The sequence below is a fragment of the Marinobacter sp. genome, assembly GCF_033722195.1.
Lineage (GTDB): Bacteria > Pseudomonadota > Gammaproteobacteria > Pseudomonadales > Oleiphilaceae > Marinobacter.
In genome coordinates this window covers 1-51,150 of record NZ_JAWVZL010000017.1, presented here as the reverse complement: position 1 = coordinate 51,150, position 51,150 = coordinate 1, and the positions used below count along the sequence as shown (strand labels likewise).

Below are 51,150 nucleotides of genomic sequence, written 5' to 3'. Positions count from 1 at the left end.
GTCAATGTCGTAGGAAGCGCCAAAACGGGCATAGCCGTAAATGCTGGCACTGTAGCCGGCAGGATCGCCGGGGCTCTTGGGGAACAGCTCGACGGCGCCGGCCTGGCTGGCCAGGGTCAGAGCCAGTGCGGAAGTGGTTGCTCGAATGGCGAGTGTCAGCGTCTTGCTTTTCATCTTTTATTGTCTCCAGAAGCATTATTGTTGTTGATAGCCAATCGCATCCTCACGAATACGTATTGTTGGATCTATTTCAACGTAGTGACAAACCTGTGACAGAGCAAATGGAACTGAATAAAATTTAGACCATCGTCTAATCAGATCGCCTCCAACAGGCGATTGCAGGGACAAAAATGCCCGCCCGTAGGCGATCCGAGTACCGCCTCCAGCAGTAAATCTGGCCATGACCGAGACCATTCCCTTGCTTGATGACACAACCTTTGCCTTTCTCGATCTGGAGACCACCGGGGGCAGCGCCGGCTCCGACCGGATCACCGAAATCGGTATCCGGTTCTGGCGTGCCGGCCAGGTCATCGGGGACTGGCAGACCCTGGTCAATCCCCAGACCCGGATCTCATCCTTCATCGAGCGCCTCACGGGTATCAGCAACGCCATGGTGGCGGAGGCGCCCACCTTCGAGCAGGTGGCCGACGAGCTGCGGGCACAGCTGCAGGACACGGTCTTTGTGGCCCATAACGCCCGCTTCGACTACGGCTTCGTCAAATCCGAGTTCCGGCGTCTGGGGCAGGCCTTCTCCGCGCCCGTACTCTGCACGGTGAAGCTCTCCCGGCTGCTCTATCCGGAATATCGGCGCCACAACATGGATGCCATCATTGCCCGCCATGGTCTGGCAGAGGTCCAGCGCCACCGGGCCATGGGGGATGTGGCGGCCATGTTCGAGTTCTTTACCCACGCCCTGCAGGACAAGGGCCGGGTCAGGTTCAGCACCGCCCTGGCGGGCCTGCTCAAGCGCCCCAGCGTGCCTTCCCACCTGGCGGCGGATGTGCTCGACGAATTACCGCGCGGCCCGGGCGTCTACCGCTTCTACGGCGAGAACGACGTGCTACTGTACGTGGGCAAGAGCACCAACATTGCCCAGCGGGTGGCCTCGCATTTTTCCGGGGATCACAACACCAGCCGCGGTGTGCGCATCTCCGAGAGCCTGCGGCGGGTGGAATGGACCGAGACCGCCGGCGAACTGGGGGCGCTGCTGCTGGAGCTGAAGCAGATCAAGCGCCTGAGCCCGCTGTTCAATCGGCGCTCAAGGGCCGCCAAGACCCTGGTAAGCATCGAGCTGGTGCCTAACGAGGAGGGTTATCTGCAGGCCCGCCTGGCCTGGGAGATCGAGCCCCATCGCCTGGGGGACTACTACGGTCTGTTCCGCAGCAAGAAAGACGCCGAGCGGGCCCTCAGCGGCATTGCCCAGAAGAACGACCTCTGCAATCAGCTTCTGGGGCTGGAGCCGGCTCGCCAGGGCCCCTGCTTCCAGCGGGCGCTGGGACGCTGCAGGGGCGCATGCGAGGGGGGCGAGGATGTCGTGCGCTATAACCTGCGGGCGCAGATCGCCTTTCATGGTCTGCGGCTGAAAACCTGGCCCTGGGACGGCCCGGTCGGAGTGGTGGAACAGGACCCGCGCAGTGGACGCCGGGAGATCCTGGTGATCTACAACTGGATGCACGTGGCCACCGTCAACGATGAGACCGAACTGGATAACCTGGCCCTGGCCAATACCCGGGTCACCTTCGACCTGGACTCCTACAAGCTGGTGGCCAAGGCCCTGCTGGGTCTGGATGGCGGCCGGCACCGTCTCATCCGGCTGCCGGCATTGGCCCAGCCGGAGGTGCTGATGCCATGAGCCCGCCGGGCCGGCCCCCGGTGCGCAGCTGCGTCCGTACATCCCGCATACCCATTCCCGTCCTGGCCGGCTAGACTGTAGGTAACGTTATTTATTCTTAACGCCGGCAGGCGTTACCGGTAACCCGCAAGCTTCAGAGAGGAAGGAATGAACAGACAGCCCGTCGAGCGCGCCCTTTTTGACGACGTCATGGTCCCCAACTACGCCCCCGGTGCGGTGATTCCCGTGCGTGGTGAGGGCTCCCGGGTATGGGACCAGCAGGGCCGTGAATTCGTGGATCTGGCGGGCGGTATTGCGGTCACCTCCCTGGGCCATGCTCACCCTGGTCTGGTCAGCGCCCTGACCGAACAGGCCGGCAAGCTCTGGCATCTGTCCAACGTGCTCACCAACGAGCCGGCGCTGAGGCTGGCCCGGACCCTGTGCGAGCTGACCTTCGCCGAGCGCGTATTCTTCGCCAACTCCGGAGCCGAGGCCAACGAGGCCGCCTTCAAGCTTGCCCGCCGATATGCCTGGGAGCACTACGGGCCGGAGAAGAACGAGATCATTGCATTCCGCAACAGCTTTCATGGCCGCACCCTCTTCACGGTCAGCGTCGGCGGCCAGCCCAAGTACCTCGAGGGTTTTGAGCCGGCTCCGGGCGGCATCCATCACGCCGACTTCAACGACCTGGCGTCAGTGGAGGCCCTGGTCTCCGACAAGACCTGTGCCATCGTGGTGGAGCCGATCCAGGGTGAGGGCGGCATCATGCCCGGTGACCCCGAGTTCCTCAAAGGCCTGCGAGCCCTCTGCAGCAAGCACAACGCCCTGCTGGTGTTCGATGAGGTCCAGAGCGGCGTTGGCCGTACCGGGCATCTGTACGCCTACCAGATGTACGGCGTGACGCCGGACGTGCTGTCCACCGCCAAGTCCCTGGGTGGCGGCTTCCCGGTGGGCGCCATGCTGACCACCGCCAAGATCGCTGCCAGCCTGGGTGTGGGCACTCACGGCAGCACCTACGGCGGCAACCCGCTGGCCTGCGCCGTGGCCCAGAAGGTGATCGACACCGTCAGCCAGCCGGACATTCTCAAGGGCGTCAAGGCCCGCGCCGAGCGCCTGAGGGAAGGCATGATGGCCATCGGCAAGCGCTACGGTGTGTTCAGTGAGGTGCGTGGCCACGGCCTGCTGCTGGGTTGCGTGCTGACCGAAGCCTGGGCCGGCCGGGCCAAGGACTTCCTGGCGGCTGGCATCGATGAGGGTGTGATGGTGCTGGTGGCCGGCGCCAACGTGGTGCGCCTGGCGCCGTCGCTGATCATTCCCGAGCACGACATCGACGAGGCCCTGCTGCGGTTCGAGCGCGCCGTCGCCAAGGTCTGCAGCTAGGACCCGCAGCAAAGACAAGACGCCTGACCTTCACCACCGGACGGCCTGCCACGATGGGCCGTCCGGGCCATTACCGCAAGGAGCAGACTGCATGTGGGTGGTACGACCCGCCAGACCGGATGACCTTGCCGAGATCCAGAGCCTGGCCGCCAGCCAGGCCGCCCGGGTCTCGACCCTGCCGCAGGCGGAGGACAAACTTGCCGACAAGCTCGACCAGTCCCTGCGCTCGTTTCAGGGCGCCGCCGGAACGCATGGTGAGGAACGCTTCCTGTTCGTGCTGGAGGACCTGGCCAGTGGCCGCATCCGTGGTACCGCCGGCATCGACGCCCGCGCCGGCTGTGGCCAGCCTTTCTACAACTACCGCCAGGATGCCCTGATTCACGCCTCCCATGAGCTGGGGGTGTCCAGCCGGGTGGACGTGCTCTACCCCTCCCACGCGCTCACCGACAACAGCCTGCTGTGCTCGTTCACCATCGACCGGGAGCTGCGGGAAACCGAGGCTTTCGACCTGCTGTCGCGCTCCCGGCTGCTGTTCATCGCCCAGCACCGGGAGCGCTTTGCCGACCGCCTCGTGGTGGAGATTCAGGGGGTGCAGGACGACCAGGGCCAGGTGCCTTTCTGGGACAGCCTGGGACGGCATTTCTTCAACATGGATTTTGCCACCGCCGACCAGCACTCCAGTGAACTCAGCAAGACCTTCATCGCCGAGTTGATGCCGCCCAATCCCATTTACGTGACCCTGCTTACCGACGCCGCCCAGGCCGCCATCCGCCAGCCCCACGCGCTGGCCCACAAGACCGTGGCGCTGCTGGAGCGGGAGGGTTTCCAGAGTGGCAACTACATCGATATCTTCGACGGTGGCCCGGTCCTGCAGGCCCGCACCGACAGCCTCAAGACGGTGGTCACCAGCCAGCGTCTGGAAGCGGTACCGGGGGAGGTCGGGGACGCTCCCCGGTATCTGGTGGCCACCGGCACCGGGGACGCTTTTCGGGCCGTGCTGTCGCCACTGGCGGAGCACCTGGACGGCACCGCCGTGATGCCGGCCGATGTGGAGAAGCTACCGGGCTGGCAAGCCGGACAACCGATTCTGGTGGCACCGCTATGAGGGTGATGCAGACCGGCCAATTCATCAAGCGGCTGCCGGCCCCGCCGACGGCTGCAGGAGGAGCGCACGCATGCTGGTGATCCGACCGCTGCATGAGGAGGATCTGGGCGACCTGTACGCCATGGCCGAGAGTGCCGGCAAGGGCCTGACCTCGCTGCCGGCCAATCACGACCTGCTCAGCCGCAAGATCCAGCGCGCCCGGGACACCTTCAGCCAGCGCAGCGCCCCGGAGGCGGGGCTCTACCTGTTCGCGCTGGAAGATACCGCCCGGGCCCGCTGTGTCGGTATCAGCGGCATCGAGGCCCGGGTTGGGCGGGAGGAGGTGTTCTGGAACTATCGCCTGAGCACTACGGTGAACGCCTCCCGGGAACTGGGTGTGTATGTCAGGACCCCGACACTGCACCTCACCAACGACATGACCGACACTACCGAGATCTGTTCACTGCTGCTCTCGGACACCCATCGGAAAGGCGGCAACGGCCTGTTGCTGTCCCGCTGCCGGTTCATGTTCCTGGACGATTTCCGACGGCATTTCTCCGACAAGATCTTTGCCGAGATGCGCGGGGTGTCCGACGCCGACGGGGTCAGCCCGCTCTGGGAAGCCCTGGGCAAGCGCTTCTTCGACATGGAGTTCAGCAAGGCCGACTACCTCTCCGGGGTGGGCAACAAGTCCTTCATTGCCGAGCTGATGCCGAAGTTTCCCATCTATCTGCCGCTGCTGCCGGAGAGCGCCCGCGCCGTGGTGGGCCGGGTTCACGCCAATACCGAGCCGGCGCTACGCATGCTGCAGGCCGAGGGTTTCAACTTCAACGGCCTGGTGGACATTTTTGATGGCGGTCCCCTGGTGGAGGCCTTCATCCACAACATACGGACGGTGCGGGAGAGCCTGAACCGCCATGTCCTGATCAGCCGGAAGCCGATGGATCTGGACGTGCCGGCGGAGCAGCGGGTTATGGTCTCCAATCGTTCGTTCCGGGATTTCAGGGTGACCACCCTGCCGATCCAGTGCGTGAACGTGGACACCGTCAGTCTGCCGCCGGAGGTGGCGGAGGTGCTGAAGGTGGAGTCCGGCGATCTGGTTCGCCTGGCGCCCTTGAAAGACGGTGGTCATTCCCCGATACATTCGGTATATCAACGGTCTACAGCGGCTCGCCAGCCATAGCGGCGGGCCCGGGAGGAGAGGGTATGGAACTGACATTGAGCGGCGATCTCTGGATTGACGGACTCTGGCTGGAGGGCCAGGGACCGCTGATCGAGTCCGACCAGCCGGTCAGCGGCGACATCATCTGGCAGGGCGAGGCCGCCGGCATCGACGACGTGGATGCCGCCGTCAGGGCCGCCCGCAAGGCGTTTCCGGCCTGGCGCCGGCGATCCCTGGCGGAGCGCCGGGAGATCATCGAGGCCTTTGGCCGCCAGCTGGAGGAGCACAAGGAAGCCCTGGCCAGGCAGATCGGCCTGGAGACCGGCAAGCCGCTGTGGGAATCCCGCACTGAGGTGGCCGCCATGACTGGCAAGATCGGTATTTCCGTGCAGGCCTACGAGGATCGTACCGGCTCTTCTGAAACCGACAATGCAGCCGGGCGCGCCGTGCTCAGGCACCGGCCCCATGGCGTGGTAGCGGTGTTCGGCCCCTACAATTTCCCTGGCCACCTGCCCAACGGACACATCGTGCCGGCGCTGCTGGCGGGCAACACCGTGGTGTTCAAACCCAGTGAGCTGACCCCCGGCGTGGCCGAGCTGACGGTCAGGCTGTGGGAGCGCGCCGGCCTGCCCGGTGGCGTCATCAACCTGATCCAGGGTGCCCGGGATACCGGTGTGGCCCTTTCGGAACATCCGATGATCGACGGTCTGTTCTTCACCGGCAGCCCCACCGTGGGCCATCACCTGCACAAGCAGTTCGCTGGCCAGCCGGAAAAGATCCTGGCCCTGGAGATGGGCGGCAACAACCCCTTGATCGTGCAGGACGTGTCAGACCTGGACGGCGCGGTTCACCACACCATCCAGTCGGCGTTCATGTCCGCCGGTCAGCGCTGCACCTGTGCCCGCAGGCTTCTGGTTCCCCGCGGCAAGGTGGGGGACAAGTTCCTGGCGCGCCTGGTGGAAGTGGCCGGCAACATCAGGGTAGGGCGTTTCGACGCCGAGCCCCAGCCGTTCATGGGGTCGGTGATTTCGGTAGCCGCTGCCGACCGCCTACTGGAGGTGCAGGAAGAACTGGTCCGTGCCGGCGCCAATCAACTGCTGGAGATGACCCGGCTGGAAGCGGACACACCCCTGCTCAGCCCCGGTATTCTGGATGTCACCGACATCGAGACCCGGGACGAGGAATATTTCGGGCCGCTGCTGAAGGTTTACCGCTACGATGACTTCGACCAGGCCCTGGAGCTGGCCAACGACACCCGCTACGGTCTTTCCGCCGGCATCCTCAGCCGTGACCGCAAGCTTTACGAGCGGCTGGTGGAAGAGGTCCGGGCCGGCATCGTCAACTGGAACCGGCCGCTGACCGGCGCCAGCAGCGCCGCGCCCTTTGGCGGGGTCGGTGCCAGTGGCAATCACCGGCCCAGCGCCTACTACGCCGCCGACTATTGCGCCTGGCCCATGGCTTCCCTGGAGGCGGACCGCAGTGAACTGCCGGATACGCTGGCACCGGGGCTGTCTTTCGATTGACCGCGGCTGCCATCGGACCCCCGGGGCCGATGGCAGACCCTCTTGCGCTAATCAGGATGCATCATGGCAAGCAAGGCAATAGAAGCGAATTTCGACGGTCTGGTGGGGCCCACCCACAATTACGCCGGCCTGTCCTGGGGCAACGTGGCGTCGAAATCCAACGTTCACGCGGTGTCCAATCCCCGTGAAGCGGCGCTGCAGGGGCTGCAGAAAATGAAGCGGCTGGCGGACCGGGGCTATGTCCAGGGCATACTGCCACCCCAGGAGCGGCCTCACATTCCCACCCTGCGACGCCTGGGTTTCAGCGGCAGCGACGCCGATGTGCTGCGGGCCGCGGCCAGGGCCAACCCGGTGATCCTGGCGGCGGCAGCCTCGGCGTCCTGCATGTGGACCGCCAACGCCGCCACCGTGTCCCCCAGCGCCGACACCGCCGACCATCGGGTCCACTTCACCCCGGCCAACCTCAGCGCCAAGTTCCACCGCTCCATCGAGCATGTGGAGACCGGCCGGGCACTGCGGTCCATCTTCGCGGACGAGGCCTTCTTTGCCCATCATCCGGCGCTGCCGTCAGTGAGCCAGTTTGGCGATGAGGGCGCCGCCAACCATACCCGGCTGTGTGCCGGTTACGGCGACCCGGGTGTGGAACTGTTTGTCTACGGCCAGGCGGCCTTTGATGAAACCGCGCCGGCGCCGGTGCGGTATCCGGCCAGGCAGACCCTTGAGGCGTCCCAGGCCATCGCCAGACTGCATGGTCTCAGTGACCGCCACGCGGTGTTTGCCCAGCAGAATCCCAATGCCATCGATGCCGGCGTCTTCCACAACGACGTCATCGCGGTGGGGAACGGCAACGTGCTGTTTTATCACCAGCTGGCGTTCCTGGACGAGGACCGGGTGCTGGCAGAGATCCGGGCCCGGCTCGAGGGCACCGAGCTGGTACCCATCCGGGTGGCTGAGGCGGACGTGCCGCTGGAGGATGCGGTGGCCTCCTACCTGTTCAACAGCCAGCTGCTGAACCTGCCGGACGGCGGCATGATGCTGGCGGTGCCGGGGGAGTGCCGGGAAATCCGCTCGGTGAGCGCCTACCTCGATGCCCTGGTGGCCTCCGGTGGCCCGATCCGGGCGGTGGAGGTGTTCGACGTCAAGCAGTCCATGCGCAATGGCGGCGGCCCGGCCTGCCTGCGCCTGCGGGTGGCATTGACCCACCAGGAACTGGCCGCCATGCACGCGGGCGTTCTGCTGACGGACCAGCTCTATGAGCGCCTGACCATCTGGGTGGAAGGGCATTACCGCCATGAGCTCAGTCAGGACGACCTGGCCGACCCCATGTTGCTGGACGAGAGCCGCCACGCCCTGGACGAGCTCAGCGGTATTCTGGGCCTGGGTTCGATCTACGACTTCCAGCGCTAGCGCATTACACCCCGCCCGACGGGGCAGGGTCCGGTATCAGGCGGTGATGGAACTCATCAGCATCACCATGGTGTGTTCGATGAGGTCATCCCTGGGGTAATTGGCCAGAGGGCCGGCGTCATTCATCTCCTGCTGGCACAGCATGATCACGCCGTGCAGGGAGCCCCTCAGGTAAAGGGCGGTATTGAGGGGGGACCGGATGCGCTCGCGGTTCAGCGAGCCGTCGGCAAGCCCGGTCTCGATGGCGGCCACCATCAGCTCCATGGTGGCGGACTCGCAGCTGGACATCTGTTCGGCCTGGTTCTGGTCGGCCTCCTGCATGGCGGTGGTGGCCTGGGTCAGGGCATGGAAGTAGTCGGGCTGTTCCAGGTAGAAGCGGTAGTAGGCATGGCCGATGGCGCTGATCCTGGCCAGGCCGGTGTCTGCCGAATCACAGGCGGCCTGGAAACGCTGCCGCAGGCTTTCCCCCGCCCGCAACATGATGCCGCGCTGGATGGCGGCCTTGTCCTTGAAGTAGACATAGAGCAGGGCCCGGCTCAGGCTGGCGGCCCGCGCGATGTCGTCCATCGAGGTGCGCTCGTAGCCCTTGTCCGCAAACACGGTTTCCGCCGCGTCCAGGATGCTGTCGTAGCGGGCCTGCTTTTCCTGCTCCCGCCTTGATTTCAGTTGATTTGCCATTCGTGGGCCGGAACTCCTGCCGATCGGTCGTGCGCTGGTGGATGTCATTCTGGCGTAGCTTTTTTGCACCCTGTTAGGAAACCACAAAACGGATCCGTTGACAAATTGTCAAAGAATGACATCATGTCTGGAACGCCGAATCGATCACGCCAGGCAGGGTCGCCATTGCGATCCGTCTGGCCCAGGAGTTCCGTCATGAAACCTGCTCTCCGCCTCGCCAGACTGTGGCACCTTGCCCTGCTCGTGCCTGCCCTGCTCATGATTGTCACTGGGTGCCGCGGTCATGACCCCGCCCGGACTGCCGAAGCGGAGCCGGTGACGGTGCGGGTTGCAACCGTCGCCAACAGCGAGGGGGCGGCGCCTACCCTTCGATTCGCGGGCATCGTCCAGGCCAGCCAGCGCGCCACCCTGACTTTCCAGGTCAGCGGCAACCTGAAGGAGCGCCGGGTTGAGCTGGGGCAGCGGGTGGAGGCCGGCGATGTACTGGCCCGGCTCTACAATCCGGGCCTGGAGCCGGCGCGGGCCTCAGCGGGGGCCCGGCTCCAGGAGCTGGGTACCCAACTGGAGCAGGCCGAGCGGGAGTGGCAGCGCTCCAGTCAGTTGCGGGAGCGGGGCGTGGTCTCAGAACAGGCCCTGGAGCAGATTACTGCCCGCAGGGATGGTCTCAAGGCCAGCGTGGCCACGGCCCGCGCGGCCCTGGCGGAGGCTGAGCAGATGCTGGCGGAAAGCGTGCTGACGGCGCCTTTCGATGGCCGGGTGGTGGCGTTGATGGTGGAGCAGGAGGAATTCGTGGCTCCCGGCCAGCCGGTGGTGAAGCTGGCGGAGCCGGATACCCGGGAAGTGGAGATCCGGATGCCGGCCTACCTGCTCGACCAGTTGCAGGTAGACCAGCAGGTACCGGTGTGGCCGGTGCAGGATCGCCAGTTGGCGCCAGTGTCCGGCAGGGTCATCGAAGTGGCCCAGGCCGGCGCCGAGCGCGGCCAACTGCAGCCGGTGCTGGTAGCGCTGCCGGCGGATGCGCCCGGCTTGGGAGTGGGAGAGCCGGTGGAAGTGGGTGTGACCCCCAGCATCAACGGCCAGCTTACGGTACCGGTGCTGGCGGTGATGCGCGCCAGCGATGGCAACAGTGTGTTCCGGGTACGTGATGACGCCGCCCGGCGGGTGCCGGTGACGGTGCAGCGTATCATCGGCGAGCAGGTGGTGGTGGCGTCCGATCAGCTCAGCGCCGGTGACCAGGTGGTCTACGCCGGGTTGACCCGGCTGGCGGACGGTGACCGGGTGGAGATCCTGCCATGATCGGCTACCTGCTGGGTTGTCGCCGGCTGCTGGGCATGGTGGTGGTGATGCTCTGCCTGCTGGGCCTGGCCGCCTACAACACCATGCCCCGACAGGAAGACCCCTCCTTCCCCCATCGCGCCGGCCTGCTGACGGTGCAGTATCCCGGCGCCAGCGCCGATGCGGTGGAACGCCTGGTGCTGCGCCCCCTGGCGGATGAACTCCTGCAGGTGGAGGAAGTGGACGTGGCTGCCGGCACCGCCCGTACCGGCGTGGCCCTGGTGCGGGTGCGGCTGTATGACACTATCTACGACACCGACGCCGCCTGGGACCGGGTGCGCCAGGCCATGGAGCGGGCGCGCCGGGAGTTCCCAGGGGACGTGGGCCAGATGGCCCTGGACGACCGCATCATCGACATCCCCGCCATTGTGCTGGCGGTCGGGGGCTCCAGTTCCACCGTGGTGCTGACAGACGTGGCGGAGAAGGTCAAGGAGGCGCTCTCGGACCTGCCCGGCATGTCCCGGGTCGAGCTGGAAGGTGACGTCACCGAGCAGATCACCCTGGCCCTGGACGATGCCGCGCTTTATCGCCTGGGGGTCTCGCCGGCAGCGGTGCTGGACACCCTGGCCAGCCGCAACCAGACCAGTGCCGGCGGTTTCGTGGTGACCGAGGGCCGCCGCCTGTCGATCCTGCCCAACAGCGAATTCACCAGCCTGGACGCCATCCGGGCCACTCCCATCGACCTGCCGGACGGCAGCCAGGTGCCGTTGGCCTCCGCCGCCGAGGTCTGGCGCGGGCCGGCCGAGCCGCGGCAGCCGGAAACCTGGTTCGATGGTGAGCGGGTGGTGCTGGTGTCGCTGGTGATGTCCGAGGACAGCACCGACGCCATCCGGTTCGGCGAGCGGGTGCGGGAGCGCCTGGCCAGCCTGCGGGCGGAGGTGGCGCCCTTCACCGTCAAGGAAATGTTCTTCCAGCCGGACCAGGTCTCCGACCGTCTCGACAACCTGGCCTGGAGCCTGCTGGCCAGCGTCGCCATCATCATCGCGGTGGTGTTCCTGGGCATGGGCCTGCGGATGGGCATACTGGTGGCGTCCATCCTGCCCATGGTGACCATGATCAGTATCGGGCTCTACGATCTGGGCGGCGGCGTGCTGCATCAGATTGCCGTCATCGGCATGGTGATTTCACTGGGCATCCTGATCGACAACGCCATCGTGGTGGTGGAGAACATCCAGACCCAGCTCGATCGGGGCGCGGCCCGGCTGGCGGCCCTGGCGTCCGCCATCCGCGAACTGGCGGGACCGCTGGGCGCCTCCACCGGCACCACGCTGGCGGCCTTCGCGCCGCTGCTGCTGTCCAAGGGTGGCACTGCGGATTTTACCCGGGGTATCCCGGTCATGATCATGCTGACCCTGTCGGTCAGTTACCTGCTGGCCATTTCCGTGGTGCCCCTGCTGGCGGCCCGCTTTCTCAGACCCCGAACCAGCCCGGGCCGGGACCGCATCGCCGGTCTGGCGGGTGTGCTCGGAGGCCTGGTGGCGCGGGCGCCCAGGACCCTGGTGATCGTCAGCCTGGTGATGGTGGCGGGCAGCCTGGCGCTGACGCCATGGATGAAACTGCAGTTCTTTCCCGATGCCGACCGGCCCCAGGTCATTGTCGAGATGTACATGCCCGAGGGCACCGACCAGGCTCGCACCGCGGAGGTGGCGGAAAGCCTCGAGCGGGCCCTCCGCAGCAGGCCTGAGACCCTGCTGGTGCACCGCTTTGTCGGATTTACCGGGCCCAGTTTCTACTACAACCTGCTGCGCTATCCCCAGGCCCCCAATCGGGCCCGCCTGGTGGTGGGGACTCCGACCCTGGCGGACACCGGGCCATTGATCCGCTGGGTGCGGGACTATGCCGCCCGGGATCTGCCGGAACTGGACCTGACGGTGTCGGTGCTGGGCCAGGGTCCGCCCCGGTCGGCGCCGGTGGAAGTGCGGCTGTACCACCCCAACGACCACATCCGTGCCCAGATCACCGAACGGGTGTTCAGCGAGCTGCGCCGCACCCCCGGTGCCGTGGATGTGCGGCATGACATCGACCTGGGGGTGCCCAGCATCGACGTCAACGTGGACGATGCCGTCGCCGCCCGCTATGGCGTCAATCGGGCCGATGTGGCCCGCAGCCTCTATGGCCAGAGTTTCGGCGTGGTGGCGGAGCAGTATCGCCAGGAAGACGACCCCATCCCGATGGTACTCAGGTCCCGTGAGGGCACCGCCCTGTCGCTGTCACGGCTGATGTCCATCAACATTTACAACGCCCGGGGCGACGCCGTTCCCCTGTCGGCGCTGGCCACCACCGAGACCAGCTGGCAGCCGGCGGCGCGCTATCTGCGCAACGGCACGCGGGTCAACACCGTCAGTGCCAACCTGGCGGCGGGTTTCAGTTTCAGCGACGTGCTGGGTGGTCTGGAGAGCACCCTGGCGGACCAGCCGCTGCCCGAGGGCAGCCGCATGGAATACGGCGGTGACGCCGAGGGCTCAAGCGACGCCAACAGCGCCATTCTCACCACCGCACCCATCGGCATCCTGCTGTTGCTGTTCTTCCTGCTGGTGCAGTTCAACTCCTTCCGGCGGGTGGGCATCGTACTGCTGACGGTGCCGCTGGCCACCGTGGGCATCATTCCCGGCCTGGTGCTGTCGGGCTCGCCTTTCGGTTTCCAGTCCCTGCTGGGGGTGATTGCCCTGGTGGGAATCGTGGTGAACAACGCCATCGTGCTGCTGGATGTGATGGACCGCCAGCTGGCCCGGGGCGAGGCGGTGGTGGACGCGGTGCGTAAAGCGGTGGAGCAGCGTACCCGGCCCATCCTGCTGACCACTGCCACCACCGTGGCGGGGCTGCTGCCATTGGCTTTCTCCAGCTCCACCCTGTGGCCGCCCATGGCCTGGGCCATCATCTCGGGGCTGCTGGCCTCCACGGTGCTGACGCTGCTGGTGGTGCCGGCCATCTGCCGGCTGGTGATTCGCCCACCGCAAGCCCAACCACTGCCGGAGGCGGCGGCAACCGGTAATCCCTGACCGGGCTCAGTGGAGGGGAGGGCGTTGCCGGACCAGGAGTCCGACCCGGTGGCCCACCGGCACGTCCCGGTTGGGGAACACGATGGCCTCGGGCTGGTCGCCCACCCGGTATTGCTGCTGCCGGTCTTCCCAGATCAGCTCGCCGGGGCCGTACTCGGTGAAGTTCGCCACATCGTCCGGTATGTGAAAGCGGAAGTGTTCCCCGGTATTGAGGATCTCCTCCACCACCTCGAACACCACCACCGCATCGGCGCGGGCGTCCTGACCGGGATCCTGGCCGGCGATGAGCTGGCGCAGGCTGTGCTCGATGCCGGCAAACCGGCCCAGGTCGTTCTGGCCGAAGGGCTGCACCCGGCCCAGCTCGATGGTCATGCTCTCGGCGCCGAGACGACTGGCAGAGAAGGCTGAGAAGGTGGTGCCCTGCTTGTGCTGCAGCAGCAGCGTATGAACATCGGAGGCGGCCAGGAAACGGATCTGGTCAGCGGGTACCTGGCGGCCGGGCAGGTAGGGGTAGAGCGCGAACTTCTCCCGCTTCGAGGGCCGGATGGCAGTGTGCAGATCGTAGTGGAGCAGTCCCTCGGCACCCTGGGCGAACAGCTCGCAGGTCTGCTCCAGCAGCGCCGCGCGGGCCGCTTCCGGAGCTCCGGCATAGACCGGCTGGTGGTGGGCGCCATTGAACAGGCGGTTCAGGTTGTGATCGAGGAACCGCCGCCCGGCCACCATGGCCGGCGGATTGCCCAGGATCAGCAGGGTCTCGGTGGCCGGCGCCCAGTCCCCGTCCAGCAGCTGATCCACCAGGCGGTCCAGCACCTCGATGGGGGCGGTCTCATTGCCATGGACGCCGGCCGACACCATCAGGCGGCGCCCCAGCACCGGCGTGGCCGGCACCAGGCGCAGGATGCCGGCACCGGTGAGCTCGATGCGGCTGCCGTCGGGCAGGATCGCGCTGCGGCCCGCCGGCGCGGTGTCAGGATGCGCCAGGGTGTGGCTGAGCCAGCCGGGAAAGTCGTCAAAGAGCTGCCGACGTGCCGTCATCAGGGCCTCCCATCAGCCGTTGGCGGGCTTGAGGTGGCGGAGCAGACGCTGCTCCAGCTTACGGAACACGAATACCAGGGCGAAAGTCAGCGCCATGTAGATCAGGGCCACGGCGATAAAGGCATCAAACGGGGCGTAGAACCGGGAGTAGATGTCGCGGGCCGCACCGGTCAGGTCGACAATGGTCACCACGCTGGCGATGGCGCTGGCGTGGAGCATGAAGATCACCTCGTTGGAGTAGGCCTGCACTGCCCGCCGCGCGGCGCTGGGCAGGATGATCCGCCGCATCCGCAGGAACCAGGACATGCCGTAGGCCTTGGCGGCCTCGATTTCACCGGCAGGGGTGGCCACGATCGCGCCGCGGATGATTTCGGTGGTGTAGGCGGCGGTGTTGAGCGTGAAAGCCAGCAGGGCCGGGTAGAAGGGCTCCTTGAAGATTTCCCACCAGAAGGTTTCCTGGATGCCGGGAATCTGGGCGACCCCGTAGTAGATCACGTAAAGCTGGATCAGCAGCGGCGTGCCACGGAACAGGTAGGTGTAGACCCACACCGGTGACGACACCCAGCGGTTGCGGGAAGTGCGCAGCACCGCCAGCGGAACCGCCACCACCAGACCCAGCACCAGGGACAGGAAGACCAGTTGCACGGTGGTCACCAGGCCATCCCAGTAATGCAGCGTGGTGGTGGCGGTAAAGATCTCGTTCTGGTTGAGCCAGTCGGCGAGGAATTCAGGCATACATCAGTCTCCCTGCACCACGCCGGCATTGGCCCGCTTGTCCAGCCACTTGATGAACAGCTCGGAGCCGGCCGTCAGGGCCAGGTAGACCAGCGCCACCGGAATGAAGAACAGGAAGGGGGCCCGCTCGGCCTTGGCGGCCTGTTCGGCCACCCGCACCATGTCGGTGAGCCCGATGATGGACACCAGCGCCGTGGTCTTGAGCAGCACCTGCCAGTTATTGCCGATACCGGGCAGGGCGTGACGCAGCATCTGGGGAATCATGATGCGGCGGAAGGTGTGCCAGCGTGTGAAGCCGTAGGCGCGGGCCGCCTCGATCTGGCCGGAATCTACAGCCAGGAAGGCGCCCCGGAAAGTCTCGGTCATATAGGCGCCGAAAATCAGGCCGATGGTCAGGACACCGGCAATGAACGGATTGAACTGGAAGAAAAAGTCCACCTCGTACTGGTCGTACAGGTAGTCGGAAATCTGGTTCACGGCCACCTGGCCGCCGTAGTAGAACAGCAGCATCATGACCAGGTCCGGAACGCCCCGGATCAGTGTGGTGTAGGTGGTGGCCACACCCTTGGCCGCCCGGTTGTGGGAGAGTTTGGCGGAAGCGCCCAGAAGTCCCAGCACCAGTGCCAGCGCCAGTGACAGAAAAGCCAGTTCGATGGTGACAGCCGCGCCTTCCAGAAGGGCCGGGCCGTAACCCTTGAGATCGAGCATGCGTAATACCAGGGTGACAGCGGGCGCCGGATCTTGCCCGGCGCCCGCTGCTTTGATTTACATCTTGATGTCGTAGGAGAAGTACTTGTTCATGATCCGGTCGTAGGTGCCGTCGTTCTTGAGCTTCTCAAGAGCGGCGTTGATCTTCTCAGCCAGGTCCTCGTCGCGGGGACGCATGGCAACACCCACACCCTGGCCCAGCTTGACCGGCTCACCGACCTGCTGGAAACCTTCACGGGTCAGGATGGTCTGCTCACCCACCGGATAGTCCACGAAGACCGCGTCCAGACGCTCACCTTCCAGGTCCAGGACCATGTCGTCGGCGGTGGTGTAGCGCTTGATCTCAACGATGTCGCCCATGTTCTCGGTCACGTAGGCATCCATGGTGGTGCCGCGCTGGACGCCAACAATCTTGCCTTTCATGGCGTTCATGTCGGTCGGATCCACGTTGACGTCCTCACGGGCGAACCAGGCGCCAGGGGTGTTGTAGTAGGGCTCGGAGAAGAGCACCCGCTCGGCGCGCTCCGGGGTGATGGACATGGAGGACATGATGGCGTCGAACTTGCGAGCCAGCAGTCCGGGAATCATGCCGTCCCAGGCCTGGATCACGAAGGTGCACTCGGCCTTGAGCTCTTCGCACATGGCTTCGGCCAGTTCCACTTCGAAGCCGGTCAGCTCACCTTCCGGTGTCTTGTACTCGAAGGGCTCGTAGGGCACGTCGAAGGCGATGCGGATTTCATTCCATTCCTTGGCCTGGGCTGTACCGGCGACCAGGGCCAGGGCACAGCTGGCAGCAACAATCAGTTTTTTCATGCGTCTCTTTCTCCAGTGGTTTGCCTGTTGGCTTTATTCCGGCCGCTGATACCGGCCGCGTTTTATTCTCTGCGCCGGCGCCGGGGATCACCCGCACCGGCCTGCGAACAAGATAGCACTGCTGGCGCGGACCGTCGCGCCGATCAGAAGTTGGGCGCGAGAAATTGTTTCATGCGCTCGGAGTCCGGGTTGTCGAAGACCTTCTGGGGGGAACCCTGCTCCTCGATCACGCCCTGGTGCAGGAACAGCACCTGGCTGGACACATCCCGGGCAAAGGCCATCTCATGGGTCACCACGATCATGGTGCGGCCCTCTTCCGCCAGGCTCTGCATGACCCGAAGCACCTCGCCCACCAGCTCCGGGTCCAGCGCCGAGGTGGGCTCGTCGAACAGCATCACCTCCGGCTCCATGGCCAGGGCCCGGGCAATGGCCGCCCGCTGCTGCTGGCCGCCGGACATCTGGGCAGGGTAGTAATCCTTGCGCTCATAGATGCCCACCTTGTGGAGGTAGCTCTCGGCCCGCTCGATGGCTTCCTTTTTCGGCACGCCCAGCACGTGGATGGGCGCCTCGATGATGTTTTCCAGTACGGTCATGTGGGACCAGAGGTTGAAACTCTGGAATACCATGGAAAGCTTGGCGCGTATCAGCTCCACCTGCCGGTTGTCGGCGGGCACCCGCTCACCCTTGCGGTTGTTTTTGAACCGGATCGGGTCGCCGTGCACGATCACCTCGCCGGAAGTGGGGGTTTCCAGCAGGTTGATGCAGCGCAGGAACGTGCTTTTGCCGGAGCCGGAGCTGCCGATCAGCGAGACAACGTCGCCCTTGCGGGTTTCCAGGGAAATGCCCTTGAGCACTTCCAGATCCCCGAATGTCTTGTGTATGTCCTTGCAGATCAGTGGCGCATTGTCCGCCATGTAACGCTCCCGCAACTGGTGACGGCGAACCGTCATGGGTCTCTGACCGTGCTGGCCTGATGTAAAGATAGCTGGCTTTGCCGGTGGGCACGAGTCCGCGGCCGGCAACGGCGGCACATCCTCGATGCTGTCATTGCCATACACATATCGGGCCAGCTTTTGCGGTGCACAGTTTTACGGACAGGCCCGGCATAAATCAACCATTTTGGTGTGCGCGGCCGGGGTGTCCGTCAGGTGGTGGCGATGCCGGTGCGGATGATATGGTGCTCGCTCTGTTCGATCTCCCGCAGCGAGTCGCAGACATGGCGGACATGGGCGGAGGCCGCCCGCTGCGCCGCCAGGGGCTGGCCCTTCATGATGGCCTGGTAGATCTTGCGGTGGTGTTTGTCGATCTGCTTCTTGAACGCCTCCCGGGGACTAAGGTTGGCCACCGACGCCTGCACCGACATCAGCATCAGGCTCTTCAGGCTGTCCAGCACATGCACCAGCACCGGGTTGTGGGAAGCCTCCACTATAGCCAGGTGGAAAGCGTGATCGAGACCGGCGTTGGTGAGCGGGTCGGCCGCCTGCATGGCGTCGTAGGCCTTGGTGATCCGGTGCAGGTCCCGGGCATTGGCCCGCTGCGCCGCCAACAGGGCGGCCTGGCCCTCCAGCTGCTCGCGCACTTCCAGCAGGTCATAGAGGGTGCGGGGGTGGCCGGTGAACAGTCGCATCAGGGGTGATTCCAGGCCCGGCTCCGGCACGATATGGGCGACAAAGGAGCCCCTGCCGTGATGGGTCTCGATCACCCCCCGGCCGTGCAGCTCATGCAGGGCTTCCCGGACAATCGACCGCGACACCCCCATCCGCAGCGACAGCTGGCGCTCCGACGGGATCTTTTCGTCGGGCGCCAGGCCGCCATCCAGAATCAGGCGTTCGATACGGTCGGCGATGGCCTTGGCCACCGGCACGGATTTTTGCGTCATGGCTGTGGGCTGGTTGGACCAGTCTTGCGCTGGTTAATTCCTAATCAAGGTCTATTCTTCTGTAATCCTCGTAACTATCGGGGATCAGTGGTTCAACGTCCATAGAAACCGGTCAAAAAACTGGTCTGACCAGTTGCCATTTTGCTGGACTTGAAGCCATGCCACTACGATCATCCGTGGACACGTCCTTGGTGCGTGGGGTGCTGAAGGGCATCGCTATTTCACCGCAGGGCGTTTCGGGCCACTCAGCCCGCCTGAAACGAAAAGCGGAACAAAAACAATGAAGCTGGAGACTGATCGATGAACAATAAGCAGAGCAACATCGATAAAGCGCGCCCGCGGCGCGGCATCCTGAAAACCCTGGCCATGTCGACGGCACTGGCCGGAGTCTTCGCGCTGGGAACTGGTCAGGCCACCGCCGCCACCACCTGGAAGATCCAGTCCGTGTGGGACGCCGGTACCGTTGGTTATGACCTGTTCGAGGAATGGTGCAACAGCATCGAGAAAAAGAGTGGCGGCGAGCTGAAGTTCCGCTGCTTCCCCGCCAAGGCGGTGGCAGCCGACAACAACGCCCTGTTCGATGCGGTGCGTAACGGCGTACTGCAGGGCATGAACCCCTTTACCCTGTACTGGTCCGGCAAGATTCCGGCGTCGGTCTTCCTGTCTTCCTACCCCGCCGGTCCTGACCAGCCCCACCAGTGGGACACCATGTTCTATTCCCTGGGCATGCTGGAAAAGACCCGGGAGATCTATGAGAAATTCGGTCTCTTCTATGTCGGCCCGATCCAGCACGACTCCAACATCATCCACTCCAAGAGGCCGGTCACCAGCCTGGACGATCTCAAGGGCATGAAGATCCGGGTGCCGGGCGGCATGGTGGCCGAAGTGTTCCAGCAGTTCGGTGTCTCCACCGTCTCGCTGCCGGGGTCCGACATTTTCCCGGCCCTGGAGAAGGGCACCATCGACGCGGCCGACTATGTGGGGCCGGCGGTGAACTACGAGCTGGGCTTCTCCCAGGTGACCGACTACATCATGTTCGGGCCTCCAGGCGTGATGTCCATCTACCAGCCGGTGGACCTGATGGACCTGACCGTCAACATGCGGGCCTGGAAGTCACTGTCGCCGGAGCTGCAGCAACTGGTTGAGGACGAAGTGCGGATCTTCTCCCAGAAGCACTACCTCACCATCCAGGCCCGTAACATCGAGGCCATGGAGAAGTTCAAGAACGCCGGTGATGAGGTTACCCGCCTGAGCCAGAGCGACCTGGAAGCGTTCCGTAAGGCCGCGATCCCGATCTGGTTCAAGTGGGCCAACAAGGACGAGGACGCCCGCGCCATTTTTGACATGCAGCTGGACTACATGATGAACGAGACCGTGGGCTACGTTGAGCCCGCCGACGTCGAAGGCATGTAAGCCTCCATTGCAGCAAAAAAACAGGGAGAGCTTCGGCTCTCCCTTTCAAATGGCAAAGGTAAAATAAAATGTCTGATCTCGAAGGCTTCGGCTTTGTACTGCCGCATTGGGCTTATTGGGGCTGGCTGGCAGTGATGCCCCTGATCATGATGGCGCTCGACCGCTGGCGGTCGGGCAACGTGACAGCGGATGACGGTGAGCAGGGGATCACCCCCGGCGAGGTGCAGGCCCAGGAAGAAGATCCGCTGGCGCGGTACAAGGATGTAGGGGTGAACTGGTTCACCCGTGTGATCGACTGGATGAGCGATAAATCCGGTCTGTTCGTGGCCTTCTGGACCGTGAACGCGGTCTGTTTCTATTTTTTCGAAGTGGTGATGCGCTACATCTTCAACATGCCCACCATCTGGGTGCATGAGGCCAGCTTCCTGCTGCTGGGCATGCAGTACCTGCTGGCGGGTGCGTTTGCCATGCTTCATGGCGCCCATGTGCGGGTTGATGTGATGTACAACATGCTGCCCCTGCGTGGCCGGGTCGGCATGGACATCTTCACCTCGATGTTCTTCTTCATCTTCGCGCTGGCTCTGCTGATCACCTCATGGACCTTCTTCATGAATGCCTATTCCATGGGTGAAACCACGGTTGAGACCTGGGGCATCCAGTACTGGCCGGTGAAAGCCATGATGGTGCTGGGTTCGGCACTGCTGTTGCTGTCGGGCCTGTCCAAGCTGATCAAGGACATCGCCCTGTTTATCCGCCTGGGTCAGGAGGCTGCGCAATGACCACCAATTCTGTCAGTTCTTCTGCCGACACCGGCGCAGCCAAAGCCATGCTGGGCAAGCTGGGTACCTGGCTGATGATCCTGGCCACCGTGTCGCTGGGTTTCATCATCCTTGTCGAAGTCATCAATATCCTGTTCTACGACCCCTGGAGCGACGACAGGTTCCTGTTCCGTCTCTCCGGCAGCCTCGCCGACGTCAAGATCGGGCCGCTGACCTATCTGATGTTCGGCTCCCTGCTGGTGGCCCTGATGATGGGTCTGCCGCTGGCGTTCGTCACCGGCGGCCTGGGGGTGGTGTTCATCTACCTGGTGGGCGACAGCATGATGCTGAACATCGTGCCCAGCCGCATCTTCCCGATGATGACCAACTCCGACCTGGCGGCCATACCGCTGTTCATCTTCATGGCCTCGATGCTGGAACGGGCGGGCCTGATCGAGGAGATGTTCACGGTGGTCTACAAGTGGATGGGCGGTCTCTCCGGTGGCCTGGCCACCGCCACCATCCTGGCCTCCACCATCCTGGCGGCCATGGTGGGCGTGATCGGGGCGGCGGTTGTCACCATGGGTATCATTGCGCTGCCGGCCATGCTCAAGCGCAATTACGACCATCAGATCGCCCTGGGCTCCATCATGGCCGGGGGCACCCTCGGTATCCTGATTCCGCCTTCGATCCTGGCCATTCTCTACGCAGTGGTGGCCCAGCAGTCGGTGGGTGAGCTTTACCTGGGCTCGCTGGTGCCGGGCCTGATGCTATCGGGCATGTACATCGCCTACGTGCTCTTCCGCACCTGGCTCAAGCCCGAGATGGGACCGCCGGTCCCCAAGGAAGACCGCATCTCCCTGAAAGAGAAGATCCTGCTGCTGAAAGACCTGATCGCGCCGCTGATCCTGGTGGGTCTGGTGCTGGGGCTGTTGTTCGGCGGTATCGCCACGCCGGTGGAAGCGGCCGGTATCGGCTCCTTCGGCGCCATCCTGGTGGCCATGAAGCACGGCGCCTTCTCCATCAAGTCGCTGCGTGAAGCCTCCGTGACTACCGCCAAGGCCTCCGCTATGGTGCTCTGGATCATGTTCGGCGCCTCGGTTTTCGTGGGCTTCTACATCCTCCAGGGCGGCCAGGACTTCATCACTGAATCCATCCTCGGTATCGGCCTGTCACCCTACATGGTGTTGCTGCTGCTGATGCTGCTGCTGGTGGTGTTGGGCATGTTCCTGGACTGGGTGGGTATCCTGCTGCTGGCGGTGCCCATCTTCATCCCCATCGTGGAGGCGCTGACCTTTGACGGCCTGTTCGGCCTGCCGCCGGTCCCGGGTGAAGACGTAGTGCTCTGGTTCGGCGTGCTCTACCTGGTGAACATGCAGATGTCGTTCCTAAGTCCGCCGTTCGGTTACGCCCTGTTCTATATCCGCGGTGTGTGCCCGCCGGAAATTACCATGGGCACCATTTTCAAGTCGTCACTGGCGTTCCTGGCCATGCAGGCCATCGGCCTGACCCTCTGTGTGGTGTTCCCGGGCATCATTACCTGGCTGCCAACCCTGGTGTACGGCTGACCGTCGGCCGGCGGGACCCGAGGGTTCCGCCGGCCACTGTCATGGACACCCACAACATCCAAGCAAGGAGAACCCGACATGTTGACCATCAAGCGACTGGACCTGGACGATGCCCGGCTGCTGATCGAGGGCGCCGCCCGCAAGGCCGAGGAAATCGGCATTCCCATGTGCATTGCGGTCACCGACGAGTCCGGTAACCTGATCGCCTTCGAGCGCATGAACGGTGGCAAGGTCACCAGCATCACCGTGGCCCAGGACAAGGCCTATACGGCGGCGGCAGCCCGCAAGGCCACCCACGAGTACAACCAGGCCTGCATTCCCGGCAACCTGGTGTTCGGTATCCACACCTCCATGGGCGGGCGTCTGTGCGTCGTCGGTGGCGGTCTGCCGGTAGCGGTGGACGGCCACGTGGTCGGCGGTATCGGCCTGAGTTCCGGCACCCCCCAGCAGGATATGGACTGCGCCCAGGCCGGCATCGATCATTTTCTGAACCAGCGGGCCTGATGGCTGTCACAAACCATTGACCCATCAACCAGCCCGCGACGGAGCCATGTCATGAACCAGACCGCAGCCCCGGACATCAGCCGCTCTGAGCTGGCTGAAAAACTCAGGGAGTTCATCCATCCGGAGTACGTGATCTCGGATGAGGAAACCCTGAAACCCTACGAATGCGACGGCATGTCCATGTACTGCGAGATGCCCATGCTGGTGGTGTTGCCGGAGACGGTGGCCCAGGTCCAGCAGGTCATGCGCATCTGCCATCGCCACCGCGTACCGGTGGTGGCCCGGGGCGCCGGTACCGGCCTGAGCGCCGGCGCCATGCCTCACGCCCAGGGCGTGGTGCTGTCCCTGGCCAAGTTCAACCGCATCCTCAGTATCGACCCCAAGGCCCGCTCGGCGCGGCTGCAGCCGGGGGTGCGCAACCTGGCCATCAGCGAGGAAGCGGCCCAGTACGGCCTCTACTACGGCCCAGACCCGTCGTCCCAGATTGCCTGCACCATCGGCGGCAATGTGGCGGAAAACTCCGGCGGTGTGCATTGTCTGAAGTACGGACTCACGGTCCACAACATCCTCAGTGTCGAGATGGTCACTGTCGAGGGCGACCGGGTCACCGTCGGCAGTGACGGCCTGGACAGCTGCGGCATGGACCTGCTGGCACTGATGACCGGCTCCGAGGGCCTGCTGGGTATCATCACCGAGGTGCAGGTCAAGCTGCTGCCCAAGCCGGAGAAGGCCCAGGTGGTGATGGCCGGTTTCGACAGTGTCCAGAAGGCCGGTGACGCCGTCGGCGGCATCATCGGCCACGGCATCATCCCCGGTGGTCTGGAAATGATGGACGGCTACGCCATCACCGCCGCCGAGGACTTTGCCCAGGCCGGCTACCCCCGCGAAGCCGAGGCGCTGCTGCTGTGTGAGGTGGACGGCACCGCCGAGGAGGTGCAGGAGCACATCGAACAGGCCGAGAGCCTGTTCCGCAAGTTCGGCGCCACCTCCGTCCGCACCTCCCAGAGCGAGCATGAGAGGGCTCTGCTGTGGAAGGGCCGCAAGTCGGCGTTCCCTGCGGTGGGCCGGATCTCGCCGGACTACTACTGCATGGACGGCACCATTCCCCGCCGGCACCTGGCCCATGTGCTGCTGGAAATGCAGAAGATGTCCGAGCGTTACGGCCTGCGGGTGGCCAACGTGTTCCACGCCGGCGATGGCAATCTGCATCCGCTGATCCTGTTCGATGCCAATGTGCCCGGCGAGTTCGAGCGCACTGAAAGTTTCGGCGGCGACATCCTCAAACTCTGCGTCGAGGTGGGCGGCTGCATCACCGGCGAGCATGGGGTAGGGGTGGAGAAGATCCGCCAGATGGCGGTGCAGTTCGATGACCGGGAGCTGGCCCAGTTCAATGCCCTCAAGGCCGCCTTCGACCCGGAGGGCACCCTGAACCCGGGCAAGGGCGTGCCCACCTTGCGCCAGTGCCAGGAGTACCGGGCCCTGGAGCGCAAACCCGAAACCGAATCCAACACGGTGGAAGCCTGACATGGCGGATATAGCCAAGCGCCTGGAGGAGCAGATCCTGTCAGCGCGTGACGAAAAACGCAGTCTCAAGATAGTCGGTGGTGGCAGCAAGCAGTTCATGGGCCGGCCGGTGGAGGCCGACGAGCTCAGCGTGGCCGAGCACAGCGGTATCGTGGAATATCAGCCGGTGGAGCTGGTGATGACTGCCCGGGCCGGCACGCCGCTGGCCGAGCTGGAAGCGGCGCTGGCGGAGAACAACCAGATGTTGTCCTTCGAGCCGCCCAGATTCACCGACAAGGCCACCATCGGCGGTACCCTGGCCTGCAACCAGTCCGGCCCCGGCCGGCCCTGGACCGGCTCGGTGCGGGACCAGGTGCTGGGCATCCGGCTGATCAACGGCCAGGGTGAGCACCTGCGTTTTGGCGGCCAGGTGATGAAGAACGTTGCCGGTTACGACGTTTCCCGGTTGCAGGCCGGCGCCATGGGCACCCTGGGGGTGATCACCGAAATCAGTCTCAAGGTGCTGCCGCGGCCGGCCGCCACCACCACCCTGGTGCGTGAGCTGCCGCTGGATGAAGCCATCCACATGATGAACAACAGGGCCGCCGAACCCAAGCCCCTCACCGGCGCCTGCTGGCTCGACGGCAAGCTCTACCTGCGCCTGGCCGGCGCCCGCTCGGCGGTGGATGCCACCGCCAGCCAGTGGCAGGGCGAGCCGCTGGAGGACGCCGACCGGTTCTGGGCCCAGCTGCGGGACCACAGCAGCGACTTCTTCGCCGGCGACCGGCCATTGTGGCGCTTCTCGGTCAATCCCACGGCACCGAATCCGGATCTGGACGGTGACTGGCTGGTGGACTGGGGCGGCGCCCAGCGCTGGTACCGCGGCGAGGCCCAGCTGTCGGACATGGAGACCCTGGCGGCCCACGCCGGCGGTCAGGTCAGCCTGTTCCGCGGCGGTGATCGCAGTGGTGAGGTGATGCATCACCAGCCGGCCGCCCTGAAGACGATCCAGCAGCGCCTGAAACGGTCCTTCGATCCGGAGGGGATCTTCAACCCGGGCCGTCTATACACCTGGATGTAACAGCAGGAATCCCATGCAGACCAATCTTGTTAAAGAGTTCGCCAATACCTCGGAAGGCCAGGAAGCCGAAGCCATTCTGCGCAGTTGCGTGCATTGCGGCTTCTGCACTGCCACCTGCCCCACCTATCAGGAGCTCAATGACGAGCGCGACGGCCCCCGGGGCCGCATCTACCTGATGAAGGAGTTCCTGGAGGGCGCCGAGGTGACCGAAAAGACCCGCACCCACCTGGACCGCTGCCTGACCTGCCGGGCCTGTGAGACCACCTGCCCGTCCGGTGTGGAATATGGTCGCCTGGTGGACATCAGTCGGGGCCTGCTGGAGGAGCGCCTTGAGCGACCGGCCCGGGAGCGCTGGCTGCGCTGGGGGCTGCGCAAGGTGCTGCCGCGCCCGCGCCTGTTCGGCTTCCTGTTGCGGATGGGCCAGGTTTTCAAACCGGTACTGCCGGGTGCGCTGGCCACCAAGGTACCCCCGAGGCGCCGTGCCGGTCCCCGTCCCCAGGCCTTCCACAACCGGACGGTGCTGGCGCTGGCGGGCTGTGTTCAGTCCTCCGCCACACCCGACACCAACGCCGCCGCCGCGCGGGTGCTGGACCAGCTCGGCATCAGCCTGGTGGAAGCCCCGGATGCCGGCTGCTGTGGCGCGGTCAGCTACCACCTTTCTGCCCACGAGGAAGGTCTCGACTACATGCGCCGCAACATCGACGCCTGGTGGCCATCCATCGAGGCCGGCGCCGAGGCAATCGTCATGACGGCATCTGGCTGCGGCGCCATGGTGCAGGATTATGGCCATCTGCTGCGCCACGACCCGGTATACGCCGACAAGGCAGCGCGGGTCAGTGAGCTGACCCAGGATCTGGCCAGCTTCCTGATCAACGAGGACCTGACACGGCTGAAACCGGCACAGGGCACTGGCCGGGTGGCCTTCCACTGCCCATGCACCCTGCAGCACGCCATGAAGCAGAACGGCGTGGTGGAGCAGGTACTCACCAAGGCCGGTGTGGAGTTGACCCAGACCCGTGACAAGCACCTGTGCTGCGGCTCGGCCGGCACCTATTCGGTGACCCAGCCGGAAATGAGCCAGAAGCTCCTGGCCAACAAGCTCAAGGCCCTGTCCATCGACAGCCCGGACCGGATCGTTACCGCCAACATCGGCTGCCAGCTGCACCTGGGCACCAGGGCCGAGGTTCCGGTGCAGCACTGGATCGAGCTGCTGGACCCGCAGGCCAGCGGCCGCGGAGCCACGCACTGACGGGGAAACCGCTACCCAAGTATGATTGTGCGCCGGCCGCCCTCTTCTAAACTGATGAGAGGATCATCAGCAGCTGAGGACGGCCCATGTGTGTTCATCGCAGCAGTCTTTACGGCGTTGTGCTGGCCATGCTGTGGCTGGCGGGCTTGGGTCCAGCGCAGGCCGAGACCCTCCTGGACGGCCAGAGGGACGTCATCCTGGTGGATGCGGCGGGCGCCGAGTTCCCCATCGGCACCATTACCTTTTCCCCGGCCAGCGACGGCCTGACGGCTTACCAGCTCGACGTGGATTACCGGCGCTTCAAGGATTTCTTCCTCTCCATGAAGGAGATGAAGTGCCTGGAGGGTCGGGAAATCTGGTGCCATATTCCCTATCCCTACCAGAACCCCCGTACCGTGAGCGCCACGGACCTGCGCTGGCTCGAGCACGATCTGCTGTTCATGTTCAAACGGGTGGGGGAGTTCGGGGCCAATTTCTGGAACGGCATGTATTACCGACTAAGCCTGCAGGATGGCGAGATCCTGGGTCTTGCCCACGCGGTGGATCTGAACCAGTTGGCAGCGCCGCCCGAGGACCTGACGGTGCCGCCTTTCGGGGAGTTCGATGTGGCGGAAACCAGTCTGGATGAGCGCTGGCTGCCGGGGCTGGTGATTCGCTGAGCCGGTCCTGCCTGCCGGCTCAGTGCGGGATCGAGCCCTGATCCGCCGGGATCCGCCGGTCATAATATTTCGCCAGGAAGGCTCCCACGAAAATCTGGATCTGGTTGTAGCACATGATCGGCAACACGATCATGCCAAAGCCCGGGTGGCCGGCAAACAGCACCTTGGCCATGGGCAGGCCCGAGGCCAGGCTTTTCTTTGACCCGCAGAACACCACCGCCGCTTCGTCGGCGATCGTCAGTCCCATCACCCGCACCGCCACCTGGCTCAGCAGGATCACCACGAACAGCAGCACAAAGCACAGCACGATCGTCAGCACCACCGAGGCCACCGGCAGTTTCTGCCAGAGGCCACTGGCCACCGAGTGGGAGAAGGCGGAGTAGACGATCAGCAGGATCACACCCTGGTCGTATTTCGCCAGCAGCGGGCGATAGCGGTCGATCAGCGTGATCAGCAGCGGCCGCATGGCGTGGCCGACGAAAAAGGGCGCCAGCAGCTGCAGCACGATGTCTTTCAGGGCCTCGGCCACGTTGAAGCCGCCGCCGGCGGTGCTGGCCAGCAGCAGCAACAGGAAGGGTGTCAGCATCATGCCGAAGACATTGGAAGCGGCGGCACTGCAGATGGCGGCCGGCACGTTGCCCCGGGCCATGGCGGTGAAGGCAATGGAGGAGGTCACCGCCGACGGCAGCACCCCCAGATAGAGAAAACCCAGCACCAGGTCCGCCGGCATCCACTGGCTCGGCGCCAGGGTCAGCGGCAGCACCAGAATCGGAAACACCACGAAGGTCATGGCGGTAATGATGATGTGCAGGCGCCAGTGGGTCGCACCCTCGATGATCTGCTTGCGGGACAGCACCGCGCCGTGGAAGAAGAACAGCAATGCCACTGCCAGGGAGCCGGTGGTGGACAGCACCTCGGCGGCCCGGCCGGTGACCGGCGCCAGGGTGGCCACCACGATGGCCGCCAGCATCAGAAGTGTAAAGCCGTTAATCGGCAGTCGCATGGTGAGCCTCCAGGGCGTTCAGGCTGGGGAGCAGCAGGTGGCGGGTGAGTCGTTGCGCCTCGGCGGGGTCCTGCTGCCGAATGGCGTCGAGCAGTTGTTCATGATCGGCCTGGCTGGGTTCGGGCAGGTGCTGGTCCTGTTCGGTCCGGCGGATGGTCTCCCGCACGCTGTCGGCGAAATAGCGGTAGAGTTCCATCAGTGCCTGGTTACCGGACGCCCGCACCACAGCCTGGTGGAAACGTTCATCCCAGTCCACCTTGGTGTCCAGGTCGCCGGCACTGCCGCGGCCGGCCAATGCCTCTGTCATCGCCGCCAGGTCCTGTTCGCTCCGTCGCTGCGCCGCCAGGCGGGCGGCTTCGGTCTCCAGCATCAGGCGTACTTCCAGCTGGTCGAAAATCGCGGTGCGGCGGATACGGCGGAAAATCTCGCCGGAATCCCGCCGGGCCCGCACGTAGGTACCATCGCCCTGGCGGGTTTCCAGCATACCGCTGTGAGCCAATACCCTGACCGCCTCCCGCACGGTGTTACGGCTGACGCCAAGGGTTTTCGCCAGCGCCGCCTCCACCGGCAAGCGGTCGCCCACGCCCCAGCGCCCGGACTCGATTTCGCCCCGGAGGTTGGTGATGGCGGTGTCCACCAGGGAGCCGCGATTCAGTTTGCCAAGTGACATGATAAAGAACCAATCAACCAATCATCCGATGAATATACATGCATATACGGCCCATGAGGAGTGTCCGGACGATAAAAGAACGCCCCGCAGCAAGCTACGGGGCGCTGGTTTTCCCGCCGGGCCGGTTTATTCGATCACCAGCTCCACATCGACATTGCCGCGGGTGGCGTTGGAGTAGGGGCAGACCTGGTGAGCGGTCTCCACCAGGGTCTGTTTGGTGGCTTCGTCCAGTTCCGGCAGGCGAATGGTCATCTTCACGGCGATGGCGAAGCCGGCACCGTCCGGATTCTCGCCGATGCCCACGTCAGCGGTAATTTCCGGCTCTTTCGGCAGCTTGACCTTCTTGCTGGCAGCCACGTGCTTCAGCGCGCCGATGAAGCAGGCGGAGTAGCCGGCTGCGAACAGCTGCTCGGGGTTGGTGCCCTCGCCACCGGCGCCGCCCAGTTCTTTCGGGGTGCTCAGTTTGACGTCGAGTTTGCCGTCGGAGGTCACGGAGCGACCCTCTCGGCCTCCGGTGGAGGTTGCAGTTGCGGTGTAAATGGCTTGCATGGAAAGACTCCTTTCGCTCGAATGATAATGGTTATTGCGATAACAATGGCATTAGCATAGAGCCTGTGCTGGCTAATTGCAAAAGATTATTGCAATAACGGTTTTACGCAGAGGCTATGAGTCGGTGGTCTGCAGGTTGGCCCGCAACTGATCGAGCCGGTCCTTGAGGGCTTTCATATCCGAGGTGGGCATGCCGCATTCTTCTGCCACGCACCGATTGATGTGGGCGGCTTCCGTCTTCAGGGCGTGGCCGCGCTCGGTCAGACGGATGTCCAGCTGGCGCTCGTTACCGGCCAGGCGGACGCGCCTGACCAGGCCATCCTGTTCCAGGCGCTTGATCACCGGGGTCAGGGCGCCGGATTTCTGCCGCAGCCGCGCGCCGATATCCTTGAGGCCAATGCCGTCCTGCTCCCACAGGATCAGCAGCACCAGGTACTGCGGATAGGTCAGGCCCAGCGGCTCCAGGTGGGGCTTGTAGAGCTGGGTCATCGCCAGGGAGGCGGAGTAGAGCGAGAAGCAGAGCTGGTTGTCGAGTCGCAGAGCGCTGTCGTCGGGCATGGGTCGGGCTGGCCTGTTTTGAAGGTGCAACCATGGTAGCGGCATTGCCTCGCTCTTGCCTAGCGGGGTGGCGTTGAGGCCATTGCGGGATCTTACTAGACTGAAGTGATCGAAGGTGCCCGACTGCCAGTCACCAACACCGATCACCATCCCAACCGACAGGACAAGGAGGCCCATTGGACTATCTCACTCCCATCAGCAGCGCGGTGATGGCACTGGTCTGGGTCATCTATTTTCAGGTCTTCTTCGTGCAGTACAAACGCAACAACCGCCCCTACCTGGTGATTCATCACGCCCAGAACGAAAACCCCGATGCCATGTGCCTGCTGGTCAACATGGGCAAGGAGCCGGTCCACGTGCAGTGCGTGCAGGTTGTCACTGTCAGTCAGTCCGGTACCGAGCAGGTGATGACGGTGACCGAGTACCGCCGGGTCAACGCCGATGACCAGAATATCCAGCGCGCGCTCCGGCAGGGGCCACTGGACCCGGGCGGTTATCTGGTGCTGGGCTCGTTCCGCAATATCATCCTCGGTAACAAGAGCGAAGACGAGGATTCCCTGCAGCTGCTGGAAGACATATCCGAAGTGGAGCTGCGGGCCGCGGTGGTGCACGGCCCCAGCAAGTACCCGGTGGGCGTGCGCCGCAGATTCCTGCTGAAGCACCTGGCCGGCACCCGGATATACCCCCGCAACATCTACAGTGAGCAGCTGATCCGCAAGCGCGACCGCAACGTGGTGCGGCGCTGGCTGGAACAGGAACTCAACCCCGAGCGCATGGGGGAGGACGAATCCGACAGCTCCAATCAGTCCGACTGAGGCTGTGGCGAGCCTGACTCTCGGTTACCGGCCCCGGCCGCCCCGCGATAGCGCAGCACCAGCTTCTCCAGTTCCACCAGCAGGAAAATGGCCGCCCCGGCCAGCAAGATCAGGCCCCAGTGCAGCGGCTCCAGGCCCTGGCTGGAGAACAGGAACTGCATCGGCGGCAGGTAGGTCCAGGCCAGCTGCCCCAGTACCACCAGGCCAATGGCAATCAGCACTGCCCGGCTGCCGAACAGACCCTTGAACGACAGGGCATTGGCCAGCGGCCGGCGGGTATTGAGCAGGTACACGATCTCGCCCACCACCAGCATGTTGACCGCCACCGAGCGGGCCAGCTCCACCGGCGCGCCCTGAATCTGCTGCAGCCAGATGAACAGGCCGTAGACCGGCGCCACCAGCAGGGTGGAGACGAACACCACCCGCCAGATCAGGAACAGGTTGAGAATGGGCTCCTTGGGGTCCCTGGGCGGCCGGCGCATGATGTCGGATTCCGCCGGCTCGAATGCCAGCGACAGGCCCAGGGTGACGGCGGTGACCATATTGACCCAGAGGATCTGCACCGGCGTGATGGGCAGCAGGGTGCCGGCCAGCACCGCAATCATGATGGCCAGACTCTCGGCACCGTTGGTGGGCAGCAGGAAGGTGATGGTCTTGCGGATATTGGCGTAGACCCGCCGGCCCTCCTTGACGGCGTTGACGATGGTGGAGAAATTGTCGTCCGCCAGCACCATCTCGGCGGCTTCCTTGGAAGCCTCGCTGCCCTGGATGCCCATAGCCACGCCGATGTCCGCCCGCTTCAGCGCCGGGGCGTCGTTGACGCCGTCACCGGTCATGGCGCAGACCTGGTCCCGGGCCTGGATGGCTTCCACCAGGCGCAGCTTGTGCTCCGGCGCTGCCCGGGCGAAGACATTGACGTCCATGACCCGGTCCTGGAGGTCGTCGTCAGAGGCCTTTTCGATGTCCTTGCCGGTCATGGCTTCGGAGTCACCCTCCATGCCGATGTCATCGGCCACCGCGGCGGCGGTTAGGGCATGATCCCCGGTTACCATCTTGACCCGGATGCCGGCCTGCAGGCACTCACTGACCGACTCCCGGGCCGTGTCCCGGGGCGGGTCCATGATGCCCACCAGGCCCAGCAGCACCAGCTCATGCTCTACCTGATCCTCGTCCAGGCTGTCGCCGTCACCGGCCTCGCGACAGGCCAGTGCCAATACACGCAGGCCGCGGGAAGACAGGGTCTCGATCCGTTCGCGCCACTGTTCACGGTCGATGTCGCTGGTGCCGTCGGCAGTGGCGACCTGATCGCACATGTCCAGCAGCACATCCGGCGCACCCTTGATGTGGATGATGCGTTTGCCGTCGTCGGCGGGCTCATCCAGGGTCGCCATGTATTTGCGCTCGGATTCGAAGGGAATCTCGTCCACCCGTTGGTGGTCATCCCGCACCTCGCCGGGCTCGAAACCGGCCTTGGCCGCCACCACCAGCAATGCCGCTTCGGTGGGGTCACCCTCGATGGTCCAGTCGTCATCCTCCTGGCGCAGCTCGGAGTCGTTGCACAGGACGCAGGTGGTGAGCAGGCGCCTGAGAACGCTGGAGTCCTTAGGGTCAAAGCTCTCATCGCCATCACCCTCCACGGTGAACTCACCGTCAGGCTCGAAGCCGACGCCGCTGACCTTGATGCGCTCGTCCGCCAGCTGGATGGCGCTGACGGTCATTTCGTTACGGGTGAGGGTGCCGGTCTTGTCGGTGAAGATGGTGGACACCGAACCCAGGGTCTCCACCGCCGGCAGCTGGCGGACGATGGCGTTGCGTTTGGCCATGGCCTGCACACCCAGGGCGAGGGTGATGGTTACGATGGCCGGCAGTCCCTGGGGAATGGCCGCCACTGCCAGGCCCACGGCGGCCATGAACATCTCCTGCAGGCCCAGGCCGTGCACCAGCACGCCGAACGCTGCCATGGCAGCGGCAACCCCCAGGATGCCCACTGCCAGCACCTTGCCAAACTGGTCCAGCTGCTTCTGGAGCGGGGTCTGGATCTCTTCCACCTGCTCGATCATCTCGGAGATATGACCTATCTGGGTGTCCATGGCGGTGGCCACCACCACGCCCTCGCAGGCGCCGTGCACACACAGGGTGCTGGCGTAGGCCATGCTGCTGCGTTCGGCCAGGTCAGTGTCTTCGTCCACCGCTTCGGTGCCCTTGTTCACCGGTTCGGACTCGCCGGTCAATGGCGCTTCCTCCATCCGGCAGCGAGTGGCGGACAGCAGCCGCAGATCGGCCGGTACCCGGTCACCGCTTTCCAGCAGCACCACATCGCCCGGTACCAGATCTTCGGCGGGTACCGACTCCTGCTCACCGTCCCGTCGGACCCGGGCCTCCGGCGACAGCATGCCCTTGATGCTCTGAAGGGCTTTTTCGGCCTTGCCCTCCTGGATAAAGCCCACGGCGGCGTTGATCAACACCACGGCAAAAATCGCGGCCGAGTCCACGTACCGGCCCAGCAGGGCGGCAGCGACACCGGCGATTAGCAGGATCATGATGAGAATGTTGTTGAACTGCGCCAGCAGGCGCTGCCACCAGGGCCGGCCCTGGGTCTGGCGGAGCTGGTTGGGGCCATGCTCCTGCAGCCTTTCCTTGGCCTCTGTACGGCTCAGGCCATCTTTCGATGTGTCCAGTTGCTTGCAGGTGTCCTCGGCTGAGCATGCGTGCCAGGGGGTGTCTTTGTTCGCCTGCTTGCCCTCGGGCATGGCTTGGGGTCCTCGTTCTGGAAACCGATGGGTTGCCGGGCCGCTTTCAAAGGCCACTACATCATTGAAGACGTGGGAGCGCTTAGGGGCAAATCAACCCTGATGCGGTTTGGGCGACGATCGGATCTCGCCAGCGACGGGGCCGATTGGTCCGGATATCCGGTTAAACGCAAGGAAACAGTGGTCGGTGGCGTCTGATTGGTCGTAAAATGATCAAGGTGCAGGGAGCAACGCTTTACCGGGCAGTCCGGCATCGGTTTTTGTTCGGTCCATCGCAGGGAAACTAGGTTCCTTGTCTTTGGCTTCGCAAGCCACAGGAAAACTATGGCACCCTTGCGTCTCCTCGCCATTAGCGTAATGATTTTCCTTGCTCAGCCCTTGCAGGCGGAGGATCTGGTTATTTTCGGGCCCGATCCACCTGCCGCTTCGGAACCGGATGGGAAGGGCCGGGACAGCGAGATCGTCGGTACGGTTCTGAGTTATTGCGGCTATACCGTCGAATTCCGACTCATGCCCTTCGGCCGGCATATCCGCAACTTCAGCGAAACCACGGTGGCTGACGGCGTCATGACCGTACCGCTCAACGCCACCGTCGCCGGCGCCTCCAGCCAGGCCTACATCTGGTATCAGAACGGCGCCGCGACCCTCAGGTCCAGGGATCTCAATATTGCTTCGGTGGAGGACCTCTTTGGGCTGAGGCTGGTTACCTTCCAGAACGGCATCAGCATCCTCGAACTGGAAGACTTCGTTGACCGCTTCGCCACCATCACCGAGATCAGCAACCAGCGGGTACACTCCCACCTGCTGTTTCTGGGGCGTGTCGATGCCGTCCTGGCCGACGGACTGATCCTCGCGGAAATCAACCGCCGCCTCGAAACTGAAGACCGGGCCATATTCAAGGGCGCTGATCTCGACGAACCCCTGGATTTCGCCCCCATCTTCCAGCCCACCCCCTACAAGATGGTGTTCCGTAACAGCCGGCACCGGGAAGACTTCGAGCGCTGTTACCGGCAGCTTGATTCGCTCGGCCATATCCATGAGATCAATCACCGCCATGTAGGCAAGTACCGGGATTCCATCGGTTACCGGTATCTGGGGTACTGACGGAAGCCTTTGACTGGGCCAGGGTCCTTCGGGTTTGCCGGTTCCGGCGGTATCCCGTTTGTTGCTTTAAATCCTGTGGGTTACCCTCGGAATTAAAGACCAGCTCAAGTCCCTACTTCATGACTGTAGAAATTGCCCTCGTCTTCCTGATCATCGCCTGCGCCCTCTACCTGTTTGCCACTCAGAAACTGCCCATCGACATCACCGCCCTTGGCATCATGGTGACGGTCATGGCGGTGCCGCTGATTTTCCACTCCCAGTGGCTGGTGGAGCGGGGCGTGAACCTGAAAGCGGCTTTCCCCGACATTTCGGAAGGCCTTTCCGGGCTGGCCAACCCGGCCACGGTGACGGTGCTGTGCATGTTCATACTGTCCGGCGGCATCCAGCGCTCGGGTATGATCCATCTGCTGGCCAAGAAACTGATTCCGCTGGTGGGCAAATCGGAAATCCGCGAGCTGATCATCATCGGCGCCCTGATCGGTCTGATCTCCGGCTTTATTAACAACACCGCGGCGGTGGCCATCGCCATCCCGCTGATGCTGGACATGTCACGGCGCCGGAATTTCACCGCTTCCCGAGTGCTCATTCCCCTGAGCTTCTTCGGCATGATGGGCGGCACCCTGACCCTCATCGGCACCTCCACCAACATCCTGACCTCCTCCATTCTCGAGGACAGCGCCGATTTCGGGCGTTCCCTCGGCATGTTCGAGTTCACCCACATCGGCCTGATCATCCTCGCCGTCGGCCTGCTTTATTTTCTGACCATTGGTCGCCTGCTGCTGCCCAGGCGTGATGCCCGGCCGGTGGCCAATGAGAAGGAAGAGGAGTTCGTGGTGGAGCTGGCGATCGGCCGCAACAGCGAGCTGGTCGGACAGCGCATCGAGGACACCGATTTCGAGGAGGATACCGGCGCCGATGTCCTCAAACTCAACCGGGGCAGGAAGTCCTGGACTGACGAGGCGAAAGCGACCGAGCTCAAGGCCGGCGACATTCTCATCGTGCACGCCACCGTGCGCCAGATCATGGACCTGGTGACCGACGACCGGGTGGAGGTTCTTTCCGACTTTGACCGCACCCAGGCGGCGCGTATGGACAGCCAGGTGGTGCCGATCCTGTTGCGAAACCGCCGGGTTTTCGATGGCCGGACGGCGCCGGAGGTGGATTTCTGGAAACAGTACGAGGCCCGCCTGATTGGCCTGGATACCCGCAAGGTTCGGGCCCGGCGGCTGGCGGACGAGGAGCTTCACGTGGGCGAGGTTGTGCTGGTGGCGTTATCAAAGGAGGCGCTGACCCGGCTGCACCGCAGTTTTGACGTGGTGGTTCTGGACGAATACCGGGATTACTTCGGCAGCGGACGAATGCTGACGGCTGCCGGCATTGTGGTCGCCGTGGTGATGCTGGCGGCGCTCACGCCGCTGCCCATCGTGCTCACCGCCCTGGGCGGCGTTATCGCCATGGTGGTGACCGGCTGCATCGCCAGCCGGGATATGTACGAGGATGTGTCCTGGGACGTGATTTTCCTGCTGGCGGGGGTCATTCCCCTGGGCATTGCCATGACCAAGTCCGGCGCCGCCGACTGGGTTGGCTCCCTGATCGCCATGCACGCCGTGGGCTGGCACCCGGTGCTCACCCTGATGGCGCTCTACGCCACCACCACCGTGCTGACGGAGATGGTCAGCAACAACGCCTCGGCGGTCATCCTGGTGCCCATCGCCATCTCCCTGTCGGAGAAGCTCGCCCTGGAGCCCCTGACCCTGGTGCTCGCGGTCATGTTCGCCGCTTCCACCAGCTTCCTGTCCCCCATCGGCTACCAGACCAACACCATGATCTACGGCACCGGCGCCCTCAAATTCACCGACTTCGCCCGGGTGGGGGCACCACTGAACCTGATCCTGATGGTGGTGACCAGCTGCGCCCTTTACTGGATCGGTGTGTAGGGTGTGTGGGCCGCTGGCGCCCGTCGGTGGTTTTCTCCAGACAAAAAAAAGCCAGCGCTGGGGCTGGCTTTCTCGTTGAATAATGGTGCCCGGAGGCGGAATCGAACGGGGCGTCCCACGTCACCGTCACTGGCGCCGCAGGCGCCCGTCGGTGGTTTTCTCCAGGCAACAAAAAAGCCAGCGCTGGGGCTGGCTTTCTCGTTGAATAATGGTGCCCGGAGGCGGAATCGAACCACCGACACGGGGATTTTCAATCCCCTGCTCTACCAACTGAGCTATCCGGGCGAGTTGCGCTACTGCATTGCAACGGGGCGCTATTAAACCGGTTTCGGTTTGGCGAGTCAAGGTGGATTCGAGGAAAAAATCCACCTTGCTCCGGTATCGGTTTCAGGGACTTAGCTTTTCTCCGGCGGCACGTAACCCTCGGCCTGGTCGTAGGGCTCGTTGTCCAGGAAACGCTCCATCTGGCCCTGCAGGTATTTGCGGGCGAAGGGGTCCATCATGTTGAGGTGCTTCTCGTTGATCAGCATGGTCTGCTGCTTCTGCCATTCCTGCCAGGCTTTCTTGGACACGGTCTCATAGAGCTCCTGGCCTTTCTTGCCGGGCATGGGCGGGAAGTCGAGGCCTTCGAGCTCTTCCTTGTACTTGCGGCACATCACAGTGCGGGTCATGGCGGCTCCTGTAACCGGGCCGGGGCTGCCGGCCGGTAAATCGTGAGAGTTTCCGCGATGATAACAGATGGAATCGGCAGATCAGAGCAGGGCGGGTTGCTCCGGCGCGGTCAGAAGGCTGCGGATGGGCGCCGGCAGGCCCAGGCTCAGGGCCTCGTCCCGGTGGCTCCAGCGCAGGTCGTCCCGGTCGGCGACGGCGGCAGCATCCGCAACCGCCAGCAGGGCGGGCTGGATATGCAGGTGGTAGTGGCTGAAAGTGTGGCGGAAGCCGCCCAACGGGCGGGCCTGGCCGCAGCTGAGGCCAAGCTCGTCCTCGCAGGCCTGGGCCAGCTCTTCGCTGCCGTAGGCCGGGTCCAGCTCCGGCAGGCTCCAGAGCCCGCCCCAGATGCCGCTGGGGGGACGGCGCTGCAGCAGGACGCGGCCCTTGCGGTCCTCCAGGATGACCATCCAGGTGGTTTTCTCCGGCTTGGCTTTCTTGGGTTTGGAGCCCGGGTAGAGAGCCTGCTCGTTGCGGGCGTTTGCCAGGCAGCCGTCCGCCAGGGGGCAGTGCCCGCAGTCTGGTCGTGAGCGGGTGCAGACCAGGGCCCCCAGATCCATGATGGCCTGGGTGTAATCCCGCACCCGCTGCTTTGGGGTGTGTTTCTCGGCATACTGCCAGAGGCGGTTCAGCACCGCGGTCTGGCCGGGCCAGCCGGGTACGGCGTGATAGCGGGCCAGCACCCGTTTGACGTTGCCGTCGAGGATGGCGGCGCGCTGATCGTAGGCCTGGGCCAGGATGGCGGCGGCGGTGGAGCGGCCCACGCCGGGCAGGGCCTCCAGCTTGTCCTGGTCGGCGGGGAAGGCGCCACCATAGTCCGCCACCACCTGTTTCGCGGCTTTTTGCAGGTTGCGGGCCCGGGCGTAGTAACCCAGGCCGGACCAGTGGCTCAGGACATCGTCCACCGGCGCTTCCGCCAGGCTGGCAACATCCGGGAACCGGCTCATGAAGGCCTGGTAGTAGGGGATGACCGTGGCCACCTGGGTCTGCTGCAGCATGATCTCGGACACCCAGACCCGGTAGGCGGTGCGGTCCTGGTGCCAGGGCAGATCGTGCCTGCCGTGCCGGTTGTACCAGCGCATCAGGCGCGCGGCAAAGGTTTCGCTCACCGGCCGAAGAGTCCTTTCAGTGCGTCCTTGACCTGTTCACCACCCTTGCCCTCCAGGGCCTTGTCCAGTTTCTCCTCGACAGCCTTGTTTACCTCCTCCTTGGCTTTGCTCTTGGCGGCCTTGGCGGCCATGTCCTTGAGGGTGTCACGGAAGCGGGAGCCATCGAAGGAGCAGAGCCCGGCCGGGTCGTCGGCGAAGTTGCCCTTGCACTCCACCGGAATCACTGCGCCCTTGACGTACTCGGTGACCCGGCATGCCTCGTCACGGTGGATCTCGCCCACCACCCGCAGGCCAATCTGGTAGTCCAGCATCTCGCTGGTCAGGTTGACGGTGCCGGCGCCCTCCAGTTTCATGCCCGCCAGGGCCGCCACCAGTTCGGTGTTGTCGAGCATGTTGCCGTCGATCTTCATGGTGCCCTTCATGTCATTGAAGGGAGTACCGGTGCCCCAGTCGGTGGTGGTCAGGCTCTCGCCATTGACCAGGGCAATGCCCTGGCAGGCCATCCGGGTCAGGTTCATCCGGGTGAACTGGCCTTCCGCCAGGTTGAAGTTGATCTCGCCGTCGGCGTTGCCACGCAGGGCCGACATGCGGTTGCCCTGAGTGGTGACGTTGGTGTTGATGTTGGCGCCGCCTGCGAGCAGCTCCACTTCCGCCAGGTCGGTGAGCAGCGGCAGGGTCTGCACGTTGGTGATGTTCTTGCTGACCGACCACTTGGGATTGTCGGAGCGGGCATCCAGGGTGGCGTTGGCGTTGATGCTGCCGTCATAGAGCTTGGCGCTGAACTCGTTGAGTTTGATCAGCCCGGCGTCGGCGGTAACCCGGTTCTTCAACTCGGTGATGGTGAGGTTGCTGACGATCAGCTCACCGAGACCCAGGTTGATGTTCAGGGCCAGGTCCCGCAGGGTCTCCAGCGGCAGCAGGTCGGTTTCCGCAGTCTCGCCGGCGGGCTGCTGCGGCGCCTGTTCACCGTTGCCGGCAGTCTCCGCGGCGGCCTCTTCCTCGCTGGCCGGCGGCAGGTAACGGTCGGCGTTGAATTTGTCGCCCTGCAGATTCAGGGCAATGGCACCCTTGGCCAGGCCGTAGCTGGCGCCGCCGGTGAAGCTGGAATCGTCCACTTTAAGGTTCAGGTTGCTGAGCTCCACCGTGCCGGCGGGGCCGCCGATGTCCGTGCTGAAGGCCAGGGCCTTGAGCACGTCCGGGTCAGCGGTCTCGATGGCCGGCTGCCCCATGCTGTCCAGCAGCTGGCGCAGGGAGAATTCGGCGATGCTGAGGCTGCCGCTGAGTTTGGGCTGATCGCCAAAGCCTGCCACCTCCAGGTTGGTGGTCAGGGTCAGGTTGGCCAGGCTGGCCTCCAGATTCTGAAGGCTGGCGGTTTCGTCGTTCAGGTTGGCGTTGATGCTGCCGGTGAGGCCGGCCTGCACCGTCTTGCCGGTGAAGGGTTCACCGCTGAGGTCAAAGCTGCTGTCCAGGCCGGAAACAGCGAAGGTATCCAGGGCCTCGTTGGCGGACAGGCTGGCGCTGATGTCGGCCACCACGTTGAATTCCGGCTGGCCGGTGGCGAAACGGAAGCCCACATTGAGCGGGAAGCTCTGGCCGAGGGCGATGTCGCTGGCGGTCAGAGTGAAGTCCTCCAGCACCACGGACTGGCCGGTGCTCATGTCGTCATAATGCACCTGGGCGTTGCTGATCCGTACTTCCTCAACCTCGAAGGCCAGCGGCGTCTGGGCGGCGGCCTCTTCCGGCGCCGGCTCGGGAGCGGGTTCGGCAGGTTGGGCCGGGGCCTCTGCGGGTGTGCCCTCGGGCATGATGCGGGTCCAGTTGCCGGTGCCGTCCTTGGCCACCTGCAGGCGGGCGTCCAGGCCTTCCAGTACAAAGGTGTTCACCTGCGGAGACATGGCTAGCAGCGACCAGAAATTCACTTCCGCTACCAGCAGCTCCAGCGCCACAAAGCGTTCGTTGTCCAGGGTCGCTTCCACCTCATTGATCTCAAGACCCAGCGGTATCAGCGACCAGCTGATGTCGCCAGCCAGGTTGAGGTCCAGGTTGGTCTGGTCCTCGACGACTTTCTCGATCTGGGGCTTGTAGGCATTGGGGTCGATGACGAAGAAGGCTACGCCGATGGCAATCACGGCGAGCACCACAAGGCCTAGCAGCGCCAGCAAGATGTAACGGACAGCTTTCATGTGTGAGCATCCTTTCCAGATTGAGCGAGATGGTTTGGTGTGGGTGACCAACTGCCCCAAGAATAACGCAGACGGCCCAGATTTAAAGGTGAACCCAAATGACAATGGCAGCGTGTTAAGCCAGAATACGGCATCACAGCCTGAAACGATGCGTCTCGCCGGGGCAGGACCGGCGCCATCAACAATAACAAGGAGGCCCGCGTGGCTATCACTGTATCCATTGAACTGAACCGCGATATCGACATTCCGGGGTCCTACAACGAAGTCTTCGAGCTGCTGGCGGATGTGCCGCGCTCGGCCAGCCATTTTCCCAAGGTGGACAAGCTGGTGGACCTGGGCGACAACACCTACCGCTGGGAAATGGAAAAGATCGGCGTGGACAAGCATTCCATCCAGTCGGTGTACGCCTGTAAGTACTACGCCGACAAAGACAGCGGCAAGATCAGCTGGGAGCCGGTGAAAGGCGAGGGCAACGGCGTGGTCCAGGGCTCCTGGAAACTCACCGCCAAGGGCGACAAGGTGACCAATGCCAGGTTCCAGACCAAGGCCGAACTCACCCTGCCGCTGCCGGGCCTGCTCAAGCTGGCCATCAGCCCGGTCATCAAGCACGAGTTCAACAGTCTCGTGGACACCTACATGAAGAACCTGAAGAGCGCCTTCTGATCCGGGTTCATTGATCGCGGCGATAGCCAAAGCAGCAGGACGACAGGCGCCGGAACAGGTATAATCCGATCACACTGTTTTCCGGCTGTCGCCGCATTCTGAATCTGGAGACCCCATGGCCGAACGTAAGGCTCGGGTAGAACGCAATACCCTCGAAACGCAGATCACTGTCGAGATCAACCTCGACGGCACCGGCAAGGCCCGCTTTGAAACCGGCGTCCACTTCCTCGACCACATGATGGACCAGATCGCCCGTCATGGCCTGGTGGATCTGGACATCGTCGCCAAGGGCGACCTGCACATCGATGACCACCATACGGTGGAGGACATCGGCATCACCCTTGGGCAGGCCTTCAAGCAGGCGGTGGGCGACAAGAAAGGCATTCGCCGCTACGGCCATGCCTATGTGCCCCTGGACGAGGCCCTGTCGCGTGTGGTGATCGACCTGTCCGGCCGCCCCGGCCTGATGATGGATGTGCCCTATACCCGTGGTTCGGTGGGTGGTTTCGACGTGGACCTGTTCGAGGAGTTCTTCCACGGTTTCGTCAACCACTCCATGGTGACCCTGCATATCGACAACCTGAAGGGCAAGAACACCCATCACCAGATAGAGACGGTGTTCAAGGCTTTCGGCCGTGCCCTGCGCATGGCCATCGAGCCTGATCCGCGCATGGAAGGCATCATCGCCTCCACCAAGGGTTCACTGTAAGCGCCGCCCGGCGGCGCCGACTCCGCCTGCTGTCATCGATCCGGAGCTGTTCCTGATATGAAAACCATTGCCATTATCGACTACGGCATGGGTAACCTGCATTCCGTCAGCAAGGCGGTTGAACATGTGGCGCCGGATGCGCGCGCCCTGGTGACCTCGGACCCGGACAGGATCCGCAGCGCCGACAAGGTCATTCTGCCCGGCGTTGGCGCCATCCGTGACTGCATGGCGGAAATCCGCCGACTCAAGGTGGACGAGCTGGTGCGGGAAGTGTCCGCGGACCGGCCCCTGCTGGGCATCTGCGTGGGCATGCAGGCGCTGATGTCCCGCAGCCAGGAAAATGGCTGGGTGGACTGCATCAACCTGTTTCCCGCCGAAGTGCGGTTTTTCGGCAACGAGCTGACCGAGAACGGCGAGCGCCTGAAAGTGCCCCACATGGGCTGGAACCAGGTTCACCAGACCGTGGATCACCCACTGTGGCACGATATCGACGACGGCGAGCGCTTCTACTTTGTGCACAGCTATTACGCCGAGGCCGAGGGCAACCCGGACATGGCCGGCCGCACCCGTTACGGTGTGGAGCTGGCAGCGGCGGTGGCGCGTGACAACATCTTCGCCACCCAGTTCCACCCGGAGAAGAGTCACCGGGCCGGCCTGCAGCTGCTGAAGAATTTTTCCCAGTGGTCCGGCGCCTGACCGCTACCCGATTCCTGACTGATAACGGAAACCATCGCTCATGCTGATTATCCCCGCCATTGATCTGAAAGACGGCAAATGCGTGCGCCTGCGCCAGGGCCGGATGGACGACTCCACCGTGTTCTCCGACGACCCGGTGGAAGTGGCTGCGCGCTGGGTGGATGCCGGTGCCCGCCGCCTGCACCTGGTGGACCTGAACGGCGCCTTCGCCGGTGAGCCGGTGAACGGCGAGATCGTCAATGCCATTGCCCGCCGGTTCCCGGACCTGCCGATCCAGATCGGTGGCGGCATCCGCTCGGCGGAAACCATCGAGGCCTACCTCAAGGCCGGCGTGCAGTGGGTGATCATCGGCACCAAGGCGGTCAAGGAGCCGGCTTTCGTGACCGAGATGTGCAAGCGCTTCCCCGGCCACATCATTGTCGGCCTGGACGCCAAGGATGGCCGTGTTGCCACCGACGGCTGGGCCGAGGTGTCCGAGGTCATGGCGACGGACCTGGCGAAGCAGTTCGCCAACGATGGCGTCGAGGCCATCGTATACACCGACATCAGCCGCGATGGCATGATGCAGGGAGTCAACGTCGAGGCCACTGCCGCACTGGCCCGGGCCGGCGGCATTCCTGTGATCGCCTCCGGTGGCGTCACCAACATGGATGACCTGATGCGGCTGTCGGAAGTGGCGGACCAGGGCATCCTCGGTGCCATCACCGGCCGCGCCATCTACGAGGGCACTCTGGATGTGGCTGAGGCCCAGGCCTGGTGCGACGGACTCAAGCGGGCGGAGGGCTGACATGACCCTGGCCAAACGCATCATTCCCTGCCTGGACGTGGACAAGGGCCGCGTGGTCAAGGGCGTCAATTTCGTCGATATCCGCGATGCTGGCGACCCGGTGGCGGTGGCCCGCAAATACAACGAGCAGGGCGCCGACGAGATCACCTTCCTGGACATCACCGCCAGCCATGAAAGCCGTGACACCACCTACGAAACGGTGGAGCGCATGGCCAGCGAGGTCTTCATTCCGCTCACCGTGGGTGGCGGCGTGCGCACCGTGGACGACATCCGCAAGCTGCTCAACGCCGGTGCCGACAAGGTCAGCATCAATACCGCGGCGGTGTTCAACCCCGGTTTCGTGCAGGAGGCTGCAGAGCGCTTCGGCAGCCAGTGCATCGTGGTGGCGATTGACGCCAAGCGGGTCAGCGCCGAAGGCGAGCCGGCCCGGTGGGAGATTTTCACCCACGGTGGCCGCAAGGCGACCGGTCTGGATGCGGTGGAGTGGGCACGCCGGATGACCCGGTTGGGGGCCGGTGAGCTGCTGCTCACCAGTATGGACCGGGACGGTACCAAGGTGGGTTTTGACCTGGGCCTGACCCGGGCCATCAGCGATGCGGTGTCGGTGCCGGTGATCGCCTCCGGCGGTGTCGGGGAGCTTCAGCACCTGGCGGACGGGGTCACCCTGGGTGGCGCCGATGCGGTGCTGGCGGCGTCCATCTTCCACTTTGGCCAGCACACCATTCCCGAGGCCAAGGCCTTCATGCGGGAGCAGGGCATCGAGGTCCGGCTCTGACGCAACGCGGCCCGTCGCGGGGCCGCGTTGGTATTGCCTTTCTGGTTAATCCTTCTTGCGCCCTGCCAGGGCCGGCTGCACCTGGCGCAGTCGCTCCCTTTCGGCAAACATGTCCAGGTTGTTGTTGCGCAGGGTCCAGAGCGCGCTCACCGTGGCCACCGCAATGCCCTGTTCATCCAGCGTCGGCAGCACCCGGCTGAGGTAGTCCACGGTCACCTTGTGGGGGTGGCCGATACCGATGGCACTGCCGTTCTCCCGGGCCTTTTTCACCAGCAGCCTGAACTGCCTGTCGACGTACTCCTCGGTCTGTTCGTGATCGAGAAATACGTCGCGGGTCAGGGTCGGGATCCGGTGGGCGGCGGCGGTGTCGGCAGCGACGCTGGTGGCGATGGTGCGGCTGTCGACAAAATAGACCGGATAATTCACCAGCTCGGACATCACCCAGTTCATGTTGTTCTGCATCTGGGTGAGCTGGCTGCCCATATGATTGTTCACGCCCCGGACGTGTGGGATGGAAGCCAGGGCCCGGCGCAGGGTACTGGCGGTGGTGTTCTGGTCCATGGTCACGTCCAGCCCACCGGGGCCAAGGCCGAACTGGCGGGTGTTGGCCATGGGGGCGTGCAGCATGATTTCCTTGTGGTTGCGATGGGCCGCCTCCGCCAGCGCCGTGGTATGGCGGCGGTAGGGCAGAAAGGCCAGGGTCAGGGGCTGCTCCATAGCCACCAGGCGCTGGCCCTGGATCAGGTCGTGGCCCATGTCATCAATGATGATGGCTATGGTGGGCGGCACGCTGCGGGGGGCTTCCTGAGCCGGCTCTGCCAGTGTCGGCGCACTTGCACCGAGCAGGCCCAGGGCGGCAGCCAGGCTTACCGCGACGATTTTGGGGAACAGCTGCGGCACGGGGTCAGCGCGCCTCGACGTCTTTCTTGCCCAGTATGTGCAGACCCTTGAGCAGGTTCAGCGCGGTGCGCAGCTGGTAGTCCGCGCCTGCCGGTCCCTGGTCCTCGGCCGCCTCGCGCTGGTCACCGCGTTCGTCGCCACCGGGCTTGCCCTCGCCATTGTCCAGGTGACCGCTGAGGTCCGCCTCGGTAAAGAAGGGCTCACTGTCCACCTCGGTCACCTCGGCCTGTTTGACCTCAATGTCAGGCTTGATGCCCTTGGCCTGGATGGACCGGCCGTCCGGGGTATAGTAGCGCGCCGTGGTCATCTTGATGGCGTGGGTGTCGTCGAGGGGAATCACGGTCTGGACCGAGCCCTTGCCGAAGCTGTCGGTGCCCATGATTACCGCCCGGCCCTGGTCCTGCAGAGCGCCGGCGAGAATCTCCGAGGCCGAGGCGGAACCGCCGTTGATCAGAACCACAATAGGAGCGCCGTCGGTGACGTCGCCGGGTTGGGCGCTGAAGCGCAGCCGCGAGCTCTGGATACGGCCCTCGGTGTAGACGATCAGGCCTTCTTCCAGCAATGCATCGGCGGCTTCCACTGCGGCCTGCAGGATCCCGCCGGGGTTGTTGCGCAGGTCAATCACCAGGCCATCGAGCCGGCCGTTATTGGCCTGTTCCAGTTTCTCGATGGCGTCGACGAATTCCTGGCCAGTCTCGGACTGGAACTGGGTCAGGCGGACGTAGCCGTAGCCGTTTTCGATCAGCCGGGACTTGGTGCTGGTGACCTTGATGATGGCCCGTTCAACATCGATCTCGATGGGTGCGCTTTCGCCGTCCCGCAGGATGGTCAGGGTCAGGGTTGTGCCGGGTTTGCCCCGCATGATGTTGACCGCTTCCTCGAGGCTCAGGCCCTTGACCGGCTGCTCACCCAGTTTGATGATCAGGTCACCGGCCTTCACGCCGGCCTCCTCGGCCGGGGTGTCGTCGATGGGAGCGATGACCTTGATGAAGCCATCCTCCATGCCGACCTCTATGCCCAGACCACCGAACTCGCCGGTAGTGCTCTCCTCCAGCTCCTCGAAGGCCTTGGGGCCCAAGTAGGTGGAGTGCGGGTCGAGGCCGCCCAGCATGCCCTTGATGGCATTCTCCAGCAGGGTCTTGTCATCCACTTCCTCCACGTAGGCCGCCTTGATCCGGCTAAACACCTCGGTGAACTTGCGCAGGTCTTCCAGCGGCAGCTGTTTTTCGGGGTCCGGCAGGCGAATCTCCACGTTCTTGCCCTCGGCGATTGCCTCCAGCAACTGGCGGGCATCTTCGGAAGCATCGGGGGCCTCGCCGGCCTCCTGGGCCTGGACGGGAGCCGGCAGGGCGATCAGGCAGGCGACGCTGAACAGAGCGGCGGCGATAACGGCGTGGTATTTACATCTGACCCGTTTCATTCACGTTTCCTAATGTGCTGGTAAGCCGTGGTTTTGCAGGTAGTATGGCGGCCGCGGCGGGGTTTGTCAGCCTCCCGGCCGACGCCCTTCGTTCGCTACTGCCGCGCCAGCCACACCTGCGGGTTCTGGGGTTTGCCCCGGTGGCGGATCTCGAAGTAGACCCCGGTGTCGTCACCGCCGCCGGACTGGCCCGCCAGGGCGATGGTTTCGCCGGCGGCGACCCAGTCGCCGGGGCTGGCCAGCAGGCTGCTGTTGTTGCCGTACAGGCTCATGTAGCCGTCACCGTGGTCGATAATGGTCATCAGACCAAAACCCCTCAGCCAGTTGGCAAACACCACCCGACCGTAATGCACCGCCCGCACTTCGCTTTCATCGGAGGTGCTGATCAGCAGGCCGTTATGCCGGAGTTTGCCCTGGGCCAGGCTGTCGCCGAAGCCGCGAGTCACCTTACCACGGGCCGGCCAGGGAAGTTTAGCGCGCAAGGCCTTGAAAGGCTTGGATTCATTGGGAGACGGGATGCTGGCGATGGCTTCCTCCACCTCCCGCAGCAGTTTTTCCAGGCGGGCCCGGTCAGCGCTCAGGGTGGCGCGTTCGGACTGGCGGTCGTCGATCTTGGCCTCCAGTGCCGCCAGGGTCTGCTGGCGCTGCTGGCGGCGCTGCTGGAGCTGGCTCTGGCGGTCGGCCACTTCCTGCTCCAGGCGGTTGAGGCGGCCCTGGGTGGCCAGGGTCTGTTGCCGGGTCTGCTGAAGCTGGTCCAGGGTGGCGTTGAAGGCGTCCAGCCGGGCCACGGCGTCCTTGCTGAGGTATTCGTAGTAGGTCATGGTGCGGGCCACCCGCTGGGGGTCCACTTCATTGAGCAGCACCTTCAGGGCCGGCGTGTCGCCGGCCATCCAGGCCTGGCGAATCTGCTGGCGCAGACTCTCGCGCTGGCGGTCCAGGCTGGCGGTGAGCTGGTTCTCCTGTGCCTTCAGTTCGGCCAGCTGCTGGGCCTGAGCTGCCCTCTGGGTCTGCAGCTCGCGGCGCTCCCGAATCAGCCGGTTGATGGCCTGCTCGGTATCGACCAGCTCACGTTCCAGACTGCTGCGATCCTTCTCGGCTTGCCGCAACCACTGGTCGATCTGGCTGATCTGGCGCTTAAGGGCTTCCAGCTGCGCCGGCGTGGCCTCGGTCTGGGCCTGCGCAGGCACCGGCAGTGCCATCACCAGCACCAGCCACCAGAACGGGGAAAACAGACGACGGGATACCGGGCGCTTCATATCGGCTGGGTCAGTCCGGCCCGCGGGCGGCCCAGCTCACGAATCGCGAACCAGGCTGTGGCCGGTCATTTCCGAGGGCTGCTCCATGTCCATCAGGGCCAGCAGGGTGGGAGCCACGTCGCTGAGGCTGCCGTCGTCCGCCAGGTTGACCGACCTGGGGCCGACATAGACCAGCGGCACCGGTCCGGTGGTGTGGGCGGTGTGGACCTGGCCGGTGCTCTCGTCGGTCATCTGCTCACAGTTGCCGTGGTCGGCGGTGATCAGGCACTGGCCGCCGACCTCGTTGAGGGCCTCGGTGACCCGGGCAACGCACTCATCGATGCACTCGGCGGCCTTGATGGCGGCGTCCAGCTTGCCGGTGTGACCCACCATGTCGCCGTTGGCGTAGTTGCACACCACCAGGTCGTACTTGCCGCTCTTGATGGCCTCCACCAGTTTGTCGGTGACCTCGGGAGCACTCATTTCCGGCTTGAGGTCGTAGGTGGCCACGTCAGGGGAGGGCACCAGGATGCGCTCCTCGCCCTCGAACGGCGTTTCCAGCCCGCCGTTGAAGAAGAAGGTCACGTGGGCGTACTTCTCGGTTTCGGCGATCCGCAGCTGGGTCTTGCCGTGATTGGCCATGTACTCCCCAAGCCCATTGGTGAGCTGCTCTGGCGGGTAGGCACAGGCGGTATCGATATCGGCGGCATACTCGGTGAGCATGACGAACTCGACGATGGCGGGATGGCGCCGGCGCTGGAAACTGCTGAAATCGCGCTCGACGAAGGCCCGGGTCATCTCCCGGGCGCGGTCGGCACGGAAGTTCATGAAGATCACCGCGTCGCCGTCATCGATGAAGGCATCCGGCTCACCCTGCGCCTGGATCCGTGTGGGTTTCACGAACTCGTCGTTCTCGCCCCGCTCGTAGGCCATCTCCAGGCCTTCCACCGGGGTGTTTGCGGTGTATTCCGCCTCCCCCAGGGTCAGCAGGTTGTAGGCTGCCTCGACCCGATCCCAGCGGTTGTCCCGGTCCATGGCAAAGTAGCGGCCGACGATGGACGCGACGCGGCCACAGCCGAGCTGTTCAAGCTTTTTACTGGCCTTCTCCAGGGAGGCCTTGGCGCTGCGGGGCGGCATGTCGCGACCGTCCAGGAAGGCATGGATGTAGACCCTGCTGGCGCCCCGCTCGGCGGCCAGTTCCGCCGCCGCCAGCACATGATCCTCATGGCAGTGCACGCCGCCCGGTGACAGCAGGCCCATCAGGTGCACCGCCCGGTCCTGGCGCACGGCCTTGTCGATGGCCTCACAAAGCACCGGATTGCGGGCAAAGGTGCCGTCCTCCAGGTCCTTGTCGATACGGGTCAGGCTCTGATAGACGACTCGTCCGGCACCCAGGTTCATGTGACCCACTTCGGAGTTGCCCATCTGGCCCTGGGGCAGGCCCACGAACATGCCCGAGGTGTTGATCAGGGTTTTGGGCTGGTTCTGCCAGAGCCTGTCCCAGCAGGGGGTGTGGGCGTTGCTGATGGCGTTGTCGTCGCTCGGGTCACGGTGACCCCAGCCGTCAAGAATAATCAATGCAGTCGGCGTGCGCGTTGCGGTCATTACTCAATCCGGTCGTGGAAAATTCAGAGCACGATTCTAACCGGTTTGGCGGGCACAGGCTATGTGACCTGCCTTCTGTCACCGGTGGCGGGTGTGTATAATCCCGCCATTCAAATGAGAAGGTGGCTTAATGGACAGGTTGTTCGAGTTTGTTGTCAATCACTACATTCTGGTGTCGATTTTCGTGGCTCTGCTGGCCGCACTGTTTCTGCTGGAGGCGCGGCGCGGCGGCCGCAAGGTAACCCCGCAGCAGGCCGTCAGCCTAATCAACCGGGATGAAGCCGTCATCATCGATGTGCGGGATCGCAAGGACGTCAAGGAAGGCCGGATCGCAGGCTCCCTGCACGTTCCCCTCAGCAGCATCAAGGACCATCTGTCCGAGCTCAAGAAGCACCAGGACAAGGAGCTGATCGTGGTGGACAAGATGGGCCAGCACGGCGCCACCGCAGTCAAGCAGCTCAACGCCGAGGGCTTTACCAAGGTTTCCCGCATGAGTGGCGGAATTGCCGACTGGAAAGCCAGCAACCTGCCGCTGGTCAAGAAGTAGGCGTTGGCGCCAGAAGCCATTGGAGCCCTCTCTGGCCACTTGAATTGCGCGGCAAACTCGCGCACTGTTCTAGCTCGGTAAAAGGCAGCCGGCCCCACCGCCGGCGCCGTCAACAACAACAGGGCAGGCAGCCCCCGCCCGGATCAGAACCTAAGGATTGAACATGGCTGAAAACCAGCAGGCCGCCGCAGGCAGCGACAACCAGAACCAACCGCAATTCGCGCTGCAGCGAATTTATCTCAAGGACCTGTCCTTCGAATCGCCGAATTCGCCGCTGGTATTCCAGGAGCAGTGGAAGCCCCAGGTGAACCTGGACCTGAACACCAGCCACAACAAGATCGGCGACAACCAGTACGAAGTGGTGCTGTCCCTGACCGTGACCTCCAAGGTGGAGGACAAGGTGGCGTTCATCGTCGAGATCCAGCAGGCCGGCGTATTCCTGGTCAAGGGTATCGAGGGCGCGCAGCTGAGCCAGATGCTGGGTGCCTACTGCCCCAACATCCTGTTCCCCTATGCCCGTGAAACCATCGACGGCGTGGTCAACCGGGGCAGCTTCCCGGCCCTGATGCTGGCGCCGGTGAATTTCGACGCCATCTACGCCCAGGCCGTCAAGCGCCGCCAGGAAGAAGCGGCTGCAGGCGGTGAGTCCAAGGAAGAGCAGACCCACTGAGTCCTGCCTGACCTGTTGACGCAGCAGGCCGTGGGCCCGCTGCGTCCACTGCCGCATTGCACCGTTTGTCGCCTGTTCAGACCCCGCCCTCGAAACCAAGCTGTCGCCAGGCCTCGTAGACCACCAGCGCCGCAGTGTTGGAAAGGTTAAGGCTGCGGCTGTCCGGCCGCATGGGTACCCGCAGCCGGTTTGACGCCGCCAGGCCCTCTCTCACCGAGGCCGGCAGGCCCCGGGTTTCCGGTCCGAACATCAGGTAATCCCCCGGCCGGAAGGCCACCTCGTAATAGGACCGGCTGCCTTTGGTGGTCAGGCCGAACAGCCGGTCGGGCTTTTCGCTGGCCAGAACGTCTGGGTAGCTGGCGTGTACGACCACCTGGGCGTACTCGCTGTAGTCCAGCCCGGCCCGGCGCAGCTGCCGGTCGTCCATGGCGAACCCGAGCGGTTCGATCAGGT

The 51,150-nt window shown here is 64.2% G+C and carries 46 protein-coding genes and 1 tRNA gene; 26 read left to right on the top strand and 21 right to left on the bottom strand.

Annotated features, from left to right (window positions below; all coding sequences use genetic code 11):
• The first annotated feature begins 400 nt into the window (after positions 1 to 400).
• From R3280_RS05315 to astB, 6 genes are all read left to right on the top strand, one after another.
• A complete protein-coding gene (locus tag R3280_RS05315) occupies positions 401 to 1,852 on the top strand; it encodes an exonuclease domain-containing protein (RefSeq protein ID WP_318997541.1) in 1,452 nt (483 codons plus the stop codon).
• Positions 1,853 to 1,999: 147 nt separating this feature from the next.
• Positions 2,000 to 3,211, top strand: coding sequence for an aspartate aminotransferase family protein (locus R3280_RS05310; protein ID WP_318997540.1), 1,212 nt, complete (start codon positions 2,000 to 2,002; stop codon positions 3,209 to 3,211).
• 91 nt (positions 3,212 to 3,302) lie between these two features.
• Positions 3,303 to 4,316, top strand: a complete 1,014-nt coding sequence (locus tag R3280_RS05305) for an arginine N-succinyltransferase (RefSeq protein WP_318997539.1) — start codon at positions 3,303 to 3,305, stop codon at positions 4,314 to 4,316.
• 70 nt (positions 4,317 to 4,386) lie between these two features.
• The gene (gene astA / locus R3280_RS05300; RefSeq protein ID WP_318997538.1) at positions 4,387 to 5,478 is read left to right on the top strand and encodes an arginine N-succinyltransferase; all 1,092 of its coding nucleotides are present in this window, start codon (positions 4,387 to 4,389) and stop codon (positions 5,476 to 5,478) included.
• Positions 5,479 to 5,501: 23 nt separating this feature from the next.
• Positions 5,502 to 6,980: a succinylglutamate-semialdehyde dehydrogenase gene (gene astD, locus R3280_RS05295; protein WP_318997537.1), complete on the top strand. Its 1,479-nt coding sequence runs from the start codon at positions 5,502 to 5,504 to the stop codon at positions 6,978 to 6,980.
• Between the two features lie 63 nt (positions 6,981 to 7,043).
• On the top strand, positions 7,044 to 8,387 hold the full coding sequence (astB, locus tag R3280_RS05290; RefSeq protein WP_318997536.1) for an N-succinylarginine dihydrolase: 1,344 nt from the start codon (positions 7,044 to 7,046) through the stop codon (positions 8,385 to 8,387).
• Between the two features lie 36 nt (positions 8,388 to 8,423).
• Here astB and R3280_RS05285 read toward each other — a convergent pair whose 3' ends face one another.
• Positions 8,424 to 9,065, bottom strand: a complete 642-nt coding sequence (locus R3280_RS05285; RefSeq protein ID WP_318997535.1) for a TetR/AcrR family transcriptional regulator — start codon at positions 9,063 to 9,065, stop codon at positions 8,424 to 8,426.
• Positions 9,066 to 9,260: 195 nt separating this feature from the next.
• On the opposite strand from R3280_RS05285, the gene R3280_RS05280 reads away from it, so the two are divergent.
• Entirely contained in the window at positions 9,261 to 10,361 is a 1,101-nt protein-coding gene (locus R3280_RS05280; protein ID WP_318997534.1) for an efflux RND transporter periplasmic adaptor subunit, read from the top strand.
• Positions 10,358 to 13,399, top strand: a complete 3,042-nt coding sequence (locus R3280_RS05275; RefSeq protein ID WP_318997533.1) for an efflux RND transporter permease subunit — start codon at positions 10,358 to 10,360, stop codon at positions 13,397 to 13,399. The genes R3280_RS05280 and R3280_RS05275 overlap by 4 nt, the downstream gene beginning before the upstream one ends.
• A gap of 6 nt (positions 13,400 to 13,405) precedes the next feature.
• Here the strand turns inward: R3280_RS05275 and astE are convergent, their stop codons facing one another.
• The 6 genes from astE to R3280_RS05245 form a co-directional block, all read right to left on the bottom strand.
• Positions 13,406 to 14,434, bottom strand: a complete 1,029-nt coding sequence (gene astE / locus R3280_RS05270; RefSeq protein ID WP_318997532.1) for a succinylglutamate desuccinylase — start codon at positions 14,432 to 14,434, stop codon at positions 13,406 to 13,408.
• 12 nt (positions 14,435 to 14,446) lie between these two features.
• Complete coding sequence (locus tag R3280_RS05265) at positions 14,447 to 15,169, bottom strand: ABC transporter permease (protein WP_318997531.1); 723 nt, start codon at positions 15,167 to 15,169, stop codon at positions 14,447 to 14,449.
• Between the two features lie 3 nt (positions 15,170 to 15,172).
• Positions 15,173 to 15,877 carry an ABC transporter permease gene (locus R3280_RS05260; RefSeq protein ID WP_318997530.1) on the bottom strand — a complete coding sequence of 235 codons (705 nt, stop codon included), beginning with the start codon at positions 15,875 to 15,877 and terminating at the stop codon, positions 15,173 to 15,175.
• Positions 15,878 to 15,934: 57 nt separating this feature from the next.
• On the bottom strand, positions 15,935 to 16,690 hold the full coding sequence (locus R3280_RS05255) for a transporter substrate-binding domain-containing protein (RefSeq protein WP_318997529.1): 756 nt from the start codon (positions 16,688 to 16,690) through the stop codon (positions 15,935 to 15,937).
• A 143-nt stretch (positions 16,691 to 16,833) separates the two neighbouring features.
• Positions 16,834 to 17,604: an ABC transporter ATP-binding protein gene (locus R3280_RS05250; protein ID WP_318997544.1), complete on the bottom strand. Its 771-nt coding sequence runs from the start codon at positions 17,602 to 17,604 to the stop codon at positions 16,834 to 16,836.
• A 230-nt stretch (positions 17,605 to 17,834) separates the two neighbouring features.
• Positions 17,835 to 18,569 carry an FCD domain-containing protein gene (locus R3280_RS05245; protein WP_318997528.1) on the bottom strand — a complete coding sequence of 245 codons (735 nt, stop codon included), beginning with the start codon at positions 18,567 to 18,569 and terminating at the stop codon, positions 17,835 to 17,837.
• A gap of 366 nt (positions 18,570 to 18,935) precedes the next feature.
• On the opposite strand from R3280_RS05245, the gene dctP reads away from it, so the two are divergent.
• The 8 genes from dctP (at position 18,936) to R3280_RS05205 (ending at position 27,304) form a co-directional block, all read left to right on the top strand.
• A complete protein-coding gene (gene dctP, locus R3280_RS05240) occupies positions 18,936 to 19,982 on the top strand; it encodes a TRAP transporter substrate-binding protein DctP (RefSeq protein ID WP_318997543.1) in 1,047 nt (348 codons plus the stop codon).
• Positions 19,983 to 20,050: 68 nt separating this feature from the next.
• The gene (locus R3280_RS05235) at positions 20,051 to 20,761 is read left to right on the top strand and encodes a TRAP transporter small permease subunit (protein ID WP_318997527.1); all 711 of its coding nucleotides are present in this window, start codon (positions 20,051 to 20,053) and stop codon (positions 20,759 to 20,761) included.
• The gene (locus R3280_RS05230) at positions 20,758 to 22,308 is read left to right on the top strand and encodes a TRAP transporter large permease subunit (RefSeq protein ID WP_318997526.1); all 1,551 of its coding nucleotides are present in this window, start codon (positions 20,758 to 20,760) and stop codon (positions 22,306 to 22,308) included. Before R3280_RS05235 ends, R3280_RS05230 begins: the two co-directional genes overlap by 4 nt.
• Before the next feature lie 78 nt (positions 22,309 to 22,386).
• The gene (locus R3280_RS05225; RefSeq protein ID WP_318997525.1) at positions 22,387 to 22,812 is read left to right on the top strand and encodes a heme-binding protein; all 426 of its coding nucleotides are present in this window, start codon (positions 22,387 to 22,389) and stop codon (positions 22,810 to 22,812) included.
• Between the two features lie 51 nt (positions 22,813 to 22,863).
• On the top strand, positions 22,864 to 24,336 hold the full coding sequence (locus R3280_RS05220; protein ID WP_318997524.1) for an FAD-linked oxidase C-terminal domain-containing protein: 1,473 nt from the start codon (positions 22,864 to 22,866) through the stop codon (positions 24,334 to 24,336).
• Between the two features lies 1 nt (position 24,337).
• Positions 24,338 to 25,396: a glycolate oxidase subunit GlcE gene (gene glcE, locus R3280_RS05215; RefSeq protein WP_318997523.1), complete on the top strand. Its 1,059-nt coding sequence runs from the start codon at positions 24,338 to 24,340 to the stop codon at positions 25,394 to 25,396.
• A 13-nt stretch (positions 25,397 to 25,409) separates the two neighbouring features.
• A complete protein-coding gene (gene glcF, locus R3280_RS05210; protein WP_318997522.1) occupies positions 25,410 to 26,645 on the top strand; it encodes a glycolate oxidase subunit GlcF in 1,236 nt (411 codons plus the stop codon).
• Positions 26,646 to 26,731: 86 nt separating this feature from the next.
• Positions 26,732 to 27,304, top strand: a complete 573-nt coding sequence (locus R3280_RS05205; protein ID WP_318997521.1) for a hypothetical protein — start codon at positions 26,732 to 26,734, stop codon at positions 27,302 to 27,304.
• A 19-nt stretch (positions 27,305 to 27,323) separates the two neighbouring features.
• Here the strand turns inward: R3280_RS05205 and R3280_RS05200 are convergent, their stop codons facing one another.
• The 4 genes from R3280_RS05200 to R3280_RS05185 form a co-directional block, all read right to left on the bottom strand.
• Positions 27,324 to 28,307 carry a bile acid:sodium symporter family protein gene (locus R3280_RS05200; RefSeq protein ID WP_318997520.1) on the bottom strand — a complete coding sequence of 328 codons (984 nt, stop codon included), beginning with the start codon at positions 28,305 to 28,307 and terminating at the stop codon, positions 27,324 to 27,326.
• A complete protein-coding gene (locus R3280_RS05195; RefSeq protein ID WP_318997519.1) occupies positions 28,291 to 28,977 on the bottom strand; it encodes a FadR/GntR family transcriptional regulator in 687 nt (228 codons plus the stop codon). The genes R3280_RS05200 and R3280_RS05195 overlap by 17 nt, the downstream gene beginning before the upstream one ends.
• Before the next feature lie 126 nt (positions 28,978 to 29,103).
• A complete protein-coding gene (locus tag R3280_RS05190) occupies positions 29,104 to 29,526 on the bottom strand; it encodes an organic hydroperoxide resistance protein (RefSeq protein ID WP_318997518.1) in 423 nt (140 codons plus the stop codon).
• A 114-nt stretch (positions 29,527 to 29,640) separates the two neighbouring features.
• Positions 29,641 to 30,084, bottom strand: a complete 444-nt coding sequence (locus tag R3280_RS05185; RefSeq protein WP_318997517.1) for a MarR family transcriptional regulator — start codon at positions 30,082 to 30,084, stop codon at positions 29,641 to 29,643.
• 176 nt (positions 30,085 to 30,260) lie between these two features.
• Between R3280_RS05185 and R3280_RS05180 the strand changes: the two genes are divergently transcribed.
• The gene (locus tag R3280_RS05180; protein ID WP_318997516.1) at positions 30,261 to 30,899 is read left to right on the top strand and encodes a hypothetical protein; all 639 of its coding nucleotides are present in this window, start codon (positions 30,261 to 30,263) and stop codon (positions 30,897 to 30,899) included.
• On the opposite strand, the gene R3280_RS05175 is transcribed toward R3280_RS05180, so the two are convergent.
• The gene (locus tag R3280_RS05175; RefSeq protein ID WP_318997515.1) at positions 30,887 to 33,649 is read right to left on the bottom strand and encodes a cation-transporting P-type ATPase; all 2,763 of its coding nucleotides are present in this window, start codon (positions 33,647 to 33,649) and stop codon (positions 30,887 to 30,889) included. The genes R3280_RS05180 and R3280_RS05175 overlap by 13 nt on opposite strands.
• 324 nt (positions 33,650 to 33,973) lie before the next feature.
• On the opposite strand from R3280_RS05175, the gene R3280_RS05170 reads away from it, so the two are divergent.
• Positions 33,974 to 34,753 (top strand): amino acid ABC transporter substrate-binding protein, encoded by a 780-nt coding sequence (locus R3280_RS05170; RefSeq protein ID WP_318997514.1) that lies wholly within the window; start codon positions 33,974 to 33,976, stop codon positions 34,751 to 34,753.
• A gap of 119 nt (positions 34,754 to 34,872) precedes the next feature.
• The gene (locus tag R3280_RS05165; RefSeq protein WP_318997513.1) at positions 34,873 to 36,690 is read left to right on the top strand and encodes an SLC13 family permease; all 1,818 of its coding nucleotides are present in this window, start codon (positions 34,873 to 34,875) and stop codon (positions 36,688 to 36,690) included.
• Between the two features lie 209 nt (positions 36,691 to 36,899).
• On the opposite strand, the gene R3280_RS05160 is transcribed toward R3280_RS05165, so the two are convergent.
• From R3280_RS05160 to R3280_RS05145, 4 genes are all read right to left on the bottom strand, one after another.
• Positions 36,900 to 36,975, bottom strand: a tRNA-Phe gene (locus R3280_RS05160).
• 110 nt (positions 36,976 to 37,085) lie between these two features.
• Entirely contained in the window at positions 37,086 to 37,361 is a 276-nt protein-coding gene (locus R3280_RS05155) for an oxidative damage protection protein (protein WP_318997512.1), read from the bottom strand.
• Between the two features lie 81 nt (positions 37,362 to 37,442).
• On the bottom strand, positions 37,443 to 38,507 hold the full coding sequence (gene mutY, locus R3280_RS05150) for an A/G-specific adenine glycosylase (protein ID WP_318997511.1): 1,065 nt from the start codon (positions 38,505 to 38,507) through the stop codon (positions 37,443 to 37,445).
• Complete coding sequence (locus R3280_RS05145; RefSeq protein ID WP_318997510.1) at positions 38,504 to 40,690, bottom strand: AsmA family protein; 2,187 nt, start codon at positions 40,688 to 40,690, stop codon at positions 38,504 to 38,506. The genes mutY and R3280_RS05145 overlap by 4 nt, the downstream gene beginning before the upstream one ends.
• A gap of 201 nt (positions 40,691 to 40,891) precedes the next feature.
• Here R3280_RS05145 and R3280_RS05140 point away from each other — a divergent pair, with 201 nt between their 5' ends.
• The 5 genes from R3280_RS05140 to hisF all read left to right on the top strand — a co-directional run bounded on the left by R3280_RS05140 (position 40,892) and on the right by hisF (position 44,320).
• On the top strand, positions 40,892 to 41,353 hold the full coding sequence (locus tag R3280_RS05140) for an SRPBCC family protein (protein WP_318997509.1): 462 nt from the start codon (positions 40,892 to 40,894) through the stop codon (positions 41,351 to 41,353).
• A 115-nt stretch (positions 41,354 to 41,468) separates the two neighbouring features.
• Positions 41,469 to 42,062 (top strand): imidazoleglycerol-phosphate dehydratase HisB, encoded by a 594-nt coding sequence (gene hisB, locus R3280_RS05135; protein ID WP_318997508.1) that lies wholly within the window; start codon positions 41,469 to 41,471, stop codon positions 42,060 to 42,062.
• A 57-nt stretch (positions 42,063 to 42,119) separates the two neighbouring features.
• Complete coding sequence (gene hisH / locus R3280_RS05130) at positions 42,120 to 42,758, top strand: imidazole glycerol phosphate synthase subunit HisH (RefSeq protein ID WP_318997507.1); 639 nt, start codon at positions 42,120 to 42,122, stop codon at positions 42,756 to 42,758.
• A gap of 40 nt (positions 42,759 to 42,798) precedes the next feature.
• Positions 42,799 to 43,545, top strand: coding sequence for a 1-(5-phosphoribosyl)-5-[(5-phosphoribosylamino)methylideneamino]imidazole-4-carboxamide isomerase (gene hisA, locus R3280_RS05125; protein ID WP_318997506.1), 747 nt, complete (start codon positions 42,799 to 42,801; stop codon positions 43,543 to 43,545).
• 1 nt (position 43,546) lies between these two features.
• Positions 43,547 to 44,320, top strand: coding sequence for an imidazole glycerol phosphate synthase subunit HisF (gene hisF / locus R3280_RS05120; RefSeq protein ID WP_318997505.1), 774 nt, complete (start codon positions 43,547 to 43,549; stop codon positions 44,318 to 44,320).
• A 45-nt stretch (positions 44,321 to 44,365) separates the two neighbouring features.
• Here the strand turns inward: hisF and R3280_RS05115 are convergent, their stop codons facing one another.
• The 4 genes from R3280_RS05115 to gpmM form a co-directional block, all read right to left on the bottom strand.
• Positions 44,366 to 45,211 (bottom strand): divergent polysaccharide deacetylase family protein, encoded by an 846-nt coding sequence (locus R3280_RS05115; protein ID WP_413468741.1) that lies wholly within the window; start codon positions 45,209 to 45,211, stop codon positions 44,366 to 44,368.
• A 13-nt stretch (positions 45,212 to 45,224) separates the two neighbouring features.
• Positions 45,225 to 46,640 (bottom strand): S41 family peptidase, encoded by a 1,416-nt coding sequence (locus R3280_RS05110; protein WP_318997504.1) that lies wholly within the window; start codon positions 46,638 to 46,640, stop codon positions 45,225 to 45,227.
• Positions 46,641 to 46,735: 95 nt separating this feature from the next.
• The gene (locus tag R3280_RS05105) at positions 46,736 to 47,896 is read right to left on the bottom strand and encodes a murein hydrolase activator EnvC family protein (protein ID WP_318997503.1); all 1,161 of its coding nucleotides are present in this window, start codon (positions 47,894 to 47,896) and stop codon (positions 46,736 to 46,738) included.
• Positions 47,897 to 47,932: 36 nt separating this feature from the next.
• Positions 47,933 to 49,480: a 2,3-bisphosphoglycerate-independent phosphoglycerate mutase gene (gene gpmM / locus R3280_RS05100; RefSeq protein ID WP_318997502.1), complete on the bottom strand. Its 1,548-nt coding sequence runs from the start codon at positions 49,478 to 49,480 to the stop codon at positions 47,933 to 47,935.
• Between the two features lie 130 nt (positions 49,481 to 49,610).
• Here gpmM and R3280_RS05095 point away from each other — a divergent pair, with 130 nt between their 5' ends.
• Positions 49,611 to 50,027, top strand: coding sequence for a rhodanese-like domain-containing protein (locus R3280_RS05095; RefSeq protein ID WP_318997501.1), 417 nt, complete (start codon positions 49,611 to 49,613; stop codon positions 50,025 to 50,027).
• Positions 50,028 to 50,190: 163 nt separating this feature from the next.
• Complete coding sequence (gene secB / locus R3280_RS05090; RefSeq protein ID WP_318997500.1) at positions 50,191 to 50,697, top strand: protein-export chaperone SecB; 507 nt, start codon at positions 50,191 to 50,193, stop codon at positions 50,695 to 50,697.
• Between the two features lie 76 nt (positions 50,698 to 50,773).
• On the opposite strand, the gene R3280_RS05085 is transcribed toward secB, so the two are convergent.
• A partial coding sequence (locus tag R3280_RS05085; protein ID WP_318997499.1) for a tRNA (cytidine(34)-2'-O)-methyltransferase occupies positions 50,774 to 51,150 on the bottom strand: 377 nt, incomplete at its 5' end.

Coding starts and splice junctions, on each gene's coding strand:
- R3280_RS05315 (WP_318997541.1), top strand. CDS start 401: ATGACCGAGACCATTCCCTTGCTTGATGACACAACCTTTGCCTTTCTC.
- R3280_RS05310 (WP_318997540.1), top strand. CDS start 2,000: ATGAACAGACAGCCCGTCGAGCGCGCCCTTTTTGACGACGTCATGGTC.
- R3280_RS05305 (WP_318997539.1), top strand. CDS start 3,303: ATGTGGGTGGTACGACCCGCCAGACCGGATGACCTTGCCGAGATCCAG.
- astA (WP_318997538.1), top strand. CDS start 4,387: ATGCTGGTGATCCGACCGCTGCATGAGGAGGATCTGGGCGACCTGTAC.
- astD (WP_318997537.1), top strand. CDS start 5,502: ATGGAACTGACATTGAGCGGCGATCTCTGGATTGACGGACTCTGGCTG.
- astB (WP_318997536.1), top strand. CDS start 7,044: ATGGCAAGCAAGGCAATAGAAGCGAATTTCGACGGTCTGGTGGGGCCC.
- R3280_RS05285 (WP_318997535.1), bottom strand. CDS start 9,065: ATGGCAAATCAACTGAAATCAAGGCGGGAGCAGGAAAAGCAGGCCCGC.
- R3280_RS05280 (WP_318997534.1), top strand. CDS start 9,261: ATGAAACCTGCTCTCCGCCTCGCCAGACTGTGGCACCTTGCCCTGCTC.
- R3280_RS05275 (WP_318997533.1), top strand. CDS start 10,358: ATGATCGGCTACCTGCTGGGTTGTCGCCGGCTGCTGGGCATGGTGGTG.
- astE (WP_318997532.1), bottom strand. CDS start 14,434: ATGACGGCACGTCGGCAGCTCTTTGACGACTTTCCCGGCTGGCTCAGC.
- R3280_RS05265 (WP_318997531.1), bottom strand. CDS start 15,169: ATGCCTGAATTCCTCGCCGACTGGCTCAACCAGAACGAGATCTTTACC.
- R3280_RS05260 (WP_318997530.1), bottom strand. CDS start 15,877: ATGCTCGATCTCAAGGGTTACGGCCCGGCCCTTCTGGAAGGCGCGGCT.
- R3280_RS05255 (WP_318997529.1), bottom strand. CDS start 16,690: ATGAAAAAACTGATTGTTGCTGCCAGCTGTGCCCTGGCCCTGGTCGCC.
- R3280_RS05250 (WP_318997544.1), bottom strand. CDS start 17,604: ATGGCGGACAATGCGCCACTGATCTGCAAGGACATACACAAGACATTC.
- R3280_RS05245 (WP_318997528.1), bottom strand. CDS start 18,569: ATGACGCAAAAATCCGTGCCGGTGGCCAAGGCCATCGCCGACCGTATC.
- dctP (WP_318997543.1), top strand. CDS start 18,936: ATGTCGACGGCACTGGCCGGAGTCTTCGCGCTGGGAACTGGTCAGGCC.
- R3280_RS05235 (WP_318997527.1), top strand. CDS start 20,051: ATGTCTGATCTCGAAGGCTTCGGCTTTGTACTGCCGCATTGGGCTTAT.
- R3280_RS05230 (WP_318997526.1), top strand. CDS start 20,758: ATGACCACCAATTCTGTCAGTTCTTCTGCCGACACCGGCGCAGCCAAA.
- R3280_RS05225 (WP_318997525.1), top strand. CDS start 22,387: ATGTTGACCATCAAGCGACTGGACCTGGACGATGCCCGGCTGCTGATC.
- R3280_RS05220 (WP_318997524.1), top strand. CDS start 22,864: ATGAACCAGACCGCAGCCCCGGACATCAGCCGCTCTGAGCTGGCTGAA.
- glcE (WP_318997523.1), top strand. CDS start 24,338: ATGGCGGATATAGCCAAGCGCCTGGAGGAGCAGATCCTGTCAGCGCGT.
- glcF (WP_318997522.1), top strand. CDS start 25,410: ATGCAGACCAATCTTGTTAAAGAGTTCGCCAATACCTCGGAAGGCCAG.
- R3280_RS05205 (WP_318997521.1), top strand. CDS start 26,732: ATGTGTGTTCATCGCAGCAGTCTTTACGGCGTTGTGCTGGCCATGCTG.
- R3280_RS05200 (WP_318997520.1), bottom strand. CDS start 28,307: ATGCGACTGCCGATTAACGGCTTTACACTTCTGATGCTGGCGGCCATC.
- R3280_RS05195 (WP_318997519.1), bottom strand. CDS start 28,977: ATGTCACTTGGCAAACTGAATCGCGGCTCCCTGGTGGACACCGCCATC.
- R3280_RS05190 (WP_318997518.1), bottom strand. CDS start 29,526: ATGCAAGCCATTTACACCGCAACTGCAACCTCCACCGGAGGCCGAGAG.
- R3280_RS05185 (WP_318997517.1), bottom strand. CDS start 30,084: ATGCCCGACGACAGCGCTCTGCGACTCGACAACCAGCTCTGCTTCTCG.
- R3280_RS05175 (WP_318997515.1), bottom strand. CDS start 33,649: ATGCCCGAGGGCAAGCAGGCGAACAAAGACACCCCCTGGCACGCATGC.
- R3280_RS05170 (WP_318997514.1), top strand. CDS start 33,974: ATGGCACCCTTGCGTCTCCTCGCCATTAGCGTAATGATTTTCCTTGCT.
- R3280_RS05165 (WP_318997513.1), top strand. CDS start 34,873: ATGACTGTAGAAATTGCCCTCGTCTTCCTGATCATCGCCTGCGCCCTC.
- R3280_RS05155 (WP_318997512.1), bottom strand. CDS start 37,361: ATGACCCGCACTGTGATGTGCCGCAAGTACAAGGAAGAGCTCGAAGGC.
- R3280_RS05145 (WP_318997510.1), bottom strand. CDS start 40,690: ATGAAAGCTGTCCGTTACATCTTGCTGGCGCTGCTAGGCCTTGTGGTG.
- hisB (WP_318997508.1), top strand. CDS start 41,469: ATGGCCGAACGTAAGGCTCGGGTAGAACGCAATACCCTCGAAACGCAG.
- hisH (WP_318997507.1), top strand. CDS start 42,120: ATGAAAACCATTGCCATTATCGACTACGGCATGGGTAACCTGCATTCC.
- hisA (WP_318997506.1), top strand. CDS start 42,799: ATGCTGATTATCCCCGCCATTGATCTGAAAGACGGCAAATGCGTGCGC.
- hisF (WP_318997505.1), top strand. CDS start 43,547: ATGACCCTGGCCAAACGCATCATTCCCTGCCTGGACGTGGACAAGGGC.
- R3280_RS05110 (WP_318997504.1), bottom strand. CDS start 46,640: ATGAAACGGGTCAGATGTAAATACCACGCCGTTATCGCCGCCGCTCTG.
- R3280_RS05105 (WP_318997503.1), bottom strand. CDS start 47,896: ATGAAGCGCCCGGTATCCCGTCGTCTGTTTTCCCCGTTCTGGTGGCTG.
- gpmM (WP_318997502.1), bottom strand. CDS start 49,480: ATGACCGCAACGCGCACGCCGACTGCATTGATTATTCTTGACGGCTGG.
- R3280_RS05095 (WP_318997501.1), top strand. CDS start 49,611: ATGGACAGGTTGTTCGAGTTTGTTGTCAATCACTACATTCTGGTGTCG.
- secB (WP_318997500.1), top strand. CDS start 50,191: ATGGCTGAAAACCAGCAGGCCGCCGCAGGCAGCGACAACCAGAACCAA.